This is a genomic window from Phycicoccus sonneratiae, assembly GCF_016887965.1.
In the GTDB taxonomy this organism is placed as follows: domain Bacteria; phylum Actinomycetota; class Actinomycetes; order Actinomycetales; family Dermatophilaceae; genus Phycicoccus; species Phycicoccus sonneratiae.
This window is the reverse complement of record NZ_JAFDVD010000022.1, coordinates 1-55706: the sequence shown is the minus strand read 5'-3', so window position 1 is coordinate 55706 and position 55706 is coordinate 1. Positions and strand designations below refer to the sequence as shown.

Here is a 55706-nt window from a genome sequence, read left to right as displayed (position 1 = left end):
CGGCGGCAACATCCTGTTCCCCGGCACGCCGATCCACGTGCAGCGCACCGAGGTCGAGGACGCCCTGACCGAGGACGGCTACACGGTCCGCGAGTGGGTGCAGGCGCCCGGTCTGACGTACGTCCCGGTCGACGGCGAGCTCGAGCTGCTCCCCGGGCTCCGCCTCGTCCCGACCCCCGGTCACACCCGCGGCTCCCAGGTGGTCGTGGTCGACGACGGCGAGCAGCGGACCGTCATCGGGGGCGACGTCGCGGTGTGGTTCGGCGAGCTCGAGGAGGCCGCCACGGAGGGCCTGCGCACGGTGCACGCCCTCGACCCCGACCTGGTGTGGCTCGCCCACGAGCACGAGCCGTGGCGGGCCCGACGCGGCTGACCCGTCGGGCTCCCGCGTCGGCGGCGGCCCTCAGGCGGGGAACACGCCGCTGGAGAGGTACCGGTCGCCGCGGTCGCAGACGACGAAGACGATCGTCGCGCCCTCGACCTCCTCGGCCACCCGCAGGGCGGTCCAGCAGGCGCCGGCCGCGGACGGACCCCCGAAGATGCCCTCCTCGCGGGCCAGCCGGCGGGCCATCTCCTCGGCGTCGGCCTGGCTGACCTCCACGGTGCGGTCGACCGCCGACGGGTCGAAGATGCTCGGCACGTACTCCGGCGGCCAGGCGCGGATGCCGGGGATCTTCGAGCCCTCCGCGGGCTGCGCCCCGACGATCTCGACGGCGGGGTTGCGTGCCTTGAGGAACCGCGAGACGCCGGTGATCGTGCCGGTGGTGCCCATCGCGGACACGAAGTGCGTGATGCGTCCGTCGGTCTGGCGCCACAGCTCCGGGCCGGTCCCCTCCTCGTGGGCGCGCGGGTTGTCGGGGTTGCCGAACTGGTCGAGGACCCGGCCGCGGCCCTCCTGCTCCATCCGGGTCACGACGTCGCGGGCCTCCTCCATCCCACCGGCCGCGGGGGTGAGTACCAGCTCGGCGCCGAAGGCCCGCATCGTCTGCGCCCGCTCGACGGAGGCGTCCTCGGGCATGACGATGACGAGCGGGTAGCCACTGATCGCCGCCGCCATCGCGAGGCCGATGCCGGTGTTGCCGGACGTGGCCTCGAGCAGGGTGTCGCCGGGGGCGATCTCGCCGCGCGCCTCGGCGCCGCGGATCATGCCGATGGCCGGCCGGTCCTTGACCGAACCGGCCGGGTTGTTGCCCTCGAGCTTGGCGAGCAGCACGTTGCCCCGCCGTTCGTTCTCCGGCCCGGGGAGCCGCTGCAGACGCACCAGCGGGGTGTCACCGATGACGTCCTCCATCGTGGGGTACGCCGGAGGGATGCTCACCCGCCGGAGTCTACGGTCGCCGTCGGGGCGCCCCGGTGGCCGCTCCAGGGGGGCTGTGGAAAACCCCGCGGGCGACCACGGCATCAGGCCTAGCGTGCTCGGGTGAGGTCGGCCGCCGGGGCCGGCCACGACGAGGGGAAGGCACCCATGGCCGCTCAGTTCCAGGTCGACACCGACCGCATCGCCGCGGCGTCCGGCGACGTCGCCCGTATCTCCGCCGAGATCGAGGGCCAGGTCGGCGTGATGTCGGCCCGCCTCACCGGGCTCCAGGACGCGTGGACCGGGTCCGCGTCGGCCCAGTTCCAGGGCGTCGTCGAGCAGTGGCGCGCCACCCAGCAGCAGGTGCGCGAGTCCCTCGACTCCATCGGCCGGGTCCTCGGGGCCGCCGGGGTCCAGTACGCCGAGACCGAGGCCCAGGCGGTGCGCATGTTCTCGTGAACCCCGCCCGTCGCGCCGGTCGGGTCAGGGCTCGGTGAGGTCGAGCTTCAGCCCGGCGTGGGTGTACCGCCAGCCGAGCCGCTCGTAGAAGCGGTGGGCGTCGGCGCGGCGCAGGTCCGTCGTCAGCTGCGCGAGCACCGCTCCGCGCCGGCGGCCGTGCTCGGCGGCCCAGCCGAGCAGGGCGGCCCCGAGCCCGGAGCCGCGCAGGGGTGCCGCCACGCGCACGGCCTCCACCTGCATCCGGGTCGCGCCCCCGCGCGACAGCCCGCGGATGAAGGTCAGCTGGAGGGTCGCCACCACCGCGCCCGCCTCGTCACGCGCGACGACGAGCAGCTGCTGGGGGTCGGCGTCGAGGGCCGCGAAGGCCGAGAGGTAGGGCTCGAGCTCCTCCGCCGGTCCCTCGCGCCCGGCGCCGAGCACGTCGTCGCGCAGCAGGGCGACGACGGCCGGGACGTCCTCGGCGCGGGCGCGGTCCACGACGACGCCCCGCCCGTCGAGCGGCAGGGCGTACGGCAGGTCGGTCCCGGCGTCCGGGTCGTGGCCCTGCCCGGGGTCCGGGTCGCAGGCCCGGTCGGGCGCGGGGTCGGGCGTGCTCACGACGCCCGACCGTACCCGCCGCACGTCACTCGGTGGCGATCGCCCGCAGGACGTCGAGCCGGGCCGCGCGGCGTCCGGGCCAGAGGGCGGCGAGGACGCCGACGAGCGCCGCGACCCCGACGAAGCCCGCGAGCTGGAGCCACGGGATCGACAGCACGTCGATCCCGTCGTCGGCGAGCGAGCGCTGGAGGGCCACGGCGAAGGCCAGGCCGAGCACGACGCCGAGCACCGCCCCGAGCACCGCGATGGCCACGGACTCCAGGCGCAGCATCGTCCGCAGCTGGCGCCGGCTGAGGCCGACGGCGCGCAGCAGCCCGATCTCGCGCACGCGCTCGACGACCGAGAGGGCGAGGGTGTTGACGATGCCGAGCACGGCGATGACCACCGCGAGCCCGAGGAGGGCGTAGACGATGAAGAGCAGCTGGTCGATCGGCTCGCGCTGCTCGGCCGCGAACTCGGCCTGGTCGGCGACCCCCACGGTCGGCAGGTCGGCCACGGCCGCGTCGAGCGCGCGCTTGAGCGCCGGCCGGTCCGCGCCGGGGGCGGCGACGACGAACGCCGACCGATCGGTGGGCGGCACCCCGAGGGCCTCGAAGGCGCCGAGCGACATCGTCACGTCGCCCTGCAGCACGGCGTCCGGCTCGTAGGTGGCCACGACCCGGCCGGCCACCTCGGTGCCGGCGAACGTCGTCGTCACCGCGTCGCCGACCCGCAGCCCGAGCTCGCGGGCGTGCGTCGTCGAGAGGGCGACGTCGCCGTCACCGAGCGCCTCGAGCGAACCGGCCGTGACGTCCGGTCGGGCCACCCGCACGACGCCCGCCGGGTCGATGCCGGTGGCGAACTCGCGGTCGCCGGCCAGCTCGACCCGCGCCGCCCGGGTCCGCACGACCTCGGCGACCCCGGGCACGGCGGCGACGGCGTCGGTGATCGCCGCCGAGAAGCCCTGGCCGACGACGCTCGACACGACGTAGTCGGCGACGATGTCCTCGGCGAGCGACTTGTCGAGGCTGGCCTTCGCCGACGCCCCGAGCACCGACATCAGGGTGACGAGCGAGACGCCGATCATCAGGGCCGAGGCGGTCGCCCCGGTGCGCCGCGGGTTGCGGCGGGAGTTCTGCTCGGCCATCCGGCCCACCGCGCCGAAGGTCCGCCGGTAGGTCGCCCCGAGGAGCCCGAGCACCGGCCGGCCGAGCACCGGGCTGAGCAGCGCCGTGCCGACGAGGACCCCGAAGGCCCCGACGCCGAGCACGTACGTGGGCTCGCTCCCCCAGCCGGCGAGGCCCGCGGCCATCGCCGCGACCCCGGCGACGAGCAGGACCGACCCGACGAGCACCCGCCAGCGCATCCCACTTTCGGCGAGGACGACGTCGTCGCGCATCGCCGCGACCGGCGGCACCCGGCCGGCGCGGCGGGCCGGCAGGTACGCCGAGACGACGGTGACGAGGACCCCGACGGCGACGGCCACCGCCACCGTCCGCCCCTGGAGCACGAGCGGCGTCGACCCGAGGTCGAGGCCGACCCGGCCGAACGCCGCCCGGATGCCGACGGCCAGCACGAGCCCGAGCCCGACCCCGAGGGCCGATCCGACGAGCCCGACCAGCCCGGCCTCGACGAGCACCGACCGGGCGACCTGCCGGCGGCTGGCCCCGATGGCCCGCAGCAGCGCGAGCTCGCGGCTGCGCTGCGCGACGAGGATCGAGAAGGTGTTGACGATGAGGAAGGCACCGACGGTGAGGGCCACCCCGGCGAAGACGAGGAGGAAGGTCGTGACGAACGACAGCGCCTCGTCGATGCGGGTCGCCGCGCGGGCCGAGGTCGCGTCGCCGGTGTCGGCGCGGTAGCCCTCGGGCAGCGCCGCCTGCACCGAGCGCAGCAGCTGGTCCTGGCTCGTGCCGGGCGCAGCGGTGACCCACACCGTGGACCATCCGGTGCCGCCCTCGAGGAAGAGCTGCTGCGCCTGGCGCGGGTCGAACATCACGACGCTCGCGCCGACGAGCGAGCTGCCCCCGAACTCGGCCGTCCCGACGAGCGTCGCCTCGACCCGCGGCTGGGCGCCGGCGGTGAGCAGCGGGACGGTGTCGCCGAGGAGGTACCCGGAGCGCTTCGCGCTGTTGACGTCGAGGACCACCTCGCCGGAGCGCGCCGGGAACCGGCCGCGCTCGATGGTCGCCGACGGGATGCCGTTGGCGGCGGGGCCGGCGCTGTAGGAGACCGCGATCCCCGGCGGGCCGCCGCCCCCGACGAGCTTGCCGGCCTTGTCGACGACGAAGGTGCCGAAGGCGGTGACGCGGCCGTCGGCGCGGGCCGCGCCGGGGACGCCGGCCAGCGTGCCGACGAGGTCGTCGGGGACGGTCCGCACGGCCTGGGCCCCGAGCGGCCCACCCCCGCCGCTGTCCTCGGCGCTGCCCGGCCGGACGATGACGTCGCCGACCGCGCCGCTCGTCAGGCCGGTGAAGGCCCGGTCGAGGGTGTCGGTGAAGACGTAGGAGCCGGCGACGAAGGCGACCCCGAGGACGACCGCGACGCCGCTGAGCAGCAGCCGCACCTTGTGCGCGAGGATGCCGCGCAGCGTCGCGCGCAGCACGGCCTCAGCCCTCCGCCTCGGCCAGGCGCGCCATCCACTCGAGGACGGTCTCGGGGGTCGGCTCGCGCAGCTCGCCGACGACGTGGCCGTCGGCGAGGAAGACGACCCGGTCGGTCCAGCTCGCGGCCCCCGGGTCGTGGGTGACCATCACGACGGTCTGCCCGTGGGTGTCGACCGAGCGGCGGAGGAAGCCGAGCACCTCGGCGCCCGAGGTGGAGTCGAGGTTGCCGGTGGGCTCGTCGGCGAAGACGACGTCGGGGCGGCCGACGAGGGCCCGGGCGCACGCGACGCGCTGCTGCTGCCCGCCGGACAGCTCGCCGGGGCGGTGCCCGAGCCGGTCGCGCAGGCCGACGGTGTCGACGACCTCGTCGAACCACGCGGGGTCGGGCCGGCGGCCGGCGATCGCGAGCGGCAGGACGATGTTCTCCTCGGCCGTGAGGGTCGGCACGAGGTTGAAGGCCTGGAACACGAAGCCGATGCGGTCGCGGCGCAGCTCGGTGAGGCGCCGCTCCTTGAGGGTCGTCAGGTCGACGTCTCCGAGCCAGACGTGGCCGGAGGTCACCGCGTCGAGGCCGGCGGCGCAGTGCATCAGGGTCGACTTGCCCGAGCCGGAGCGGCCCATGATCGCCGTGAACTCGCCCGCGTGCAGGTCGAGCGAGACGTCGTCGAGGGCGACGACCCGGGTGTCGCCGGAGCCGTAGACCTTGGTGAGGCCCTCGACGCGCGCGGCGGCGCGGGCGCCCGGGACGACCGGCGCGGGGGTGGGGTCGGCGACCGTCATGGGCTCACGCTAGGCGACCTCGGCGGGGTCCCGCCGTCGGGGTCCACCCGGGCGCGACCCCGGGTCGTCCCCGAGGGCGGCCTCGGGCGCCGCAGCGCCCGGAGCGCCGGCTGCGACCGCCGCCGACGGCACGCTCACCGAGTACACCTCGCGCAGCCACGGGTGGTCGTGGTCGTCGCCGTCGACCATGCCGGTGACCCAGGTGAGCTCGAGGCCACCCGGCGTGACGCGGCAGAGCGCGACGTTGTTGTCGAACCACGGCCCCTCGGTGACCGTCCACGGGTAGCGCGGGTCGGGCACCCGGCGCGAGCGCGAGGCGAGGAAGCGCATCGGGCGCACGAGCGAGCGGGTGAGCATCGACACGGCGACCCGCACCCCGCGGGGCATCGGGTTGCGCAGCGGCGAGCACACGGCCTGGACGACTCGTGAGGTGAACCCGTGCGCCTCGGCGTCCGTGACCTCGGCGAAGTACGAGTTGTGGACGTCGCCCGACAGGAAGGTCACCGTCTCCGGTGCCGGTCCGCGCCGGCCGCGCGCGAGGTCGGCGACCATCTCGACGACCTCCTCGAAGCCGGCGTTGAACGCCGCCCAGTGCTCGAGGTCGACGACGCGGCGCACGTGCTCGGCGGCGTGGGCGGCGCGGCGGCCGTACGCGCCCTGGGCGACGACCTCGTCGATGGCCTCGAAGTCGTGGAGCCCGGGCGGGAGGAGGAACGGCAGAGAGGTGCCGACGAAGATGTGCCGGTACCCGCCGCGCAGGGTGTCGTCGAGCCAGCGCATCTCGGTGGCGTCGAGCATCGAGCGCCGGTCGGGCTGCAGGTCGCGGGCCGCGCGGGAGTCGAGGACGACGAGCAGGCAGTCGCCGAGCTCCCTCGTGTGGCTCCAGCGGTAGGTCTCCGGCTCGGCGTCGGCACGGGCCGCGAGGGCGTCGAGGTCGGCGGTGAGGTCGAGCTCGTCGGGGGCTCCGCTCGCCGCGTGGGCCAGCACCCGCGCGTAGAGCTCCTCCTCGGCGAGCTCGGCCGGCGAGAGGTTGCCGAGGTGCTGGTGCACCCAGTACGACGCCAGCCCCGAGGCGATGCGCTCCTGCCACCAGGTCGTGGCCCGCATGTCGCGCCGCCACGACCACGAGGTGTTCCAGTCGTCGCGGATGTCGTGGTCGTCGAAGATCATCGAGCTCGGCACCGTCGACAGCAGCCACCGGATGACCGGCTCGTCCCACGTCAGCCGGTAGAGCTCGTCGTACTCGGCGTAGTCCTTGATCTCCTCGTGCGGCGGCTGCGAGAGGTCGCGCCGGGCCCGGATGAACTTTTCGAGCTCGGGGTGCGGCGTCGAGTCGGCGTAGACCTGGTCACCGAGCAGGACGAGGAGGTCGGGGCGGCCGGCGTCCGGGACGTCGCGCAGGGTGACCCCGAGGCTGCGCAGCGCGTCGACGCCGTGCAGGCGCACACCCTTGGCGTCGTGCGTGCCCATCGTCCGGCAGGAGCCGAAGGCGAAGTGCGGCAACCGGTCCGGGTCGAGGGTGCGGATGCGGCTGGGCGCCGCGCCGGGCTGGGGCCACACCTGCTCGGCGTCGAGCAGCACCTCGTAGGGCTCGTCGGAGCCGGGCTCGAGCCCGTCGCAGACGACGAGGGCGTAGTGCGAGCCGTGGACGCCGAAGGTCGGCACCGACCAGGAGCGCCCGGCGCGCCGGACGGTGACGGTCGTGGCGTGGGACGTGCGCACCCACACGGTGGCGGAGGTCTCGTCGACGTACCGGAGGAGCGGTCCGAGGACCAGGGGGCCGGCGGCGTCGGGCCGGGACGAGGGGTCGGGCCGACCTCCGGGGTCGGCGGGCGGCTGGCTCATCCGGCCATCCTGCCCGGCGAGGCTGGGCGTCGGCTGTGGGGGAACACCCCGGTTCGCCCCCGGTCGAGGCCGGGGACCCGGCACGCCCCGACATCCCCGAGCACCAGGGACGGATGTACCGCCGCCCTGCGTACTCGCGGCCCTGCCGCCACCCCCGGGGCCGCTCCTAGCGTCGAGGACGCCGGACCTGCCGGCCCTGACCCCCGACGGAGGAGCACCATGACCACCCGCACCGACCACACCCCCACCACCGCGCCGCCGACCCCGTCCACGGCACGCACCCCGGCCTGGCTGGTCGTCACCGGGTCGACCGCGGCCGCCCTCCTCGCCTGGTGGCCGCTCGGGACCGCGGTCGACCTCGTCGCCACGAGCGGTGGCTCGACGCACACCGTCGGCGGCGTCGCCGTCACGCTGAGCGCCGCCGTCGTCGCGCTCGCCGCGCTCGGGGTCGGTGGCATCCTGCGCCGCACCGCGCGCCGGCCCCGGCGCGCCTTCGGGTGGGTGTCGCTCGTCGTCCTCGTCCTGTCGATGGCCGGCCCGGTCCTCCAGGCGGACACGGGGACGGCGGCCGTGGCCCTCGCGACGCTCCACGTCGTCGTCGCGGCGGTCGTCGTCCCGCTCGTCGTGCGCCGGCTCCCGGTCGCCCGGTCGTGACCGCGTCGCGGACCGCCGGTCCCGTGCTCCCCGACGACGTCGCCACGTGGCGGCAGCGGCTCACCACCGGGCTCGCGGGAACGGTCGTGGAGATCGGCGCGGGGACCGGGCGGAACCTCGGCCTCCTCGACCCGTCGGTCCGCTGGGTCGGCGTCGAGCCGGACCGGCGCCGCGCGGCCCTGCTGCGGCACGCCGCCCGCGACCGGTTCCGGGACGCGACGGTCCTGCGCTGTGGCGCCGAGGCGCTGCCCCTGCCGGACGGCACGGCGGACGCGGTCCTCTCCACGTTCGCGCTCTGCTCGGTCCGCGACCAGCCCCGGGTGCTCGCCGAGGTGCGCCGCGTGCTGCGTCCCGGTGGCGGCCTCCGGCTCCTCGAGCACGTGGCCGCCCCGCGCGGCACGTGGACCCGGCTGGCCCAGCGGGCGGTCGCGCCGGTCTCGGTGCTGGTCGACCACGGCTGCCACCCGGCGCGGGACACCGGTGCGGCCCTCGCCGCGGCCGGGTTCACCGCCGACGGGCTCCACCGGTTCCGCTCCCCCGGGCCGCTCGGGACGTGGGTCGACCACGTCGCCGGCACCGCCGGGGCGGTCTGACGTGGCGCGCCGCCGGCCGGACGCTGCGAGGATGACGGCGATGCCGCCACCGGTCACGCAGCACAGCTGGCCGCGGCTGCCCCGTGGGGTGGCCGCGGTGTGGTCGAGCCTCTGGGCGCTCGGGCTGCTCGCCCCGCCCCTCGTCTCCAGCGGCGCGAGCCCGCACCCGCTGCTCGTCGTCGTCGGGCTGGTCGCCACCGGAGTGCTCTTCGTCGCGGCGACCGTCGACGCGACCGCCCGCTCCGGCACCCGGCGCACCGACCTCTGGCCGCTCGTCGTCGCCCTCCTCCTGCTCGTCGGCCTGCTCGCCCTCGACCCGGCCCTCGACTGGTCGACCCTGCCCGTCCTCGCGGCCATCGCCGTCGGGGCCACGACCCCCCTGCGCGCCACCCCGTCGCTCGTCGCCGGCCTGGCCGCCGTCGTCGTGCTCGTCGCCCGGGCCCGCGGGGCCGACTGGCCGACCGCGATCTGGGGGACCGGCGTCACCACCGCCCTCGCCGGGCTCCTCACCTGGGCCTTCGGGTGGCTGGCCGCGGTCGTCGCCGAGCTGCGCGCCACGCGCGAGGAGCTCGCGAGCACGGCCGTGGCCGCCGAGCGGCTGCGCTTCTCCCGCGACCTGCACGACCTCCTCGGGCACAGCCTGTCCGTCGTGTCGGTCAAGGCGCAGGCCGCGCGGCGCACCGTGCGCTCGGACCCGGACGCCGCCGAGCAGCACACCGACGACATCGCGACGCTGGCCCAGGAGGCGCTCACCGAGGTCCGGCGGGCGGTCCGCGGCTACCGCGGCACGACCCTCGACGACGAGCTCGTCCGGGCCGGGCAGGCGCTGCGGGCCGCGGGCATCCGCACCGAGGTCGAGCGCGCCGACGCCGGGCTGACCCCGTCCGAGGAGGAGCTGCTCGCCTGGGTGGTCCGCGAGGGCGCCACGAACGTCCTGCGCCACGCGCGGGCGGGACGGGCGGCCATCCGGACGGCGACCGGGCCCGAGGGCACGACGCTCGTCATCGAGGACGACGGGTCCGGGCCGGACGCTGACGAGGACGCCTCCGCCGCCGTCACCGGCTCCGGGCTCGCCGGGCTGCGCGAGCGGCTCACCGGGAGCGGGGGCAGCCTGCACACCGACGGCGACGCCGCCGGCTTCCGGCTCTCGGTGCGCCTGCCACCGGGCGGAGGCGCCCGGTGACCACGCTGCTCGTCGTCGAGGACCAGGTGATGCTCCGGGAGGCGCTCGCGGCCCTCCTCGACCTCGAACCGGACCTCGACGTCGTCGGGCAGGTCGGGCGCGGCGACGAGGTGCTGGCGGCGGTGGCGGAGTGCTCGCCCGACGTCGTCCTGCTCGACATCGAGCTGCCCGGGCTCTCCGGCCTCGACGTCGCCGAGCGGCTGCGGGAGGCGGCACCGGGCACGGTCGTCGTCGTCGTGACGACGTTCGGCCGGCCCGGCTACCTCCGGCGGGCCCTCGACGCCGGCGTCCGCGGCTTCGTCGTCAAGGACGGCCCGGTCGAGGGGCTGGCCGACGCCGTCCGGCGGGTGACGGCGGGCGAGCTGGTCATCGACCCCGCCCTGGCCGCCGACGCGCTCGCGGCCGGCCCGAACCTGCTGACGGCGCGCGAGCAGGACGTCCTGCGGGCCGGGGAGGGCGGCGCGACCGTCGCCGACATCGCCGGCGCCCTGCACCTGTCGGAGCAGACCGTGCGCAACTACCTGTCGGCGGCCATCGGCAAGACCGGCACGCGCAACCGGACCGAGGCCGCCGCCGAGGCCCGCGACCGCGGTTGGCTCTGACCCGACCGCCGAGCCGGCGCCGGAGCCCTCCCCCGGTCACACGGCGACGGGCGGCCCTCCCGCAGGAGGACCGCCCGTCGGCGTGTGCAGCGTGGTGCGTCAGGGGCTCAGAAGCCCATGCCGCCCATGTCGTCGCCGCCCGGCATGGCCGGAGCGGCCTTCTCGGGCTTGTCGGCGATGACCGCCTCGGTGGTGAGGAACAGCGCCGCGATGGACGCCGCGTTCTGCAGCGCCGAGCGGGTGACCTTCGCCGGGTCGATGACGCCCGCCGACACGAGGTCGACGTACTCGCCCGTGGCTGCGTTGAGGCCGTGGCCCGGCTCGAGGTTGCTGACCTTCTCGGCCACGACCCCGCCCTCGAGACCGGCGTTGACCGCGATCTGCTTGAGCGGCGCCTCGATGGCGACCTTGACGATGTTCGCACCGGTCGCCTCGTCACCCTCGAGGGTGAGGTTGGCGAACGCCTTGGCACCGGCCTGGATGAGGGCGACGCCACCACCGGCGACGATGCCCTCCTCGACGGCGGCCTTCGCGTTGCGGACGGCGTCCTCGATGCGGTGCTTGCGCTCCTTGAGCTCGACCTCGGTGGCCGCGCCCGCCTTGATGACGGCGACGCCGCCGGCGAGCTTGGCGAGGCGCTCCTGGAGCTTCTCGCGGTCGTAGTCGGAGTCCGACTTCTCGATCTCGGCGCGGATCTGGTTGACCCGACCCTGGATCGCGTCCTGGTCACCCGCACCCTCGACGACGGTGGTCTCGTCCTTGGTGACGACGACCTTGCGCGCCTTGCCGAGCAGCGACAGGTCCGCGGTGTCGAGCTTGAGGCCGACCTCCTCGGAGATGACCTGGCCGCCGGTGAGGATGGCGATGTCGCCGAGCATGGCCTTGCGACGGTCGCCGAAGCCGGGGGCCTTGACGGCGACCGACTTGAAGGTGCCGCGGATCTTGTTGACGACGAGCGTGGACAGCGCCTCGCCCTCGACGTCCTCGGAGATGATGAGCAGCGGCTTGCCGGACTGCATGACCTTCTCGAGGAGGGGCAGCAGGTCCTTGATCGAGCCGATCTTGGAGTTCGCGATGAGGACGTAGGGGTCCTCGAGCACGGCCTCCATGCGCTCGGTGTCGGTGACGAAGTAGTGGCTGATGTAGCCCTTGTCGAAGCGCATGCCCTCGGTGAGCTCGAGCTCGAGGCCGAAGGTGTTGCTCTCCTCGACGGTGATGACACCCTCCTTGCCGACCTTGTCCATGGCCTCGGCGATCATCTCGCCGATCTGGGGGTCAGCAGCGGAGATCGAGGCCGTGGCAGCGATCTGCTCCTTGGTCTCGACGTCCTTGGCGTTGTTGAGCAGCTCGTCGGAGACGGCCGCGACGGCCTTCTCGATGCCGCGCTTGAGCGCCATCGGGTTGGCACCCGCGGCGACGTTGCGCAGGCCCTCGCGGACGAGCGCCTGGGCGAGGACGGTGGCCGTCGTCGTGCCGTCGCCGGCGACGTCGTCGGTCTTCTTGGCGACCTCCTTGACGAGCTCGGCGCCGATCTTCTCGTACGGGTCGTCGAGCTCGATCTCCTTGGCGATGGAGACGCCGTCGTTGGTGATCGTGGGGGCGCCCCACTTCTTCTCGAGGACGACGTTGCGGCCCTTGGGGCCGAGCGTGACCTTGACGGCGTCGGCGAGGGTGTTCATGCCTCGCTCGAGACCGCGGCGCGCCTCCTCATCGAAAGCGATGATCTTGGCCATTCGGGTGGTTCCTCCCACGCGAATCGAAGGTGGGACCGGGCGGTGCCCGCGACGGACGGTCCGGGGCCGCGGCTCACGTCACCGTCGGCGCACCGGGCCTCACCGGACCGGTCGGTACTTGTCACTCTCGGGGTGAGAGTGCTAACGCTCATTATTGGCACTCTCGGGGGGAGAGTGCAAACGATGCCCGGCCCCCGCGGCTCAGCCGCGGCCGATCCGCAGGGTGAGGACCTGGAACGGGCGCAGCGCCAGCTCGACCCCGCCCTCATCGGCGGTCACGCCGTCGGTGTCGTCGGCCGGCCGCTCGAGGAGGTCGGTCACGGCGACCGAGGTGTGGTCGAACCCGACGTCGAGGCGGGCGGCGACCCGCGCCCCGAGCGCCTCGTAGAGCCGGACGACGACGTCGCCGGACCCGTCGTCGGCGAGCTTGACCGCCTCGACGACGACCCCGTCCCGGTCGAGCCCGACGAGCGGCTCGACCGGCGCGCCGGCCCCCCGTGCCCGGCGCAGGGGGAGGTTGAGCCGGTACCCCTCGCGGACCGCGTCGAGCACGCCGGCGCCCGGGACGAGCGCGTAGGTCATCCGGTGCCGGCCGAGGTCGGCGACCGGGTCCGGGCTCTGCGGCGCGCGCAGCAGCGAGAGCCGGACGACGGTGCTCGTGCCGCCGCCCGCGCGGTCGGCCCGCGTGACGTCGTGCCCGTAGGTCGAGTCGTTGGCCACGGCGGCGCCGAAGCCGGGCTCGCCGACGTGGACCCAGCGGTGCGCGCACACCTCGAAGCGGGCGGCGTCCCAGCTGGTGTTCGTGTGGGTGGGGCGGTGCACGTGGCCGAACTGCACCTCGCAGGCCGCCCGCTCGGTGGCGACGTCGAGGTCGAACGCGGCCTTGAGGAGGGTCTCGCGCTCCTGCCAGTCGACGTCGGTGGCGACGTCGACGCGGGCCTCGCCGACGGGGAGGGTGAGCAGCTGCTCGACCCGCGAGCGACCCATCGTCCGGACGACCCGCAGCCCGCCGTCGACGACCACGACGGAGCCGCCGTCGCCGAGCCCGTCGAGGTCGGTGACGGTGTTCCGGTAGTAGGCGTCGACGTCCCACGCGTCGAAGCGCACCGGGGTGTCCGGGTGCAGCTGGAGCCGGTTGCCGCGCGAGCCCGGGGCCAGGGCCTCGCGCCCGGAGGCGGCGTCGACGACGGAGGTGAGCAGGCCGTCGGCGTCGACCCGGGCCCGGACGAGGCCGTTGTCGAGGACCCAGCCGTCGCCGTCGGCCGTCACGGTGACGGCTGCGTCGTCGGCGGCGGGGGCGTCGGCGCCCATGGCGGGCGCGCCACCGCGGGCGTGGGGTGCGGCGTTGAAGACGACGTCGGCCTCGCCGTCGCCGGCGAGCGCGGCCTGCGCCGCGGCGATGAGCTCCTCGAGCTCGGCGGCGACCGCGGCGTACTCCTCGACGGCCTGCCGGTGCACCCACCCGATCGAGGAGCCGGGGAGGATGTCGTGGAACTGGTTGAGCAGCACCGTCTTCCACAACCGGTCGAGCCGCTCGTACGGGTACTCGGAGCCCACCCGCACCGACGCGGTCGCTGCCCAGAGCTCGGCCTCGCGGAGCAGGTGCTCGCTGCGCCGGTTGCCCTGCTTGGTCCGCGCCTGGCTCGTGTAGGTGCCCCGGTGCATCTCGAGGTAGAGCTCGCCGACCCACACCGGGGCCTCGGGGTACTCGGCCTCGGCCTGCTCGAAGAAGGTGTCGGGGCGCTCGACCTCGACCCTCGCCGACCCGTCGAGGTCGCGCAGCCGGGCCGCGCGGGCGAGCATCTCGCGGGTCGGCCCGCCGCCGCCGTCGCCCCAGCCGAAGGGCAGCATCGAGCGGTTCGCGGCGCCCTTGTCGAGGAAGTTGCGGGCCGCGTGGGCGACCTCGGCCCCGCTGACCTCCGAGCCGTAGGTGTCCGCGGACGGGAAGTGGGTGAGCACCCGGGAGCCGTCGAGGCCCTCCCACCGGAAGGTGTGGTGCGGGAACCGGTTCGTCGTGTTCCACGAGATCTTCTGGGTGAGGAACCAGCGCGACCCCGAGAGCGCGACGAGCTGCGGGAGGGCGGCCGTGTACCCGAAGGAGTCCGGCAGCCACACCTCGCGGGTCTCGATGCCGAAGGCGTCGAGGAAGAACCGCTTGCCGTGGGTCAGCTGGCGGACCAGCGCCTCTCCGCCGGGCATGTTCGTGTCGGACTCGACCCACATCCCGCCGACGGGCACGAACCGGCCCTCGCGCACCCGCTCGACGACCCGCTCCCAGACCTCCGGCCGGTGCTCGCGGACCCAGGCGAACTGCTGCGCCGAGCTCATCGCGAAGACGAGCTCGGGGTGGTCGTCCATGAGGGAGGTGACGTTGGCGCAGGTGCGGGCGACCTTGCGCACGGTCTCGCGCGTCGGCCACAGCCAGGCCGAGTCGATGTGCGCGTGGCCGACCGCCGAGACGCGGTGGGCGCTGGCCCGCGCGGGGGCCGCGAGCGCCGGGCCCAGCTCGGCGCGGGCGGCGGCAGCGGTGCCGGCGAGGTCGGCGACGTCGAGCCGGTCCATCGCCCGGTCGAGGGCGCGCAGCAGCTCCCAACGCCGGGCGTCCTCGAGGGGCAGCTCGGCGGCGAGCTGCCCGAGCACCTCGAGGTCCTGCTGCAGCTCCCACACCTCGGTCTCGAACACCGCGAGCTCGGCGCGGGCGACGCGGTAGAGGGGGTCGCGCGGCGCGGTGTCGGGGTCGCCCATCGGGGAGGGCCGGAAGTCGAAGCCCCCGCCGCCGAGGAGCAGCGGGTTCGAGGCCGCCTCGACGTGCAGGTCGACCGCCTCGCCACCGGCCGCCGCGTCGGTCACCCGCACCCACTGGGTCCGCGGGTGCAGTCCCTTGACCACCGAGCCGTCGGATCGGTACACGAGCCCCTCGGCGTGGAACCCGGTGCGCTCGGGGTCGAAGCCGAGGTCGAGGCGCAGGTCGACGACGCGGCCGGCGAACCGCTCGGGCACCGAGCCCCGCACCCGGAACCACGCGGTGCCCCACGGCGGGCCCCACAGGTCGCCGACGGCGCACGGCGCGTGGTCGGCGGCCAGCCCCTCGGCCACCGGCACCGGCTCGCCGGGGGCGTCCCAGCGCCCGAGGTCGACGGGCTCGGGGTCGGACCACACCGCGTCCTCGACGCGCTGGAGGGTGCGGGCCAGGCGGCCCTCGATGAGCTGGCGGTCGTCGTGCACGGGGTCCTCCGGGGGCGGGGGTCGGGGTGGACGGGCGGGGTCAGGACGAGAGGGCGACGAGCGTGCGGTCGTCGCGCTCGAGGAGGTGCGGGCCGTCGTGCCCGGTGACGACGACCCTGTCACCGCGCACCGGCGTGCGGCGCCCGTCGGCGCAGACGAGCTGGGTGCCGTCGGCGCCGAGGGTGTGCAGCTCGTCCCCGAGCCGCAGCAGGACGGGTGCGGCCGTCCCCGCCGAGACCGCGGTCCGTCCGGCGGCCAGCCCGCCGAGGACGTCGTCGTCCTCGGTGAGGACCCAGGTCGTCGGGGTGCCGGGCAGCTGCTCGCGCGGGTCGTGCACGTCGCTGCCACCGACCGGCACCGGCTGCCCGGCCGCGGCCCACCACGCGAGCGGGCCGCCGTGGGTCGGGTCGGCCCACGGCCCGTGCCACACCTCGGCGAGGTCGGGCGGGCCGCCGAGCGGGCCGCCCGGGTCGCGCCAGGCGCAGTCGCCGGCGACCGGGTGGTTGAGCGACAGCAGCCCGCCGGCCCCGCGGGCGTGGTCCGCCCACTCCCGGGCCGGGCGCCGGAAGTCCACCCACCCGACGTCGCCGAGGGCGTTGGCGTGGCCGTCGGCGGTCGTCACCTCCTGGCCCGGGAGCAGCCGGATGCCGTGCCGCGCCCCGACCTCCTCGAGGTGGGGGTGGTGACTGACGGTGTTGTGATCGGTGACCCAGAGGGCGTCGAGGCCCTGCGACACCGCGAGGGCCGCGAGCGCGTCGAGGGTGAGCACGCCGTCGCTGTGCACCGAGTGCGCGTGCAGGTCGGTGGCCAGCCAGCGCAGCCCCGCGGGGGCGGGCAGCCGGCGGCGCGGCGGGCGCTCGGTGGGCGGACCGGGCGGGGCCTGCGGCGGCGGCTCGACGACGACCTGCTCGACGGTGACCTCGACCTCCAGGCCCTCGGGCGGCAGGCGGTGCAGGCCGAGGACGACCTCCCAGGTGCCGGGGGGCAGGCCGCGGTCGAGGTAGCCGGGGGTCGCACCGCGCGGGGCGACCTCGAGCACGGAGCGCGCCCCGCCGGACCAGCCGCGCCAGCCGAGCGGGTCGACGAGACCGAGGTCGACGACGCCGGACGACCCGTGTGACCGGTCGTGCTCGAGCGTGACCCGCAGGCCGGGGCACCCGTCACCGACCTCGAACGGTAGCGTCGGCCACACCGAGGCCGCGCGGTCCTCGGGGGTCCACCGCCCGCGCCAGCGGCCCGGGCCGACCTCGCGCGCGGGGCTCACGGCTCGACCAGCGCCCCGTCGTCGTCGGCCCGGTAGAGCAGGACGCGCGCCGTCTGCGGGTGCAGCCGCAGCCGCGCGCCCACCTCCGGCTCGTCGTCCTCGGGCAGCACGGCGCGCACCTCGACCCCCTCTTCCCCGTCGCGACCCCCGACGGCGACCGTCACGAGCACGGTCACCCCGAGGTTCTCGACGGCGGAGACCTCGCCCTCGACCACCTCGTCGGCCGGCACGCCGTCCCCGGCGGTGGCGACGTACTCGGGCCGCACGCCCCAGACGACGCGCTCGCCGTCCCCGAGGCCGGAGTGGCCCGCGGGCAGGGGCACGGAGACCCCGCCGAGGTCGATGCGCCCGCCCCGCACGGCGCCCTCGAGCAGGTTCATCGGCGTCGCCCCGATGAAGTTCGCGACGAAGAGGCTGGCCGGCCGCTGGAACACCTCGCGCGGCGTGCCGACCTGGCGGATGCGGCCGGCCTCCATCACCGCCATCCGGTCCGACATCGCGAGCGCCTCGGCCTGGTCGTGCGTGACGAAGACGGTCGTCACCCCGAGCCGGCGCTGGAGCTGCTTGAGGAAGGTGCGCGCCTCGAGCCGCAGCCGGGCGTCGAGGTTGGACAGCGGCTCGTCGAAGAGGAAGACCTGCGGGTGGCAGGCGATGGCCCGGGCGAGCGCCACCCGCTGCTGCTGGCCGCCGGACAGCTGCGCCGGCCGGCGCTCGAGCAGCGCGCCGAGGCTCAGCGGGTCGGCGCTCTCGCGGGCCCGCTCCTCGCGCTCGCCGCGCGCCACCTTCTGGATGCGCAGGGGGTAGGCGATGTTCTCGGACACCGTCATGTGCGGGAAGAGCGCGTAGTCCTGGAAGACCATCGCGACGTCCCGCTCCCCCGGCTCGAGGGCGGTGACGTCGCGCTCGCCGATGCGCACGCGGCCCTCCGTCGCGCCCTCGAGCCCGGCGAGGGTGCGCAGCAGGGTCGTCTTGCCGCAGCCGGACGGCCCGAGCAGCGCGAAGAACTCGCCGTCGGCGATGGCGAGGTCGACCCCGTCGACGCCGCGGACGCCGTTGGGGTACTGGGTGACGAGGTCGGTGAGCTCGACGGTGGCCATCAGCCCTTGATCCCTCCCTGGAACGCGAAGCCGTAGCGGCGGTTGACGACGAGGTAGAGCAGGACCACCGGCACCGAGTACACGAGCGCGAAGGTCGAGATGAGGGCGAAGTCGGGCTGGCCGCCGGCGTCGTAGAACGTGTACATGACGACGGCCGCCGGCTGCTTCGACGGGTTGGCGAGGAGCACGTACGGGACGAGGAAGTTGCCCCACACCTGCACGAGGGCCCAGACGCCGACGGTCGCCATCCCCGGTCGGATGACCGGCAGCACGACGTGCCGCAGCACCTGGTTCGGCTTGGCGCCGAAGACGCGGGCCGACTCCTCGTAGGAGCGGGGCACGGAGTCGACGAAGTCCTTGAGCATGAACACGGCCGCCGGCAGCAGCCCGCCGGTGAGGACGAGGACCACGCCCACCTGCCGGTCGATGAGGCCGAGCTGGAAGAGCATGAGGAACAGGGGCACCATCGCCGCGGTCCCGGTGACGATGGAGGACAGCAGGAGCAGCGCGTAGAGCAGCTGGTCGCGCCCGGGCACGCGCACCCGGCTCAGCGCGTACGCCGCGAGGGCCGCGAGGGCGACGACGAGCAGCGCCGACCCGCCGGCGAGCACGAGGCTGTTGCGGATCGAGGGCCAGACCTGCGGGTTGTCGACGAGCGCGCGGAAGTTGTCGAGCGTGACGCCCGAGAGCGAGGCCCGGTACGTGGGGTTCGGCGTGAACGGGGTGAGCACGAGCCAGAGCAGCGGCAGCGCGAAGAACACGACGAGCAGGCAGGCGCCGACGTACCCGCCGACCCGGCTGAGCAGCGTGCGCACGACGGGGTTCACGTCGCCTCCGTCCGGCCGCGCAGCACCCGGAGGTAGAACACCGCGATGACGAGGTTGGCGAGGAGCAGCAGGAGGGAGATGGCCGAGCCGTAGCCGAGGTGGCCGCCGATGATCGCCTCGCGGTAGACGTAGACCGGGAGGATCTCGCTCGCCCCGTTCGGCCCGCCGCCGGTCAGCAGGTACGGCGAGAAGTCGTTGAACGTCCACAAGGTGATGAGCAGGGTGTTCGTCAGGACGTGCCGCCGCACGGTCGGCAGCACGACGTCGCGCAGCTGCTGCCAGCCGCTCGCCCCGGACATCCGGGCCACCTCGAGGTGCGAGCGCGGCACCGACGACAGCGCGGCCGTGTAGAGCAGCATCGAGAACGCCGTCCCGCGCCAGATGTTGAAGACGACGATGACCCACATCGGGTGGTCGAGGACCCACGCCTGGTCGGTCGTGCCGAGCAGCGCGTTGAGGGTGCCGCCGCGGCGGTCGAGCAGCGCCTGCCAGAGGAAGGCGACGACCGAGCCGGGGAGGATCCACGCGAGGAGGACGAGCACGGTGAGACCGGAGCGGACGACCTTCCCCGCGCCACGCAGCCGCCAGGCGAGCGCGAAGCCGAGGACGTTCTGGCCGAGGACCGCCGAGCCGCCGACGTACACCAGCGTCAGCCCGAGCGAGCGGGTGAACGCGGGGTCGCCGAGCGCCTCGGTGTAGTTGCCGAGGCCGACGAAGGTCGGGGCCTGCGCGCCGGCGCCGGTCAGCGAGTAGTCGAGCAGGCCGAGGTAGAGGGTCCAGACCGCGGGGAAGACGAGGAAGACCCCGATGACGACCAGGGCCGGCGCGACGAACCCGAGGGCCCGGGCGCGCCCCAGCCCCGCGACGTCGCGCTCAGCCGCCGGCGACGTGCTCGGCACCGACGGCCTCGGTCAGGGACTTCGCGTAGGTGGCCGCCGCCTCCTGCGGGCTCTTCCCGGAGACGACGTCGGCCGTCGCCTGCTGGATGGCGAGCGAGACCTCGTTGTAGGCCTCGTCGGACGGCCGGTAGGTGGTGATGGGCAGCACCTGCTCACTGATGAAGGACAGCAGCGGGTCGTTCTCCAGCGTCTCGGCGTTGACGTCGGCCCGGGCGGACACCCGGATCTGGGCCTCGCTGAGCTTCTCCTGCATCTCCTTCGAGGACATCAGCGCCATGAGCTCCCAGGCCTGCTGCGGGTACTTCGTCTTCGGGCTGAGCATCCAGCCGGCCCCGCCGGAGACGCTGACGAAGTCCTGGCCGCCGACGCCGGTGCCGGGCTGCTTCGCCGGGATCTTGGCCCAGCCGACGACCTCATCGCGGTTCTTCATGGAGGTGGCGCCGCAGTCCTCCTCGCTCGGGCAGATGACCGAGCGCCAGAAGTAGTCGCCCTCGGCGAGGATGCCGATCTTGTTCTGCGCGAACTCGGCGAAGGACTGGTCGCGACCGGCCTTGTCCTGCTGCATCCGGGGGTCGCCGAGGCCCTCGCCGTAGACCTGCCGGTAGAAGTCGAGGACGTCGGTGACGCCGGGGGTCGCGCCCTGCCAGGTCCCCTTGGCCTCGTCGTAGAGCGGCGCCCCGGTGCCGGCGAGCAGCGGGAGGAAGCCCTGCGCCGTCGTCGCCTCGCCCATCGGGACGCCGGCGTTAACCTGCAGCGGCGTGACGCCGTCGAGCTTCTTCAGGGCGCGGGCGGCGTCGAGGACCTCGTCCCACGACGTCGGCTGCCAGTCGGCAGGGAGCCCGGCCTTGGCGAAGAGGGTCTTGTTGACGTAGAGGACCCGGCCGTCGGTGCCGTTGGGGATGCCGTAGCGCTGGTCCTTGAAGGAGAGGTTGGCCTGGACGGCCTCGGAGATCTGGTCCCAGCCGTCCCAGTCCTTCGCGGCGTCGCCGACGACGTCGTCGAGCGGCTTGACGTACCCGGCGGCGGCGAGCTCGCCGAGCCAGATGCCGTCGGCGGCGAAGACGTCGGAGCCGCTGCCGGTGCGCAGGTTGAGCTCGAGCTTGGTCTTGTACTGCTCGTCCTCGACGCCGGCGCCGTTGAACGTGACCTTCGCGGTGACGCCCTTGGCCTTCTGCTGGGCGACGAAGGCCGGGATGACCTCGTCCTCGATCCAGGCCGCCTCGGCGGCGTTCTTGCCGCCCTTGACGTCGTTGGCGCTGACGACCAGCGTGACGTCCTTGGCGTCGGCGTTGGCGCTCGGGTCGGCGGCGTCGCCGGCCTCCTTGGCGCCGACGCAGCCGGACAGCAGGGCACTGGTGGCCAGGCCGCACAGCGCGAGCCGGGCCACGACGGACGGACGCGTCATCGGGGGTCCCCCTCCTGGACGAGGTACCGGCGCCGGGCGCCGGTGCGGGTCACGCCGCTGTGCCCGCTCGCCGACGACCCTTGCACAGAAAAGTCCGCCGATGACGTCTCCTGCGCATGTTTTTCACACCGCCGACGGGGCCGCGGACGACATCCATCGACGAATGTGTCACGTGTCGTCGCTCCCGGACCCGTCCACCGGCCGTCCAACAATCGACGAATGTGTCGATTGTTGTCGTTCGGGTGCTCAGAGCTCGGGGGTCGCGCCGCCCAGGTGCACGCGCAGCGAGGCGTCGGCCTCGGAGGCGACGGGGTCCTCGAGGTCCGCGACGAAGACGGCGACCGCCTCCCGGGCCGGGTTGCCGTCGAGCTCGTGGAGCACCTCCCGCCACGCGGCGAGGTTGGGGTGCTCGCGCTCGGTGCACGCCTCGGCGGGGGCGAGCGACTCGACCGCCGCGGCGAGGTCGCCCCGCGAGAGCGCCAGGGTGGCCGTCGAGCCGTCGTGGCCGAGGATCGTCGCGAGCACGACGGCCGGCAGCCGGTGCCGCTCCCCCGGCGCGTTGACGTGCCGGAAGTCCCACTCCGGCGAGGAGGTGGCCGGCGAGAGCCCCACCGCGTGGGCGACCGGCTCGCGCCATCCCTCGATCCGGGCCGCGAGGTGCTCCCCGATCGCCGCGAGTCCGTCCGGCGTGCTCCAGTCCAGGTCGCTCATCGCGCCATCGTGTCAGCCCACCCGCCCCGTGGGCACCGGGCGCCCCGCGCGAAGGTGAACAACGGGTGAACGGCACCCCCCACCTTGGTGAAGCCGCCGTGTCCACCCCACACTGGTGCCTCGTGGACGCAGCGACCATCATCCTCGTGCTCGTCATCGTGACGGCACTGGCCTTCGACTTCACGAACGGCTTCCACGACACGGCCAACGCGATGGCGGCCTCGATCTCCACCGGGGCCCTCGCGCCCAAGGTGGCGGTCGGCCTCTCCGCCGTCCTCAACCTCGTCGGGGCCTTCCTCTCCGTCGAGGTCGCGCTCACCGTGTCGAACGCCGTCATCAAGATCCAGGACAAGTCTGGGGCGCCACGCCCCGAGCTGCTGACCGGCGGCGGGCAGGCCCTCCTGCTCATCGTCCTCGCCGGCCTCGTCGGCGGGATCGTCTGGAACCTCGCGACCTGGCTCCTCGGCCTGCCGTCCAGCTCGTCGCACGCGCTGCTCGGCGGCCTCACCGGCGCCGGCGCCGCGGGCCTGGGCTTCGCGGGCGTCAAGTGGACCGGCGACGGCACGAAGCTCGACGGCGTCGTCGGCAAGATCCTCCTGCCCTCGCTGCTCTCGCCGGTCGTCGCGATGGCCGTCGCGTTCGTCGGCTGCTGGCTCGTGCACAAGCTGACGAACTCGGTGATGCACCGGCTCGAGGAGCGGTACTTCCGCTGGGGCCAGATCGGCAGCGCGTCGCTCGTGTCCATCGCCCACGGCACGAACGACGCCCAGAAGACGATGGGCGTCATGACCCTCGCGCTCATCGCGAGCGGCCACTGGGACCGCACCGACGCCGTGCCGATCTGGGTCAAGATCAGCGCCGCGCTGGCCATCGCCCTGGGCACGTACATCGGCGGGTGGCGGATCATCCGCACGCTCGGCAAGGGCCTGGTCGACATCACCCCGCGCCAGGGCCTGTCGAGCGACGGCGCGACGGCCGCGGTCCTCCTCGCCTCGAGCCACCTCGGCTTCGCGCTCTCGACGACCCACGTCGCCACCGGCTCGGTGCTCGGCGGCGGCCTCGGCCGTGGCACCCACGTCCGGTGGGCGACCGCCGGCCGGATGGTCGTCGCCTGGGCGCTGACCTTCCCCATCGCCGCCGGCATGGGTGCGGTCATGTGGTGGATCGGCCACACCCTCGGCGGGGTCGCGGGCGCACTGCTCGTCTTCGCCATCCTCTGTGCCGCGTCCGGGTGGATGTACCGCCGCTCGCGGCTGCAGCACGTCGGCGCGCACAACGTCACCGACGACTGGGGTGCGCCGGCCGCCGGCAGCCCCGAGCAGAGCGCCGCCCCCACCAAGACCCCGACCCGCTGACGGAGAGGACCGACACCATGAACAGCCTGACGCTCGCCCTCGAGGGGGCCGGCAAGGTCCTCGGCGCCGGCCTCGTCTTCGGCGCCGGCCTGCCCGTCGTCTACGCCCTCGCGATGCGGCTCCTGACCATCGGCGCGACCCCGGCCGACGGCGACACCGCCCCGCACTACACGCCGCTCGGGCGGGCGCTCGCCGGCCTGCTCATCCTCGTCGTCGCGGGCGGGGTGGTCCTCGGCCTCGTCCTCATCGTCGCGAGCGGCTTCGGGAAGGCCGTGAGCTTCGAGAACATCCTCCCGACCATCGTCGACAAGAAGTGAGCCACCCCATGTCCCAGCTGTCCCACTCGGTCATCGCCCACATCCGCGAGGGCTTCCCGGACGGCGTCGCCGACGCGGAGGCCGCGGCGCTCGGCGCCATCCTCCAGGAGCGGCTCGGCACCGAGGCGGCCCACGACGTCCTCCGCAAGCTCGCCGCCGAGAAGGTGCTGTCCCGCAAGGCCGTTCGCGCCCTGGTCCCCGAGGACGAGCAGCTGCGCCAGGTGTCGGCCAAGCTCGCGCTCGGTGGCTGGCCGCTCGGGGGCATCGAGGAGGAGGAGGACGAGGCGCCGCCGCGCGAGGGCTCGCCGCTGGCCCGCATCGTCAACTGGCTGCGCGAGGGGTACCCGGGCGGCGTGCCCGAGCACGACTACGTGCCGCTGCTCGCGCTGCTCGAGCGCCGGCTCACCCGCTCGGAGGTCAAGAAGGTCGCCAAGGCGCTGCGCCGGGCCGACGTCAGCCCGGCGGGGCCGTCCGACATCGCGGCGGCCATCACGTCGTACACGCACGCCGACCCGAGCGCCAAGGACCTCAAGCGGGTGCGCGACCAGCTGGCCAAGAAGGGCTGGCCGGTCGAGTTCCCCGACCCCGACCTCCCCTGACCCGCGGATCGGGTCGAGGTGAAACCCGACCTCGTCCCGGTCGGACATCACCTCGACCGGAGCGGGGGCGGACGCAGAGACGCCCGTCCGGCTTCCCTCACGGACGGGCGTCGCTGGTACGGGGGGGGGTCGCCGGCTCAGGGCTCCAGACCGAGGCGCCGGGCCGAGCGGGCGCGCTGGCGGCTGGCGCGCAGGCGTCGGAGCCGCTTGACGAGCATCGGGTCGTGGGCGAGCGCGACGGGGTTGTCGATGAGCGCGTTGAGCACCTGGTAGTAGCGGGTCGAGCTCATGTCGAAGAGCTCCTTGATGGCCGTCTCCTTCGAGCCGGCGTACTTCCACCACTGGCGCTCGAAGGCAAGGACCTCGCGGTCGCGCTCGGAGAGCTCCGGCGCGCCGACGACGGGCGTGACCTGTTCGGACGCGGCACTCACGTGTGTACTCGACCCTTCCCTGCGTGCGGCTGCGGCCCTCACTGTAGCCGCCGAATGACAGTCGTGTCATTCCGCTGACGGACCGGTCCGCGTGTCGGCTGGACATCGAGCCGAACGGACGACTCACGAGTCACACCGACCCCACGAACCCCAGCGGACCGGGCCCGGACCCGCGCGGGCTCAGGCCATCGAGTCGAGGATGGCGGCGATGTCGGCCTCGGTCGTCGCGGGGTTGACGATCGCGAAGCGCGCGAGGGTCTCGCCGTCGTGCGACGTGGGCACGACGAAGGCGAACTCGTCGGCGAGCATCCGGTCCGACCACGCCTGGTAGTCGCCCGGGCCCCACCCGAGCCGCCGGAAGACGACGACCGACAGGTCCCGCTCCCGGACCAGCTCGAGCTCGGGGCGGCGGGCCACCTCGGCCTCGGCGTAGCGCGCCACGTCGAGCGTGCGCTCGACCGCCGCCGAGTACGCGTCGGTGCCGTTGACGACGAGCGAGAACCAGAACGGCAGGCCGCGCGCCCGCCGGGTGAGGCCGACCGAGTAGTCGGTCGGGTTCCACTCCGGCGCCTCGGTGAGGACGTCGAGGTACCCGGCGCGCTGGGTGTGGGCCGCCCGGGCCAGCGCCGGTTCGCGGTAGAGCAGCGCGCAGCAGTCGAAGGGCGCGAAGAGCCACTTGTGCGGGTCGACGATGAACGAGTCGCAGTGCTCGATGCCGGCGTACAGCCCGCGCACCGACGGCGCGGCGAGCCCGGCCCCGCCGTACGCGCCGTCGACGTGGAACCAGATGCCGTGCTCGCGGCAGACCTCGGCGACCGACTCGAGGTCGTCGACGATGCCGAAGTTCGTCGTGCCGGCGGTCGCGACGACGGCGAAGAAAGTCTCCGGGCCGTTCGCCTCGAGCACCTCCCGCAGGGCGGACCCGGTGAGCCGCCCCAGCTCGTCGGCCGGCACCCCCACGAGCTCGGCATCCATCACCTCGCACGCCGACGCGATCGAGCTGTGGGCGCCCCCGGTCGCCGCGACGCGGAACGGCCGCACCCCCTCGGCGGCCCGGTGCCGCGCCGCGCCGCGGGCCGCGACGAGCGCCGACAGGTTGCCGATGGTCCCGCCCGGCACGAACGCCCCGCCGGCCTGCTCGGGCATCCCGACGAGGTCGGCGATCCAGCGCAGCGCCTGGTTCTCGGCCCACACGGCGCCCGACCCCTCGAGCCAGGACCCCGCGTAGATCGAGGACGCCCCGACGACGAGGTCGAAGACGACGGCGGCGTCCGACGGGGCGCAGGGGATGAAGGAGAGGTAGCGCGGGTGGTCGACCGACAGGCAGGCCGGGGCGAGCTCGTCGGTGAACAGGCGCATCGCCTCGCGCCCGCCGATGCCCTCGGCGGTGATCGTCGAGCCGAGCGCGGCGTCGAGGTCGTCCTGGGTGCGCACCCGGTCGAGCGGCGGCTCCATCCGGATGCGTTCCTCGGCGTACGCCGTGACGGCGGAGAGCAGCTCGGCGAGCTCCTCGTGGGCGTTGCGCTCGTACTGCGAGGTCGGCATCACGCCCGGAGTCTAGGAGGCCACGCGCCCCAGCAGCAGGCCGGTCAGGGCCGTGACGTCGTCGAGCAGCGCGTCGGGCCGCTCGGCCTCGAGGTCGGCGCGCTCGCCGGCACCCCAGGTGACCGCGACGGCGGCCATCCCGGCGGCCCGCGCGGCCCGGACGTCGACGGTCGCGTCGCCGACGTAGACGCAGGTCGCGGGGTCGACCCCGAGCCGGGCGGCCCCGTGGAGGAGGGGGTCCGGGTGCGGCTTGTGGCGCTCGGTGTCCTCGAGGCCGGCGACGACGGCGACGAGGTGGTCGATGCCGACGCCCTCGAGCGCCAGCCGCGCGGTCTCCTGCCGCTTCGAGGTGACGACGGCCGTGCGCACCCCGGCGTCGGCGAGGGCGGTGAGCAGCTCGGGGACCCCGTCGTAGCGCCGGATGAGCCGGCCGGTGTTCGCGAGGTTCCACTCGCGGTAGGTCGTGTCGAGGGCGTGCCCGTGCTCGGGGGACTCCTCGAGGAGGGCCTCGAGCAGCGGCCGGCCGATCCAGGCCCGGGCCCGGGGCTCGTCGACCTCCTCGCCGAGCACGGCCCGGAACGCGTGCTGGTACGAGGCGACGATGAGCGGGATGGTGTCCGCGAGCGTGCCGTCGAGGTCGAAGAGCACGGTGGGCCAGGGCGGCGTCGGGGTCACACGGGCCAGTCTGCCGAGCGCTCCGCCGGGGCCGCGCACCGGTCCACCGGGCTCAGCGCGTGACCGGCTCCACCCCGAGCTCGTCGAGCAGGCCGAGGACGCGCGCGCGGATCTCGTCGCGCACCCCGCGCACCATCTCCAGGCCCTGGCCGGCCGGGTCGTCGAGCTCCCAGTCCTCGTAGCGCTTCCCCGGGAAGATCGGGCAGGTGTCGCCGCAGCCCATCGTCACGACGACGTCGGACGCCCTCACGGCGTCGGTCGTCAGCAGCTTCGGGCGCTCAGCGGAGATGTCGATGCCCTCCTCGCGCATCGCCTCGGCGGCGACGGGGTTGACCGACTCCCCCGGCGCGCTGCCGGCCGAGCGCACCTCGACGGCCCCGGCGGACAGGTGGTGCAGGTAGGCCGCGGCCATCTGCGAGCGGCCGGCGTTGTGGACGCAGACGAAGAGGACCGAGGGGCGGTCAGGACGGTCGGGCACGGGGGAACCCCTTCCGGAGGGCGAGCGAGACGTAGACGAGGGCCACGAGGACGGGGACCTCGATGAGCGGGCCGACGACACCGGCGAGCGCCTGGCCCGAGGTGGCGCCGAAGGTGGCGATGGCGACGGCGATGGCGAGCTCGAAGTTGTTGCCGGCGGCGGTGAACGCCAGCGTGGTCGTGCGCTCGTAGGTCATGCCGAGGGCCCGGCCGAGCACGTAGCCCCCGCCCCACATCAGGGCGAAGTAGGCGAGCAGCGGCAGGGCGATGCGGGCGACGTCGAGCGGCCGGCTGGTGATCTGGTCCCCCTGGAGGGCGAAGAGCACGACGATGGTGAACAGCAGTCCGTACAGCGCCCACGGGCCGACCCGGGGAAGGAACGAGCGTTCGTAGGCGGCTCTGCCCCAGCGTTTCTCACCGATGCGACGCGAGAGGTAACCGGCCAGCAGGGGTACGCCGAGGAAGACGAGGACGGATCCCGCGATGTCCCACGCGGACACGTCGAGGGCCGCCTGCTCGAGACCCAGCCAGCCGGGCAGGACCGAGAGGTAGAACCACCCGAGACCGGCGAAGGCCACGACCTGGAAGATCGAGTTGAGGGCGACGAGCACCGCCGCGGCCTCGCGGTCGCCGCACGCGAGGTCGTTCCAGATGACGACCATCGCGATGCAGCGCGCCAGCCCGACGACGATGAGCCCGGTGCGGTACTCGGGGAGGTCGGGCAGGAGCAGCCAGGCGAGCGCGAACATCAGCGCCGGCCCGAGCACCCAGTTGAGGGCGAGGCTGGCGAGGAGCATCCGCCGGTCGCGCGTCACGGTGTCGAGCCGGTCGTAGCGGACCTTGGCGAGCACCGGGTACATCATCACGAGCAGGCCGAGGGCGATCGGCAGCGAGACGCCGTCGACCTCCACCGCCGAGAGCGCGGACCCGAGCCCCGGCACGAGCCGGCCGAGGACCAGCCCGGCGACCATCGCCACCCCGATCCAGGCGGGCAGCCACCGGTCGAGCGTCGAGAGCCGGGCGGCCACCGCCTCTGGGGCGGGGGCCGGGGCGTCGGGTCGGGCGCTCACGGGCAGCAGGCCCCCTCGGCGGCGCGCTCGGCGTGGCCGGCGTCCGGCGTGCAGCACGCGCCGTCACCGGAGAGGCCCACGGGCCGGTCGAAGGCGTCGCGCGGGTTCGTGGGGTCCTCGTCCTTGACGGTGTAGACCTCCCACGGCGCGCCGGCGGGGTCGTGGACCCAGACCTTGTCCTGGAGGGCGTAGCAGCAGGTCGTGTCGTTCTCGTCGAACGCCGCCAGCCCGGCCTCGGTGAAGCGGGCCCGCGCGGCCTCCACGTCGTCGGTGGAGGCGACCTCGACGCCGAGGTGATTCAGCGCGCCCGCGGTCCCGGACCCCCGGACGTCCTCACCGGTCTCGACGAGGACGAGCTTGAGCGGCGGCTCGGCGACGGCGAAGTTCGCGTACCCCGGGCGGCGCTTGTGCGGCTCGACGCCGAACATCGCGGTGTAGAACGCGACGGAGGCCTCGAGGTCGCTGACGTTGAGCGCGAGCTGGACGCGACCGGTCGAGGGGGTGGACGAGGACATGGGCACCTCCGGGAGGAGACTGGTGCATCGACGGTCGTCGATGGCTGACGGCGTCCACTGTGGACCATGACATCGATGTGTGTCAATATAGAGGTCCGTCGATCCCCAGGAGTCACCGTGCCGGTCCGCGAGCTGCCCCTCGCCCCCGCGTCCACCACCTCGTGCTGCGGCATCGGCGTCGACGGCGGGCTGACCCGCGAGGACGCCGAGCGCAGCGCCGCCCTCCTCAAGGCGGTCGCCGACCCCGTGCGCCTCCGGCTGCTCAGCGCGATCCGCGCCACCGACGCCGGCGAGGCGTGCGTGTGCGACCTCACCGACCTCGTGGGGCTGGCCCAGCCGACCGTCTCGCACCACCTCAAGGTCCTCACCGAGGCCGGCCTGCTCGAGCGCGAGCGCCGGGGCACGTGGGCGTGGTTCCGCCTGGTGCCGTCGCGCCTGGCCGACGTCCGGGGCATCTTCGACTGACTCGCCCGGCATAGGGTGGGAGGGATGTCGACCCCGCCCGCCCCGACCCCCGCGAAGCCGCTCCACGAGCTCGTCCACCCGAGCTGGGCGCGCGCCCTGGCCCCGGTCGAGCCGGCCGTCGCCCGCCTCGGCGAGTTCCTGCGGGCCGAGGTCGCGGCCGGCCGCGGCTACCTGCCCGGCGGCCCGCACGTCCTGCGGGCCTTCCAGCAGCCGCTCGACGCCGTCCGCGTGCTCGTCGTCGGCCAGGACCCGTACCCGACGCCCGGCCACGCGATGGGCCTGTCGTTCTCGGTCGCCCCCGACGTGCGTCCCGTCCCGCGCAGCCTCGTGAACGTCTACACCGAGCTCGAGGCCGACCTCGGCCTCCCGCGCCCGGAGAGCGGCGACCTCACGCCGTGGGCCGACCAGGGCGTCCTGCTGCTCAACCGGGTCCTCACGGTCACCCCGGGGAAGCCGGCCAGCCACCGCGGCCGCGGCTGGGAGGAGGTCACCGCGCGGGCCATCGAGGCCCTCGTCGAGCGCGGCGGACCGCTCGTGGCGATCCTCTGGGGTCGCGACGCCCGTTCTCTCGCACCGCACCTGCCCGGCATCCCGTGCATCGAGTCGGCGCACCCCAGCCCCCTCTCCGCCCACAACGGCTTCTTCGGCTCGCGGCCGTTCTCGCGCGCCAACGCCCTGCTCACCGAGGCCGGGGCCGACCCGGTCGACTGGAGGCTCCCGTGACGACACCGGCCGCCCGACCGGTCTGGACCCGCTACGTCGCGATCGGCGACTCGTTCACGGAGGGGATGTCCGACCCCGACCCCGAGCGCGCCGACGTCTTCGTCGGGTGGGCCGACCGGCTCGCCCGACAGCTCGACGTCGTCGCCGAGGCCGAGCACCTGCCGTTCGGCTACGCCAACCTCGCCGTCCGCGGCCGGACCCTCGCCGACGTCGTGGGCCCGCAGCTCGACGCGGCCCTGACGATGACCCCCGACCTCGTCTCGATGGTCGGGGGCGGCAACGACCTGCTCCGCCCGAGCGTCGACCTCGACGGGCTGGCCACGCGCATCGAGGAGGCCGTGGTCCGCCTGCGCTCGGCCGGCGCCGACGTGCTCCTCGCCACGCCCACCGACACCCGCGACGCCGGCCTGTTCCGCGCCCTGCGTGGGCGGCACGCGGTGCACACCGCCAACATCTTCACGATCGCCCAGCGCCACGACTGCCACGTCCTCAACCTCTGGGGGATGACGGCCCTGCGCGACTGGCGGATGTGGGCCGAGGACCGCATCCACCTGACGACCGAGGGGCACCAGCGGGTCGCGATGGCCGCGCTCGCCGCCCTCGGCCACGACACCGACGTCACGCAGTGGTCGACGCCCCTGCCGCCCGCCGACCGGGCGACCCGCGCCGAGCAGCTGCGCGGGCACGCCGAGTGGGTCCGCACCCACGCGGCGCCCTGGGTCGAGCGCCGGGTGCGCGGCACGTCGTCCGGTGACCACCGCGACCCCAAGCGCCCGTCGCTCCAGCACTTCCGCGACCCCCACGACGAGCCCGACCACCAGCAGCTGCCCGACCTCTGACCCGCCGGCGGGCCGCCCGCGCTTTTGTTGGACGTCCTAGCACCTCGGTACCCTCGACGGCATGCCAGCGACGAGGCTCATGCCGACCGAGGAGGGTCAGGACCTCATCGACCTCACCCGCGAGCTCTGCGCCAAGGAGCTGCGGCCCCGGGTCGACGACGCCGAGCGGGCCGCCGCCACCGGTGAGGCCTTCCCCACCGAGGTGTTCCGCACGCTCGGGGCGGCCGGCCTGCTCTCCCTCCCCCACCCGGAGGAGCACGGCGGGTACGGCCAGCCCTACGAGGTCTACCTCCAGGTCGTCGAGGAGATCGCCTCGGCGTGGATGAGCGTCGCCGTCGGGGTGTCGGTGCACTCGCTGACCGCGTTCCCGGTGACGACCTTCGGCACCGACGAGCAGCGCGCGGCCCTCCTGCCCGGGATGCTGTCCGGCGACCAGCTGGGCGCCTACTGCCTCTCGGAACCGTTGGCGGGCAGCGACATCGCCTCGATGACGACTCGCGCGACCCGCGACGGCGACGACTACGTCGTCAAGGGCCGGAAGGCGTGGATCAGCCACGCCGGCCACGCCGACTACTACACGACCTTCGCCCGCACCTCCGACGACGGCGGGCGCGGGCTGTCCTGCCTCGTCGTCCCCGCCGACGCCGACGGCCTGTCCTTCGGCACGCCGGAGAAGAAGATGGGGCTGCACTGCGACACCGTCCGCGAGGTGATGTTCGACGACGTCCGGGTGCCGGCCGACCGCCGCATCGGCGACGAGGGCCAGGGGATGTCCATCGCCCTCGCCGCGCTCGACGCCGGCCGGCTCGGCATCGCCGCGGCGAGCACCGGGCTCGCCCAGGGCGCCCTCGACCTCGCCGCCTCCTATGCCAGGGAGCGCCGGCAGTTCGGCCGGGCGATCGGCGAGTTCCAGGGGCTGTCGTTCCTGCTCGCCGACCTCGAGGCGGCGGTCACCAGCGCCCGGGCCACCTACCTGCACGCCGCGCGCCTCAAGGACGCGGGCCGGCCGTTCAGCAAGGAGGCCGCGGTCGCCAAGCTCGTCGCCACCGACGCCGCGATGCGGGTGACCACCGACGCCGTCCAGGTGCTCGGCGGGGCCGGCTACACCCAGGACTTCCCGGCCGAGCGGTTCATGCGCGAGGCCAAGGTCACCCAGATCTTCGAGGGCACCAACCAGATCCAGCGCCTCGTCATCGGCCGGCACGTCCTGCGCTGACCGGCCCGCACCCGGAACCTCGCCCGGCCCCGGCACGTCCGACGGGCACCCCCTGCGGAAGGACCATCGTGCGCACCCGCCTCACCGTCACCACCGCCCTCGTCGCCCTCGCCCTCGCGGGGTGCGGCATCACGACCGCCGGCTCCGGCGGGGGCGAGAGCCCCTCCGACCAGCCGAGCACCGTGCCGACCAGCCCCTCCCCCTCGGGCACCGCGTTCCCCTCGACCCCGCCGGGCACGCCCCCGCCGGTCGATGACGCCATCCCGCCGGGGCTCGCGGACCGGCCTGCCGTCAAGGCCGCGCTCGAGGACGCGGCCGGCCGGGCGGGCATCGTCCCCGAGACCGTCGAGGTCGCCGGCTACAGCCACGTGACCTGGGCCGACGGCTCGCTCGGCTGCCCCCAGAAGGGCATGGCGTACACCCAGATGACGGTGGAGGGCGAGCTGCTGCGGATCAGCGCCGGCCAGCGGGTGATGGAGTACCACGCCCGGCTCGGCGGCCCGTTCACCTACTGCGCGAACCCGAGCGGCGGCTCCACGGTCGACGGCGGCTGAGCCGGCCGGGCCCCGGACACGGGCGGACCGGGCCATCTCATACGTGGCCCGGTCCGGGACCACGGTAGGCAGAGGCACCCCCACGCGGACGAATCGACACGCGGCCGTGTGACGAACGTCGAACGAACTCCCGGTGCCGCGCTCAGTCGTCGGTGTCGCGGGAGATGCCCGGCAGCAGCGTCTCGCCCCGGCGCAGCGCGTCGAGGGCCTCGGGGTGGGCGGCCTCGACGTACCCGAGGCCCTTGCGCCGGTACCGGACGAGCTGCACCGCCCCGAGACCCCAGAAGAGGAACTGCACCGACATCGCCAGCCGGAAGTCCTCGAGCGTGTAGTCCTCGGGGCCACCGGGGGCCAGCCGGTCGAGGACGACGCCGATGAGGGCGATGGCCAGCAGCGACGCCGTGAAGCCCCCGATGTTGACGACCCCGGTCGCCCGGCCGAGCCGCGAGGAGGGGTGGAAGGTGCGGGCGAGGTCGAAGCCGACCATCGAGCCCGGGCCGCCGACGGCGGTGACCACCCCGAGCACGAAGAGCAGCCAGGCCGGCGCCGGGCCGGGCCACAGGAGCACGACCGCCCAGGTCGTCGCGATCGCCGCGACGATGCCGAGGACGAGCTGGGAGCGCCGGTACGGCAGCCGGGCGGTGAGGGCGGCGACGACCGGGCCGGCCGCCATCGCCGTGAAGGTCATGACGACGAGGACGAGCGAGGCGGTGCGCGGCGCGAGGCCCTCCGCGACCAGGAACGGGTAGCCCCAGAGCATCGTGAAGACGGTCGCACCGAACTGCGAGGTGAAGTGCACCCACAGGCCGAGCCGCGTCCCCGGGTTGCCCCACACCTCGGCGAGCGTCCGGGCCAGGGCCCGCACCTTGATCCGCTCGACCGCCTCGCCCCGGTACGGCGAGTCCTTGACGACGAGGACGAGGGCCACCGAGAGCACGAGGCCGACCCCACCGGCCGTCGCGAAAGAGCGCGTCCACCCGAAGGTCGCGAGCGCGGCGGCGAGCGGGGTCGCCGCCGCGACCGCGCCGAGCTGGCCGATCATCCCCGTCAGCTGGGTGATGAACGGCGCCTGCTTGACCCGGAACCACACGGCGACGAGGCGCAGGAGCGAGGTGAAGACCATGGCGTCCCCGGCGCCGAGCATGACGCGGGCCGCGACCCCGACGGGGAAGGAGCCGGCGACCGCGAACCACAGCTGGCCGGCGGACATGAGGAGCAGCCCGGTGAGCATGAGCCTCTTCGAGCCGAACCGGTCGAGGAGCACCCCGACGGGGATCTGCATCGCGGCGTACACGGTGAGCTGGACGACGGTGAAGGTCGAGAGCTGCGCGGCGGAGATGTGGAACCGCTCGGCCGCGAGCAGCCCGGCGACCCCGAGGGAGGTGCGGTGGAAGACGGCGAGGACGTAGACCGACAGCCCGACCGACCAGATGGCCCACGCCCGCCGCTTCCCGATCGTGTGCACCTGGCGGAGCACGGGGCGGGTCACGACGGTGATTCTAGGAGCGCGTGCGGGGTCGGGGTGCAGCCGCCCGCGAGCCGGGTCGCGCCGGTCGAGCCCCCTGCAGGCGGCTCGTCCGGCGGAGGCCGGCTCGGCCGCCGTCAGGCGAGGGCGGCGTCCATCGACTCCTCGAGGACGTCCATCGCCTCGTGGAGCAGGTCGTCGCCGACCGAGAGCGGCGGCAGGAAGCGGAAGACGTTGCCGTAGGTGCCGCAGGTGAGGGTGACGACCCCGCGGTCGTGGCAGCCCTTGTTGACGGCGGCGGCGAGCGCGGCCGCCGGCTCCTTCGTCGCGGGGTCGGTGACGAGCTCCATGGCCACCATCGCGCCGCGGCCGCGGACCTCGCCGATCTCGGGGTGCTTCTCGGCGAGGCTCCCGAGCCGGTCGCCGAGGATCTTGCCGATGCCGCGTGCCCGGCCGGCGAGGTCGTCGGCCTCCATCGACTCGATGCTCGCGAGCGCCGCGGCGCAGGCCACCGGGTTGCCGCCGTAGGTGCCGCCGAGGCCGCCGCCGTGGACGGCGTCCATGAGGTCGGCGCGGCCGGTGACCGCGGCGAGCGGCATCCCGCCGGCGATGCCCTTGGCCGTGGTGATGAGGTCGGGGACGACGCCCTCGTGGTCGCTGGCGAACCAGTCGCCGGTGCGGCAGAACCCGGACTGCACCTCGTCGGCGACGAAGACGATGCCGTGCTCGCGGCAGTACTCGGCGAGGCCCGGCAGGAAGCCCTCCGGCGGGACGATGAAGCCGCCCTCGCCCTGGATCGGCTCGATGACGACGGCAGCAGTGTTCTCCTCGCCGACCTGCGCGTGGATCAAGTCGGTCACCGTGCGCAGCGCCTCCTCGGCGCAGCGCTCCGGGCCGCCGGCCCAGCGGTACGGGTAGGCCATCGGCACCCGGTAGACCTCGGGGGCGAACGGCCCGAACCGGTGCTTGTAGGGCATGTTCTTCGCGGTCATGCCCATCGTGAGGTTGGTGCGGCCGTGGTAGCCGTGCTCGAAGACGACGACCGCCTGCCGGCCGGTGGCGTGCCGGGCGATCTTCACGGCGTTCTCGACGGCCTCGGCGCCGGAGTTGAACAGCGCCGAGCGCTTCTCGTGGTCGCCGGGCGTCAGCGCGTTGAGCTTCTCGCAGACCCCGAGGTACGGCTCGTACGGCGTCACCATGAAGCAGGTGTGCGTGAACCGGGCGATCTGCTCGGTGACGGCGTCGACGACCCGCTGGTTGCCGTTGCCGACGGTCGTCACGGCGATGCCGGAGCCGAGGTCGATCAGCTGGTTGCCGTCGACGTCGCGGATGATGCCGCCCGCGCCGTCGGTGACGTAGACCGGCAGGCCGGTGCCGACGCCCGCGGCGACCGCCGCCGTCTTGCGGGACTGGAGCTCCCGGGAGCGCGGGCCGGGGATGGCGGTGGTGAGGATCCGCTGCTGCTCGATCATGCGGGCATCCTATCCGTGGCTCGAGAACCCCGGAACCCACGGATTCCGTGGCCCTTGAGCGGGTCGCGGCGGGCGCGGGACGCCCTGCCGGGGGCCGTGTGGCGGGTGGCCGTGCGGGGTAGACCACCGGGTGTCGCACCCGTCGAAGGAGGCACCCGTGCCCGCACGCAAGGACCCCGGACCCTCGGTCAAGGACCCCGAGCTCTACGAGAGGCTCCGGGACGAGGGCAACAGCAAGGAGAAGTCGGCCCGCATCGCCAACGCGGCCGCGAACACCTCGCGCTCGAGCGTTGGGAGCAAGGGCGGCTCCTCCCCCGCGTACGAGGACTGGACGACGAAGGAGCTGCGGGAGCGCGCGCGCGAGCTCGAGGTCAAGGGCCGTTCGTCGATGTCGAAGGCCGAGCTCGTGGAGGCCCTGCGGAACCACTGAGCCCGGCCGCACCCGCGCTGACCTGCGCGGACACCACCGCCCCGGAACGAGGTGGCGGCCGGGAGCTGCGTGCAGGGGGTTCGCAGCTCCCGGCCGCCGGCTCGGGGTCGACCGACCGCCCGTGGGGGCCGGTGGACCCGAGTACTGTACCTGACGTCGGCCCGTGCTCGGGCCGCACGGGAGGTCGGTATCGGCGAGGACGGGAGGCGCGGTGAGGCTCCTGCTCGTCGAGGACGAACGCCCCCTCGCCGCGGCGCTCGACGACGCGCTGCACGAGGCGGGCTGGGTCGTCGACCACTGCGCCGACGGCCGTGAGGGCCTGCGGATGGGCGTCGCCGGCCAGTACGACGTCGTCGTCCTCGACATCATGCTCCCGGGGCTCAACGGCTACGACGTCCTCAAGCACCTGCGCGAGCACAAGGTGTGGACCCCCGTCCTCATGCTCACCGCCAAGGACGGCGAGTTCGACCAGACCGACGCCTTCGAGCTCGGCGCCGACGACTACGTCACCAAGCCGTTCAGCACCCCGGTGCTGCTCGCCCGCCTCCAGGCCCTCGCCCGGCGGGGCGCCCCCGAGCGTCCGGTCGCCCTCACCGCCGGCCCGCTGAGCCTGGACCCCACGACCCGGCGGGTCACCCGCGAGGGCCGCGAGATCCAGCTGACCGCCCGCGAGTACGCCCTCCTGCACCACCTCATGCGCAAGGCCGGCCTCGTCCAGAGCAAGGCCGAGATCCTCGAGAACGTCTGGGACTCCGACTACCCCGGTGCCGACAACGTCGTCGAGGTCTACATCGGCTACCTGCGCCGCAAGATCGACGCACCCTTCGACGTCAAGGTCATCGAGACCGTCCGCGGCCTCGGCTACCGGCTCAACCCGCTGGAGGACCCGCCGGGAGCCTGACGGCGAAGCGGCACCAGCCCTCCGGGCTCTCCGTCGCCTCGACGCTGCCGTCGTGGGCGGCCACCACCTCCGCGACGATCGCCAGCCCGAGCCCGGTGCCGCCGGTCCCCCGGGTCCGTGAGTCGTCGAGCCGCACGAACCGCCCGAAGACGCGCTCGCGGTCCTCGGGGTCGATGGGCGGCCCGTCGTTGTCGACCGTGAGCACGGCCTCCTCCCCGTCGTGCGCGAGCCGCACCCGCACCGTCGCGTGCATGTGCCGCTCGGCGTTCTCGAGCAGGTTGCGCACGACCCGGCCGAGCCGCGCCTGGTCGCCGTCGAGGCGCACCGGCTCGACGGCCACCGAGACCGGCATCCCCCGGGCGCGCAGCGCGCCGGTCTCGCCGAGGACCACGTCGTCGAGGTCGACCTCGGTGCGGTGCAGCACCATCGCGTGCTCGTCGGCCGAGGCGAGGGTGAGCAGGTCCTCGACGAGGACGGCGAGCCGGTCGACCTCGGCGGAGGCGCGGGCCGACACCGTCGCCCGCTCGGCGGCCGGCCGCTCCTCGGCGAGCCGGTCGAGGAGCACGCGGATGGTTGCCAGCGGGCTGCGCAGCTCGTGGCCGGCGTCGGCGACGAAGGCGCGGCGCGAGGCGTCGGCGCGCTCCATCCGGTGCAGCAGGTGGTTCATCGTCTCGGCGAGGCGGGTCAGCTCGTCCCGGCCGGCGGGGATCTCGAGGGCCGGAGCCGCACCGCGCGCCGGCCCGGCCGCGGCGATGGCCTCGACCTGGTCACGCATCCGCTCGACGGGTCGCAGCGCCTGGCCGACGGCGAAGGTCGTCACCGACCCGAGGAGGGCGATGAGGCCGACCGCCCCGATGAACGCGAACTCGGTGGACTGGCCGAGGGCGGTCGTCTCGACGCGGGTCGGGACGCCGACGAGGACGGTGTAGTGGTCGCCCTCCGGGGTGACGCCGTCGGTGGCGGCGACGATCCACTTCCCCTCGGGCTGTCCCGCGACGTCGTCGACCTCCCCGAGGCGCACCTCTCCGCCCTCGAGGCTCGGCCGGGCCAGCGGGCTCTCGGGCGCACCACCGGTCGCGGCCACGACGTCGCCGGTGCGCGGGTCGACGACCTGGACGATCCGGTTGCCGTCGATGACGGCGTGGGTGGCGATGAGGTCGCCGACCCCGTGGACCCCGAGGTCGGCGCGCAGCTCGATGGCCTCGGCCTCGGCGACGTCGCGGGCCGAGGCCTCGAGGACCTGCCCGAGGGCGAGGTAGACGATGCCCGCGAGCGCGGCGCTGACGAGCAGGACGACCGGCATGGTCAGGGCGAGGATGCGGCTCCTCAGGCCCAGCCGGATGCGCATGCGGCGAGTCTAGGCGTGCCGCCCGCGCCCCCGCCCCGACCGGCGGCCGGGGTCAGTCGACCGAGGCCGTCTTCCAGCCGGTCTGCCACGCGACCTCGCCGATCGTGTCGCACCCGCCGCCCTGGCAGACACCGAAGCGGAACTGGACGGTCTTGTACTCGTAGAAGTTCTTGTTCTTCACGCCCCAGCGGTACCGCTCGGTGGGATTCCACCGGATGAGGCCCTGGCGCGACCCGTCGGTGAGCTTCCACTGGACGGCGACCCGGTCGCCCGGGTTGTAGGAGAAGAGGTAGAAGTAGTCGCCGTCCTTGCGGAAGCAGGCCTCGCCGGCCGGCCCTCCGTCGGCGGTGACGTTGCACAGGTGGCTGCCGATGCCGGTGGCGCTGTTGACCTCGAGCGTGGCGGCGAAGGCCTGCGGCGTGAGCGCGGCCGTGACGAGCAGTGTCGCGGTCGTCGCGACGGCGGTGCGCATGGAACGCATGGTGGATCCCCCTCGGTGGTGTGTGTCGAGCCGCCGCGATGTCCCCCCGCGACGGGCTCCGTCCGGCCACCGTACCCCCGCCCCCGCCGAGAGGGAAGGATCGGGACATGACCACCACCGCGCCCCGGTCCGTCGTCCTGTCCTCCGGCCGGCTCCGCCTCGAGGTCCTCACGTCCGGGGCGTCGGTGCGCCGCCTCGTCGTCGAGGACCCGGTCGACGGCCCGGTCGACGTCGTCCTCGGGCACGCCGACCCCCGCACCTACGTCGGCGGTGGGGGGTACCTCGGCGCGACGATCGGCCGGTTCACGAACCGGCTCGACCGGGGCCGGGCGGTCGTCGACGGGACGGTGGTGCGGGTTCCTCCCAACGACGGCGGCAACGCCCTGCACGGCGGCCCCGTGGGCTTCGACGCGCGCGAGTGGACCCTCCTCGACGCCGACGGGTCCCACGCGACCCTCTCCCTGACCAGCCCGGACGGCGACCAGGGCCTGCCCGGGACGGTCGAGGCCCGGGTCGGGTACGCCGTCGACGGCGACGAGGTGACCATCACCCACCGGGCGACCACCGACCGCCCCACGTACCTCGGCCTGACGAACCACGCCTACCTCAACCTCGAGGGCGAGGGGTCGGGCGACGTCCTCGACCACCGGCTCGAGGTGGCCGCGTCGGCGTGGACGCCGGTGCGTGCCGACCTCGTGCCGACCGGCGAGGTGGCGGCGGTCGACGGCACGCCCTTCGACCTGAGGCGGTCGCGCCGGCTGGGCGACGTGCTCGCGGAACCGTCGGAGCAGCTCGCGCACGGTGGCGGGCTCGACCACAACCTCGTCCTCGACGGGAGCGGGATGCGCTGTGCCGCAACCCTCGTCGCGCCGTCCGGCCGGTGGCTCGAGGTGCACACCGACCGTCCCGCCCTGCAGGTCTACACCGGCGCCCACTTCGACGGCAGCATCTCCGGCCTCTCCGGTCGGACCTACCGGCGGTGCGCGGGCGTGGCCCTCGAGACCCAGGGGTACCCGGACGCCCCGAACCACGCCGGCTTCCCGGACGCGGTCCTGCGGCCGGGACAGGTCTTCTCGTCGGTCACGCGCTGGCGCCTCGGCCGGCACTGACCCGCCCGACCGGCCGGGCCGTCAGGGGAAGACGGTGCGCACGGCCGCCATGTCGTCGGCCCCGTGGCCCTGCCGGGACGCCTCGGCGAAGAGGCCGCGCACGGCCTCGAGCAGCTCCGTGGGGACCCCGGTGGTCCGCGCCGCGTCGACCATCAGCCCGACGTCCTTGACGACGCCGTCGACGGCGAACGAGGGCGCCAAGTCGCCGTCGAGCATCATCGACCCCTTGAGCCGGGCGTAGGGGACGGAGACCGGGCCGCCCTCGATGGCCTCGAGGAAGAGCGCGGGGTCGACGCCGAGCGCCCCGGCGAGGGCGAGCGACTGCGCCGTCCCGGCGGTGAGCAGCGCGACCCAGGCGTTGCAGGCGAGCTTGAGGGCGCTGGCGGCACCGACCTCGTCGCCGGCGACGACCGTGCGCGACCCGACTGCATCCAGCACGGGAGCGGCCTTCTCCCGCAACGCTTCCGGGCCAGACAGGAGCACGACGAGCGTCCCGTCCTCGGCCGGCTTGCGGGTGCCGAGGACGGGGGCGTCGAGCAGCTGCGCGCCGCCGACCTCCTGCACCCGGCGGATGCCCTCGACGCCGACCGTCGCGCACTGCAGCCAGACCGCGTCCGGGCCCATCGCCGCCACGGCCTCGGTACCGACGGCCACGACCGCGTCGGTGTCGAACAGCACGGTGAGGACGACGTCGGCGCCCTCCACGGCCGCGGCCACGTCCGGAGCCACCGTGGCCCCGTCGTCGGCGAGCGGCTCGGCGCGCCCGGCGGTGCGGTTCCAAACCCGCACCTCGTGACCGGCCCGCAGCAGCGAGCGGGCCATCCCGGCCCCCATCGTCCCCGTCCCCAGCACCGCGACCCGCACGGTCTCCTCCTCGGCTCGACCGGGACCCGCCGGACGACGGGCCCCGGTCCACGATGCCACCCGGTGCGCGCGGCGGGCGGCGCGGCGTCAGCCGAGCAGCGCGGCCATCCGCCGGGCGACGAGGTCGGTCGCGCGCCGGGGGCTGAGCCGGGCGAGCCGGTCGAGCATCCGGGCGTCCTTGCCGATGACGACCCGGAACGCGCCGGAGGCCATCCCGTCGACGACCTGCCGGGCGGCGTCCTCGGCGCTCGTGACCGACGGCGCCCCCTTCTGCGCGGCCGCGCGGTCGCCTCCGGGGACCTCGACGCCGCTGTTCTCGGTGATGTGCGTCGCGACCCCGCCGGGGTGGACGACGGTGACGGACACCGGGGTCCCGCGCAGCTCCGCGTAGAGCCCCTCGGTGAGGAGCATGACGGCGGCCTTGCTCGCGCCGTAGACGGTCTGGCCCGGGACCGGCACGAAGGCCCCCATGCTCGAGACGTTGACGAGCGCGGCCTCGGGACGGGTCAGCAGGTGCGGGAGGAAGGCCCGCGTCGTGTGCACGACGCCCCAGAAGTTGACGGCCATGACCTTCTCGATGTCGGTCGCCGCCAGGTCGGTGAAGGGCACGAAGCGCTGGATGACGCCGGCGACGTTGAGCAGGCCGTCGACCGAGCCGTGGGCGGTGAGGACCTCGTCGGACACGGTGTCGACGCGAGCGACGTCGGACACGTCGACGACGTGGCTGGTGAGGCGGTCGGCGGGGACGTCGGCGAGGCGGACCGTCCCGGCCAGGCCCTCCTCCCGCAGGTCGAGCGCGGCCACCCGGGCCCCTCGACGCAGCAGCTCGAGCACGACCGCGCGACCGATGCCGTCCCCGCCCCCGGTGACCACGAACACGTTGCCGCCCAGTCGCATCGACGTCCTCCTGCCGGTCGGGGCGGGTCGTTCCCGCCCGGTGACGGCGCACCGGACGACGCTGGCCGCTGCGCCTGCTCGCAGCATCCCGCCGCGACCGCCGACCACGCAAGGAGCCTCGTCACACGTCCGGACCGGGGGGGGGGGGGGGGGCGCCCCCCCCCCCCCCCCCCCCCCCCGTCCCCCGACGAGGCAGGGCGGTCGGGGGTCCGGCCTCAGGAGGTGTGGTGCACCTCCTGGAGCCGGTAGACGGGGGTGTCGATCCCGTGGAACCGGGCCGCGAGCTGGAGCGCGAGGTAGAGCGAGTAGTGCCGCGACTGGTGGAGGTTGCCGCCGTGCATCCACAGGTTCGGCACCTGCGTCGGCTTCCACATGTTGCGCTGCTCGCCCTCCCACGGGCCCGGGTCCTTCGTCGTGTCCGAGCCGAGGCCCCAGCACTTGCCGAGCCGGTCGGCGGTCTCCTGGTCGATGAGGTCGGCGACCCACCCGTTCATCGAGTTGTAGCCGGTGGCGAACACCACGAGGTCGGCCGGGAGCTCGGTGCCGTCGTCGAGCACGACGGCGTCCTCGGTGAGCCGGACGACCTGGCCGTGGACGAGCTTGACGTCACCGTTCGCGACGAGGTCGGCGGCGCCGACGTCGATGTAGTAGCCCGAGCCGCGCCTCAGGTACTTCATGAACAGGCCGGAGCCGTCGTCGCCCCAGTCGAGCCAGAAGCCGGCCCGCTCGAGGCGGTCGTAGAAGTCCTTGTCGACCTCGGCCATCTTCTCGTAGGCGGGGATCTGGAACTCGTGGAGGATCCGGTACGGCAGCGAGGCGAAGATCAGGTCCGCCTTCTCGGTGGTGACCCCGGCCTCCAGGGCCCGCTCGGAGTAGAGGTCGCCCAGCCCGTACTCCATGAGGCTGTCGCTCTTGACGATGTGGGTCGAGCTGCGCTGCACCATCGTGACGTCGACGTCGTTCTCCCACAGCGCTCCACAGATGTCGAAGGCACTGTTGTTGCTGCCGATGACGACGGCCTTCTTCCCGCGGTACGCGTCGGGGCCGGGGTGGCGCGACGAGTGGTGCAGGTCGCCGCGGAAGACGTCCGCGCCCTCGACCTCGGGCATCCGGGCCTTGCCGGACATCCCGGTCGCGAAGACGAGCTGGGTCGGGCGCAGGGTGAGCGGCTGGCCCTCCTTCTCGACCTCGACGACCCAGTGCCCCGCCTCCTCGTTCCACGTCGCCGACTTCGCCTCGGTGCTCGACCAGTACGGCACCTCCATGACGTTGACGTACGACTCGAGCCAGTCGCCGATCTTGTCCTTCGGGGCGAACACCGGCCAGTTGTCGGGGAACTTCAGGTACGGGAGGTGGTCGTACCAGACCGGGTCGTGGAGGCAGAGCGACTTGTACCGGCCGCGCCACTGGTCCCCGGGTCGCGGGTGCTTGTCGACGACGAGGGCCGGCACCCCCATCTGCCGCAGCCGGGAGCCGAGCGCGATGCCGCCCTGGCCGCCGCCGACGACGAGCACGTAGGGCTGGGTCGTCGAGCCGAGGCTCTCGGCCTCGGCCTGGCGGCGCTCCTTCCACGTCGAGCGGTCCTTGCTCGACCCGTGCTCGGCGCCCATCGGCCGGCGGGTGCGACGCGGCTCCTCGTGGTCCTTCAGCTCGTCGAGCGTCGTGAGGAGGGTCCACGCCTTGTCGGCGCCGTCCTCCTCCTTCAGCCGGAGCAGCCCGGTGCCGCGGCCGACGGCCGTCTCGAAGGTGAACCAGGCGGTGACCACGCCGCCGTCCTCGGTGGCCGGTTCGGAGGTGGCGAAGCCCGACGGGCCGGTGCGCGCGAGGGTCTCGGTGAGCAGGTCGCGCACCCCGTCGGGGTCCTCGACGGTCGTGAGGTTCCAGCTGAACGACACGAGGTCGCGCCAGAAGCTCTGCGCGGCGAACATCCCGGCCGCCCGGTCGACGTCGCCGGCGGTCAGCGCCTCCTCGAAGGACGCGAGCCAGGCGTCGGCCCGGTGCGGCGCCGATCCCTCCTCGGTCGCGGGTCGCTCCAGGGTGTCGGTCATGGGCAGCTCCTTCGCGGCAGGCCGGACCTCGTCGTCCGCGCTCCGGCTCAGGACACCGCCTGCGGGCCGGGCCGGGGAAGGGTTGCAGCGCGTTGCAGGCTGCCCGTTCGCACGGGGTGCCCCCGAGGGGCGCGGGCTACCCTGACGGGGTCGCCCGCGCGCCCCGCCGCCGGGCGGTGAGGAGTCGACGATGACGCCGTACAGCGCCGGCAGCGCTGTGGTGCCCGGCACCGACCTCGGGCAGCACGCCCGCGCGCTGCGCCGCGTCCACGACGCCGTGATGGGTGGGGCCACTCCCCCGGCCCCGCTGCGCCCCCTCGTGTCGCGGTCGTGGACCCGCGTCCTCGGCTTCGGCCTCGACCCCACGCACGCCAACGCCCGCGACCCGCTGCCGTGGGCCGAGGTCGAGCGCCGTCGTCACCACTCGCCCCTGGCCCTCGTCATCGACGAGATCCGCGCGGTGCTCACCTCGGTCGCCGACGCCTCGCGGTTCATCGTCGTCGTCACCGACGCCGACGGCATCATCCTCTGGCGCGAGGGGTCGGCCGGGGTCCTGCGGAAGGCCGACGGGCTCGGCTTCACCGAGGGCGCGACGTGGACCGAGGACCACGTCGGCACCAACGCCATCGGCACGGCGCTGGCGGAACAGGCTCCGGTGCAGCTGTTCTCGGCCGAGCACTTCGAGGAGGGCCAGCACCCTTGGTACTGCACCGCCTCCCCGGTGCACGACCCGCGCACCGGGGCGCTGCTCGGCGTCGTCGACGTGTCGGGGCCCGCGCTCACCCTGCACCCGGCGCTCATCGCCCTCGTCGACACCGCCACCAAGCTCGCCGAGGCGCGGCTGTGGCGCCACCACGAGCAGTCGCTCCAGCGGCTGCGGCGCTCGGCCGAGCACGTGCTCGCGACGACGACCGGCCCGGTCCTCCTCGTCGACGACGACGGCTGGGTCGCGCACTACAGCGGCGTCCTCGTCCGCGACCGGATCGCCGCCCCGCGCGCCGACCTGCCGCTCACGGTGCCGGGGCTCGGGCTCTGCCTGCCCGAGCGGCTCGGCGAGGGTTGGCTGGTGCGCCCGGACGAGCGGGGGACCTCGCTCACGGCCCGGCTCGTGTCGGTCGGCGGGGAGGCGGTGCTCGAGGTCGCCGGCACCCCCGACGGCGATGCCGGCTGGCGGGTCTCGCTCACCCCGCGGCACGCGGCCGTCCTCCGGCTGCTCGCGGCGGCCGGCACCGAGGGGATGAGCGCCGCGGCGCTCAGCCGGGCGCTCTTCGGCGACGAGGAGCACCAGGTGACGGTGCGAGCCGAGGTCAGCCGGCTGCGGCGGGTGGTGGGTGCGCTCGTGGCGGCGGCGCCGTACCGGGTCGCCGAGGGCGTCCGGCTCACCTGCGACCCCTGACCGGTCGGGTCAGGAGGAGGGGCCGAAACGCTCGGTGCGGACGGCGCCGGAGTCGTGGCCCTTGTCGAGGAGGATGCGGGTCGCGGTCTCGACGAAGCCCGAGGGGCCACAGCAGTAGACGAGCGGCGGGGCGTCGAACGCGTCGACGGCCGGGAGGTCCTCGGGGCGCAGCCGCCCGGGGGTGCGTGCGTCGTCCGGGAGGCCGCCGCGCGTGTACAGCCGGTCGACGCGCAGGCCCGGGCTGCTCACGGCGAGGGCGTGCAGCTCGTTCGTGTAGAAGACGTGGTCCGGCGTGCGGGCGCTGTGGACGAGGTGGAACGGCGTCGTCGTGCCCGTGCGCGAGCGCTCGCGGAGCATCGCCATGAGGGGGACGATTCCGGAGCCGCCCGAGACGAGGAGCACCGGCTGAAGCATCTCGGCGCTCCACCGGAACCAGCCGCCGATGGGTCCGCGCACCTCGAGCTCGTCGCCGGCCCGCGCCTCCTCGACGACCCAGGGCGAGACCTCGCCGCCGCCGACCAGCTGCACGGTGAGCACGAGGCGGCCGGCCTCGGGAGCCGAGGCGACCGAGTAGGTGCGGGTGGCGGTGTACCCGTCGGCCGCGGTGAGTCGGAGGTCGACGTGCTGGCCGGCGTCGTGGCCGGGCCATCCCGGCACGTCGAGCACGACGGTGCGGGCGGTGCGGGTCTCGAGCCAGCCGTCCTCGACCCGGGCGAGTCGCCAGGGCATCGGGACGGGCGCGGGCGCGGTGGTCGTCATCGGCGGCCGGCCTCAGTCGCCGACATAGCGCTGCTCGCGCCAGGGGTCGCCGAGGGCGTGGTAGCCGAGCTGCTCCCAGAAGCCGAGGTGGTCCTCGGTGAGCAGCTCGAGGCCGCGGACCCACTTGGCCGACTTCCAGAAGTACAGGTGCGGCACGAGGAGCCGTGCCGGCCCACCGTGCTCGGGCGTCAGCGGCTTCCCGCCGTAGTGGGTCGCGACCCAGGCGCGCCCGCCGGTGACGTCCTCGAGCGGCAGGTTCGTCGTGTACCCGCCGTACGAGTGGACGAGCACGTGGGTGGCCACCGCCCCGTCACCGTCGAGCACCGCCTCCAGGGGGACGCCGCGCCACGTGGTGTCGAGCTTGCTCCACTTCGTCACGCAGTGGATGTCGGTCGTCAGGTCCTCGTGGGGCAGGGCGCCGAGGTCGGCCCACGACAGCGAGCGGCGGGTGCCGTCGGTGTCGACGACGTCGAGGCGCCACTCCTCGGTCCGGACCCCCGGCGTCGGCCCGGCCGAGAGCACCGGGAAGTCGGTCTCGAGGTACTGGCCCGGGGGGATGCGCGGGTTCGACGGGCCGCGGCGGCCGGCGAACCCTCTCGTCACGACGTTCACCCGCGACATTCTCCCCCGACGTCGCGGGACGTGACGCACCGGACATGTGACCCGCACCGCGGCGGGCCACCGGCGCCCGGCCGCGCTCCTAGCGTGGAGGTGGAGCCACGGGCTCCCCGCCCGTGGCCGCCTGGACAGAGTCGAGGACGCCATGTCACGCACGTACGCCGTCACCGGGTCGGCATCGGGCATCGGGCAGGCCACCGCCGCCCTCCTGCGCCGCCGGGGCCACCGGGTCATCGGGGTCGACGTCCGCTCCGGGGACGTCGTCGCCGACCTCTCGACCCCGCACGGCCGCGAGGAGGCGGTCGAGGGCGTGCTCGACGAGGCCGGGGGCCGACTCGACGGTGTCGTCGCGAACGCCGGACTCGCCCTGCCCACGGCGGCCACCGTGGCGGTCAACCACTTCGGCACGGTCGCCCTCCTCGAGGGCCTGCGCCCCGCGCTCGTGTGCTCGCGAGCGCCCCGCGCCGTCGCCACGTCGTCGATGGCCACCCTCCTGCCGGTGCACGCCCCGCTCGTCGACGCCTGCCTGGCCGGCGACGAGGACCTCGCCCTCGCGATCGCCGTCGAGCTCGAGGCCCGTGGCCCCGAGGCGGGCGCCGTCCTCTACCCGTCGAGCAAGCGGGCCCTGTCGCGCTGGGTGCGGCGTGAGGCGCCGACGCCACGGTGGGCCGGGTGCGGCATCCCGCTCAACGCCGTCGCCCCCGGCATCGTCCGGACTCCGATGGTCGCCGACCTCATCGCCACCGAGCAGGGCCGCGACGCGCTCGCCGGGGTCGTGCCCATGCCGCTGCACGGGTACCTCGAGGCCGAGCAGGTCGCGGCGCTCCTCGCCTGGCTGGTCTCCGAGGAGAACACCCACGTCTGCGGCCAGACGGTGTACGTCGACGGCGGGTGCGACGTCGTGCTCCGCGGTGACGACGTGTGGTCGTGGAACGACTCCGCGCCGGTCGCCGTCACCGACCCGGCTGCGCGGGAGACGGTTCCGGCCGGCTGACGCTCAGCCCCGGTCGATCTGCATGACGACGGCCTTGGGCTCGGTGAAGAACTCGCGCGAGAAGTTGCCGCCCTCGCGACCGACGCCCGAGTCGCCGACGCCGCCGAAGGGTGTGCGCAGGTCGCGGATGAAGAAGCAGTTGACCCACACCGTGCCGGCGCGCAGGCGCGACGCCACCCGGTGCGCCCGGGACAGGTTCTCGGTGAACAGCATCGCGTTGAGGCCGTACCGGGTGTCGTTTGCGAGGTGGACGACCTCGTCCTCGGTGTCGAACGGGTTGACGACGCACACCGGCCCGAAGATCTCCTCGCAGTAGGGCGCCGCGTCGAGGGCGAGGCCGTCGATGATCGTCGGCCGCACGACCCACGAACCGTCCTCCGCCACACCACCGGTGCGGATCCTCCCGCCGAGCGCCTCGGCCGACTCGACGTAGGAGACCACCTTGTCGAAGTGCCGCCTGCTCGCGAGCGACGAGAACCGCGTCGCCGGGTCGAACGGGTCGCCGATGGCCAGCGCCTCGGCCGCCGCCACGAAACGCTCCATGAAGGTCTCGTAGATGGAGGAGTGGACGAACAGCCGCGACCCGGCGAGGCAGATCTGGCCGGCGTTGCGGAAGATCGCCTCGACCGCCCAGTACACCGCGTTGTCGAGGTCGGCGTCCTCGAAGACGACGTTGGCGCCCTTGCCGCCGAGCTCGAGGGACACCGGGGCCAGATGCGTTGCCGCGGAGGCCATCACGTGCTTGCCCGTCGTCGACGACCCGGTGAAGGTCACCCGGTCGACCCGGTCGTCGCCGGTGAGCGCCGCACCGGCCGATGCCCCGTACCCGTTGACGACGTTGAGCACGCCGGGCGGGAACCCGGCCTCGACGGCCAGCCGGCCGAGCATCGTCACCGACGCCGGCGTGTCCTCGGAGGGCTTGATGATGCAGGTGTTCCCCCAGGCGATCGCCGGCGCGATCTTCCACGAGGCCATCATCAGCGGGAAGTTCCACGGGCTGATCGCGGCGACGACGCCGGCGGGGCCGAACTCGCTGTAGGTGTGGTGCCCGGAGTCCATCGGGTAGACCTCGCCGACGGCGTCGCGCTGGTGGTCGGCGAAGAACCGGAAGTTCCACACCGAGCGCGCGACGTCGTGCTTCGCCTGGGCGAACGGCTTGGCCATGTTCGTCGAGTCGAGCCGGGCGAGGTCGTCGGCGCGCTCCTCCATGAGGTCGGCGAGCCGGTGGATCATCACCGCCCGCTCGACCCGTCCCATCCGCGGCCAGGGTCCCTCGTCGAAGGCCTTGCGGGCGCTGACGACGGCCCGCTCGGCGTCCTTCTCCGACGCCTCGGCCGCCTGCGCCCACACCTCGCGCGTCCAGGGGTTCCAGACGTCGAAGCGCCGGCCGTCGATCGACTCGACCTCCTCGTTGTCGATGATGTGGCCGAAGAACTGCAGGTCGTTCATGACGGCTCCTCCTGGGCTCGGGCGCGGCGCTCGGCGATCGTGACGTCGCCGGCGGCGAAGTGGGTGGGCGGGACCTCGCGGAGGATGACGCGCACCGACTCGCGGGGTGCGTCGACGGCCTCGACGACGGCGTCGGTGAGGGCGGTGACGAGGGTGCGCAGCTGCTCGGGGGTCCGGCCCTGGGCGAGGGTGACGTCGACGACGGGCACCGCTCAGCCCTCCCCGCCGGACAGGAACACCGAGCCGAGATTCGTGAAGTGGAGCGCGGTGCTCGACCCGTGCGGCGCGAACACCGCGTCCGTCATCCCGCCGGTGAGCACCACCCAGCCGGCCTCGACGGCGTGACCGCGACGCGCGAGGTCGTTCGCGGCCAGGGCGAGCGCCTCGCCTGGGTGTCCCTGGACGGCCGCGCCGGTCGCCGAGTCGGTGACGACCCCGCCGACCTCGACGAGGACGGCCTCGAGGGAGAGGTCGAGGTCGGCCGGCGGCAGGCCGACCGGGCCGGTGACGAACGCACCGGACGACGCGTTGTCGGCGGCCACGTCACCGGCGGTGAACCGGAAGTCCTTGTACCGGGAGTCGATGACCTCGGCTCCGCCCCACACCGACTCGACGGCGGCCATCGCCTGCGCGCAGGTGACCCCGGGCCCCTGGAGCCGCTCGCCCATGACGAAGACGATCTCCGGCTCGATGCGCGGGTGGATCAGCCGCGACTGCGGCACGGGGTCGCCGACCGGCAGCACCATCGCGTCGGTGAGCCACGCGACGAAGGGGAAGTGCACGCCCATCCGCTGCTGCTTGGCCCGGCTGGTGAGGCCCAGCTTGACGCCGATGAGCCTCTCACCGCGCTCGATCCGCTTCTGCAGGTTCAGGTCCTGGATCGCGTAGCCGGTGTCGAGGTCGAGGCCGGGCCACTCGTCGGTGAACGGCTCGCGCTCGCGCCGCTCGTCCTCGCAGGCGAGCAGCTCGGCGGCGACCGACTCGACGGTCCAGCCGCCCGCGGGTGCAGCGGCCATCAGCGGACCCCGATGCCGGCGAGGTCGCCGAGCTCGACGAGCTGGTGCCTCTCCTCGGCGAGCTGGAGCGCGATGTCGATGATCATGTCCTCCTGGCCGCCGACGTACCCGTACTCGCCGACCTTGGCGAGGATCTCGTGCGCCGGCACGTCGTACCGTTCGGCGGCGCGTTCGGCGTGCAGGAGGAACGAGCTGTAGACGCCGGCGTAACCCTGGGTGATCGACGCGCGGTCCATCCACGGCAGCCGCGGGATGAACGGCCGGACGACGTCCTCCGCGGCCGACAGCACCTCGCCGAGGTCGACGCCGGTCCGGATGCCCATCCGCTCGAAGGTCGCGGCGAGCACCTCGGTCGGGCTGTTGCCCGCGCCGGCGCCGAGGGCACAGAGCGCACCGTCGATCTGCCGGGCCCCGGCCTGGTACGCGAGAACGGAGTTCGCGATGCCGAGGCTGAGGTTCTGGTGGCCGTGGAACCCGACCTGGGCCTGCGCGCCGACCTCGTCGAGGACGGCCGTGATGCGCTCCTGCGCGTCGGAGAGCACGAGCGCGCCGGCCGAGTCGACGACGTACACGCACTGCGCGCCGGCGTCGACCATGATCCGGGCCTGCTCGGCGAGCTTCGCGGGGGCCGCCTTGTGGCTGAGCATGAGGAAGCCGACGGTCTCCATGCCGAGCGCGCGGGCGGCGCCGAAGTGCTGGATCGAGACGTCGGCCTCGGTGCAGTGGGTGGCGATGCGGGCCACCGAGGCCCCCGCGGCGTGGGCGTTCTTCAGGTCGTGCACGGTGCCGAGGCCGGGAAGCATCAGCACGGCGATCTTCGCCTGCGTCGCCTCGTCGACGGCGGCCGCGACGAGCCGCATCTCGTCGACCTTGCTGAAGCCGTAGTTGAAGCTCGAGCCGCCCAGGCCGTCGCCATGCGACACCTCGATGACCTGCACGCCCGCGGCGTCGAGGGCGTGGACGACGCCGCGCACCTGCTCCTCGGTGAACTGGTGCTGCATCGCGTGCGACCCGTCGCGCAGCGTCGAGTCGGTGATCCGCAGGTCACGCTCCCCACCGGGCGCCGGGGTGTGCGCCAGGACCTCGGACTCGGTCACCTCGTGGGTGACGACCGGGGCGTCCTCGGGACGGATGGTCATGTCTCCCACGGGATCACACTCCTGCCGGTGCGCCGGCGGGGGCGCCGACGAGGGGGTCGGGGACGTCGCCGAGCTCGCTCGAGGACTTCCAGGTCGAGGCGACGCCGAGCCGGTGGGCGACCATGAGGTCGCCGACCCGCGCGGCGGCGGCGGTGATGATGTCGAGGTTGCCGGCGTAGTCGGGGAGGTAGTCGCCCCGGCCCTTGACCTCGATGGGCACGAAGACGCGGGCGCTGCCGTTCCACAGCTCGCGCGCGTGGTCGAACTGCGGGTCGGCGCGCAGGTGGTAGCCCGGGACGTAGTCCTGCACCTCGGCGACCATCGCGTGGATCGAGGCGAGGACCCGGTCCTGGAGCTCACCCGGCTCCCCGGCCTCGGCGGGGATCGCGCAGAACACCGAGTTGCGCATCATCAGCGGGGGCTCGACGGGGTTGAGGATGACGATCGCCTTGCCGCGGTCCGCCCCGCCGACGACCCGCAGCGCCTCGGAGGTCGTCTCGGTGAACTCGTCGATGTTGGCGCGCGTGCCCGGGCCGGCCGACCTGCTGGAGATGGAGGCCACGATCTCGGCGTACGTCACCGGGACGACCGAGGAGACCGCCTTGACCATCGGCGTCGTCGCCTGACCACCGCAGGTGATCATGTTGACGTTCGGGGCGTCGAGGTTGAAGTCGAGGTTGACGGGCGGGCAGAGGTACGGGCCGACCGCTGCCGGGGTGAGGTCGATCGCGAGGATGCCCGCCTCCGCGTACCGGGGGGCGTTGGCCTCGTGCGCCTTCGCCGAGGTGCACTCGAAGACGACGTCGGGCAGCTCGTCCTGGGCGAGCAGCCAGTCGACGCCCTCGGCGCTCGCCCGTAGGCCCACGGAGGCGGCCCGGCGCAGGCCGTCGGACGCGGGGTCGACGCCGATCATGTAGCGGGGCTCGATGACGTCGCTGCGTCGCATCAGCTTGAACATCAGGTCGGTGCCGATGTTGCCGGGGCCGACGATCGCGGCGGTGCCCGTGGTCCTCGTGGTGGACATGGCGCTCCTCGGGTCTCGGTGCTGCTCAGACGAATCGGGCGGTGACGCTGCCGAGCCCGGCGAACGTCGCGGTGAAGACGTCGCCGGCGGCGACGGGGGCCATCGCACAGACGGCCCCGGGGAGGACGACGTGGTCGGCCTCGAGCGTGACGCCGCGGGCGCCGACGGTGTTGGCCAGCCAGACGAGGGAGTTGAGGGGCGAGCCGAGCACCGCCCCGCCCGCGCCCGTCCCGACGACGACGCCGTTGCGGTGGAACGTCGCTCCCGCCAGTCGGAGGTCGACGGCGTCGACCGCCGTGGGGGTCGACCCGAGGACGACGGCGCCCGAGCTCGCGTTGTCGGCGATGGTGTCGAAGAGGCCGATCGTCCAGTCGCGGATGCGGCTGTCGACGATCTCGAGCGCGGGCAGGACGAAGTCGACGGCCTGCAGGGCCTCGTGAACGGTGACGCCGGGCCCCTGGAGCGGCTTCTTGAGCACGAAGGCGACCTCGGGCTCGACCCGCGGCTGGAGGAACTGCGACACCGGGATCGGCGCGTGCTCGAGGTGGAAGAAGTCGTCGAGGAGGTGTCCGTAGTCGGGCTCGCTGACGCCGAGCAGGCGCTGCATCGCGGCGCTCGTCAGGCCGACCTTGTGCCCCCGCACGACGCGGCCGCCGGCGATGCGCTCCTGGATCTGGAGCTGCTGGATGACGTACGCGTCCTCGAGGCCCATCCCCTCGTGGGTCGCGGTCAACGGCTCGAGCGGCACCTTGGTGTCGTAGGCGGCGAGCAGCTCGGCGGCGACGCGGGACCGGGTCTGGTCGTCCACGGGCGGTCCTTCCGGGCGCGAGGTGGTTCGGGGGGTGGGCGCAGCGGGGCGTCCTCCTCGACGGTACGGACGGGCCGCCCCGGGCGCCCGTGACGTTCCGCTCCCGGGAACGTCTGGGGGTCAGACGCCGTGGGCGAGCACGATCCGCCGGCTGGCGGCCACGAGGACCGGGACGAGCCGCTCGACCTGCGGCTCGATGACCTCGCTCGGGCCGAACACCGACACCGAGGCGATCGCCTCGCGGTGCACGAGGATCGGGACCGCGACCGACGACGCGCCGTCGAAGGACTCGCTGTGCGACACGGCGTACCCCACCCGACGCACGGCGTCGAGGCAGCGGTCCCAGTCGCCCTCCGTGCGAACGGTCTTGCTCACCCGTGGGGGGAACCCGGCCCGCCGCCGGGCGGTGTCGAGCCCGTGGTTCCAGGCCGCGATGGCCTTGCCGCTGCTCGTCGTGTGCGCGGGCAGGCGCCGACCGAAGTGTCCGAGGATGCGCACGCCGTCGCTGTTCTCGATGCGCTCGACGAAGACGATGTCCGGCCCGTCGGGCACCGCCATGTTCACGGTGAGTCCGGTGGCCGTGGCCACCTGGCGGAGGAACGGCAGGGCGACGTGCCGCAGCTCGTTGCGGGCCAGGGCGAGGGCGCCGAGCTCGTAGAGGTGGATGCCGAGCCGGTACTGGCCCTGGGCGTCCTGCTCGACGAAGCCGCGGCTCGCGAGGGTCTGGAGCAGCCGGTGCGCGGTCGACTTGGCCACTCCCAGCCGACGGGCGATGTCGGACACCCCGAGGTCGCCGTCGGTGGCGAAGCACTCGAGGACGTCGAGGGCGCTGCCCACGGACTTCAGGCCTGCCCCGTGGGGGTCGTCCCGGGAGGTGCGCTTCGGGGTGCTCGCGCACCACGCCTGTTCCTGCGCGACGGTCGACATCTTCGGCTCCCTTGCCTTCGTGCGATGGGATGACAGTGGGGCCGGCGTCGTGGTTCGATCAACCCATGCGTTCCACTGAGCGGAACGATCCGCCTGTGAGTCTGCTCGCACGGGCCGCGGCCGTGGTCGGCGCCTTCGACCACCGCTCCCCCGCGCTGACGCTCGCCGAGCTCGCCCGCCGCACCGGCCTGCCGAAGTCGACCGTGCACCGCATCGCCGCCGAGCTGGTCGGGCTGCGCGTGCTCGAGCGCACCGAGCCCGGCTCGGACGTCGACGGCTACCGGCTCGGGATCTGGCTGTTCGAGCGCGGCGAGCTCGTGCCGGCCCACCGGTCGCTCTCGGACGCCGCCCTCCCCGTCATGGAGGACCTGCGGGCCGCGACCCGCCAGCGCATCCACCTCGCGGTGCTCGAGGGGGTCGACGTCGTCTACCTCGAGATCCTCGGCGACATCGCGCTCGACATCAGCTCGCGGACCGGAGGCCGGGTACCGGCCCACGCCACCGGCGTCGGGAAGGCCATCCTCGCGTACAGCTCGGCGGCGACGGTGCGGTCGCGTGTCGAGGCGGGACTGCCCCGGCTCACGCCGCGCACCATCGTCACGCCGGGCGGGCTCGAGCGCGAGCTGCGCAAGATCCGCTCGAGCGGGATGGCCCTCGACCTCGAGGAGGGCAACCTCGGGGTGTCGTGCGTGGCTGCGCCCGTGTTCGGTGCGAACCACAAGGTGCGGGCCGGGCTCTCGGTCACCGGGCCGACCGCGTCCATCGACCCGGGCACCCTCGGCCCGGCCGTGCGCACCGCCGCGTTCACCCTGAGCCGGGCGCTGCGCGAGTCCGGCCTCTGACGGGGTGCCGGAATCACGTCGACGCGGCAGATGACGACGTCAGGTTCGGCTCTGCGGGTGACGGGGCAACCACGTAAGAAGCTCGGCACCGAGCGACTCGGTGAGGCTGCGTCCCCAGAGTGTGATGGATCGTTGCCAGGGGTGCCCGAAGGTTCCCCACGCAGCGTCGGGTCCGAGATGGATGTAGTAGTCCCCGTGAGGAAAGACCGGGACGGGCCACGCCTCGATGTTGGCCAACGCGTGCCTGGCGGGGGAGTACCGGTAGGGGGTGTGCTGCCAGTCGAGGGCTGTCATCTCGAGGTCCCCCGCGAGCGACACGAACGCACGTAGGGCCGAGGCGTTGATCGCGGCTTCTCCGGCGGCAAACATCGCACCCTCGTTGGTAAAGACCGGGGCCAGGTCTACGACCAGGGCGTCCTCCGGGAGTGCAATCGCAGGTTGCTCAGTTTCGTAATAGTTCGCCTCGAAGTGGAATCGCTCGAAGGGCGCCCAAGCGACGTCGTAGTCCAAGGGGATCCAGATGCCCTCTGCGGCAAACGGGCTGATCATGTCTCGAAAGGTACCCACGCGGGAAGCGTCCCCGCATGGTGACTTGCAGTCTCAACGCGGCACGAGAGTGCCTCACGCCCAGTGACTCAACCACTCCGCCAGCGGTCCCGAGGACGGCCTTCGCCGCCACCACCAACCGTCCTTGAGGTCGACTCGGTAGTACTTGGCCAAGAGGGCTTCGGCATCGTCGGTCGTGGCGGCTCGGAACGTGGCATCGGCACCGGCAATGCGTTGCTGAACTTTCGCCCGTAGATCCTCCGAGGCACTGCTCGTGAAGCTCGCCAGGTAGTCACGTGAACATAGATCGTTCGTGTAGTCGTCGACCGTGGCTTCGTAGGTGTTGACCTCGGCTGATAACTGGTTCCAACTTCGCACCTCACGGTCGAGGCTCGTGTGACCTGCCCAGCCGGCCGCTCGCATGTCCGACTCGATTGCTCGAACTTCGTCGGCGTGATCCACGCAGTGATCTTCGCACTCCCTTACGGGCCTGGTGCCACGTTCTCTATCCGCGGCATAGGAAGACGTTGAGCGTCTTCGGTCTGGCGTGGGGAACGTCCTCCTGATGCGCTTGACGGGCTTGGTGTCCCAAAGAGCAGAAGGAGGACGTTCATGAGCAACGGTAGTGGTGTCTCC

General features: G+C 74.0%; 57 protein-coding genes (1 of these 57 running past the window's edge). 20 read left to right on the top strand and 37 right to left on the bottom strand.

All coding sequences use genetic code 11. The features are described from left to right. Positions 1-373, top strand: the 3' portion of a protein-coding gene (locus JQN70_RS17670) for an MBL fold metallo-hydrolase (RefSeq protein ID WP_239111790.1). Its footprint begins 305 nt before the window's first position; the window shows 373 of its 678 coding nt (coding positions 306-678); its start codon lies beyond the left edge, outside the window; the stop codon is at positions 371-373. A 30-nt stretch (positions 374-403) separates the two neighbouring features. Here the strand turns inward: JQN70_RS17670 and cysM are convergent, their stop codons facing one another. Then, positions 404-1318 carry a cysteine synthase CysM gene (cysM, locus tag JQN70_RS17665; protein ID WP_307836060.1) on the bottom strand — a complete coding sequence of 305 codons (915 nt, stop codon included), beginning with the start codon at positions 1316-1318 and terminating at the stop codon, positions 404-406. A gap of 102 nt (positions 1319-1420) precedes the next feature. Between cysM and JQN70_RS17660 the strand changes: the two genes are divergently transcribed. After that, positions 1421-1756, top strand: coding sequence for a WXG100 family type VII secretion target (locus JQN70_RS17660; protein ID WP_307836059.1), 336 nt, complete (start codon positions 1421-1423; stop codon positions 1754-1756). A 24-nt stretch (positions 1757-1780) separates the two neighbouring features. Here JQN70_RS17660 and JQN70_RS17655 read toward each other — a convergent pair whose 3' ends face one another. From JQN70_RS17655 to JQN70_RS17640, 4 genes are read right to left on the bottom strand one after another with little or no spacing between them, the layout of a single operon-like run. Further along, entirely contained in the window at positions 1781-2353 is a 573-nt protein-coding gene (locus JQN70_RS17655) for a GNAT family N-acetyltransferase (RefSeq protein WP_307836058.1), read from the bottom strand. Between the two features lie 25 nt (positions 2354-2378). Beyond that, positions 2379-4937 carry an ABC transporter permease gene (locus tag JQN70_RS17650; RefSeq protein WP_204132692.1) on the bottom strand — a complete coding sequence of 853 codons (2559 nt, stop codon included), beginning with the start codon at positions 4935-4937 and terminating at the stop codon, positions 2379-2381. Positions 4938-4941: 4 nt separating this feature from the next. Next, entirely contained in the window at positions 4942-5718 is a 777-nt protein-coding gene (locus tag JQN70_RS17645; RefSeq protein ID WP_204132691.1) for an ABC transporter ATP-binding protein, read from the bottom strand. 9 nt (positions 5719-5727) lie between these two features. Further along, complete coding sequence (locus tag JQN70_RS17640) at positions 5728-7563, bottom strand: alkaline phosphatase D family protein (RefSeq protein WP_204132690.1); 1836 nt, start codon at positions 7561-7563, stop codon at positions 5728-5730. Positions 7564-7782: 219 nt separating this feature from the next. On the opposite strand from JQN70_RS17640, the gene JQN70_RS17635 reads away from it, so the two are divergent. The 4 genes from JQN70_RS17635 to JQN70_RS17620 are packed head-to-tail and all read left to right on the top strand — an operon-like array spanning position 7783 to position 10595. Next, on the top strand, positions 7783-8217 hold the full coding sequence (locus JQN70_RS17635; protein ID WP_204132689.1) for a DUF6069 family protein: 435 nt from the start codon (positions 7783-7785) through the stop codon (positions 8215-8217). A gap of 23 nt (positions 8218-8240) precedes the next feature. Continuing rightward, on the top strand, positions 8241-8810 hold the full coding sequence (locus JQN70_RS17630) for a class I SAM-dependent methyltransferase (protein ID WP_204132688.1): 570 nt from the start codon (positions 8241-8243) through the stop codon (positions 8808-8810). Between the two features lie 40 nt (positions 8811-8850). After that, positions 8851-9993: a sensor histidine kinase gene (locus tag JQN70_RS17625; protein ID WP_204132687.1), complete on the top strand. Its 1143-nt coding sequence runs from the start codon at positions 8851-8853 to the stop codon at positions 9991-9993. Further along, a complete protein-coding gene (locus tag JQN70_RS17620; RefSeq protein ID WP_204132686.1) occupies positions 9990-10595 on the top strand; it encodes a response regulator transcription factor in 606 nt (201 codons plus the stop codon). The genes JQN70_RS17625 and JQN70_RS17620 overlap by 4 nt, the downstream gene beginning before the upstream one ends. A 107-nt stretch (positions 10596-10702) precedes the next feature. Here JQN70_RS17620 and groL read toward each other — a convergent pair whose 3' ends face one another. From groL to JQN70_RS17580, 8 genes are all read right to left on the bottom strand, one after another. Continuing rightward, the gene (gene groL, locus JQN70_RS17615) at positions 10703-12328 is read right to left on the bottom strand and encodes a chaperonin GroEL (RefSeq protein WP_204132685.1); all 1626 of its coding nucleotides are present in this window, start codon (positions 12326-12328) and stop codon (positions 10703-10705) included. A 201-nt stretch (positions 12329-12529) separates the two neighbouring features. Next, complete coding sequence (locus JQN70_RS17610; protein ID WP_204132684.1) at positions 12530-15553, bottom strand: alpha-mannosidase; 3024 nt, start codon at positions 15551-15553, stop codon at positions 12530-12532. A gap of 40 nt (positions 15554-15593) precedes the next feature. After that, positions 15594-16817 carry a CehA/McbA family metallohydrolase gene (locus tag JQN70_RS21090; protein ID WP_204132683.1) on the bottom strand — a complete coding sequence of 408 codons (1224 nt, stop codon included), beginning with the start codon at positions 16815-16817 and terminating at the stop codon, positions 15594-15596. Further along, complete coding sequence (locus tag JQN70_RS17600) at positions 16814-17914, bottom strand: ABC transporter ATP-binding protein (RefSeq protein ID WP_204132682.1); 1101 nt, start codon at positions 17912-17914, stop codon at positions 16814-16816. The genes JQN70_RS21090 and JQN70_RS17600 overlap by 4 nt, the downstream gene beginning before the upstream one ends. Further along, a complete protein-coding gene (locus JQN70_RS21085; protein WP_204132681.1) occupies positions 17914-18741 on the bottom strand; it encodes a carbohydrate ABC transporter permease in 828 nt (275 codons plus the stop codon). The genes JQN70_RS17600 and JQN70_RS21085 overlap by 1 nt, the downstream gene beginning before the upstream one ends. Next, on the bottom strand, positions 18738-19640 hold the full coding sequence (locus JQN70_RS17590; RefSeq protein ID WP_307836057.1) for a carbohydrate ABC transporter permease: 903 nt from the start codon (positions 19638-19640) through the stop codon (positions 18738-18740). The genes JQN70_RS21085 and JQN70_RS17590 overlap by 4 nt, the downstream gene beginning before the upstream one ends. After that, positions 19615-21045, bottom strand: coding sequence for an extracellular solute-binding protein (locus JQN70_RS17585; RefSeq protein WP_204132680.1), 1431 nt, complete (start codon positions 21043-21045; stop codon positions 19615-19617). Before JQN70_RS17585 ends, JQN70_RS17590 begins: the two co-directional genes overlap by 26 nt. A 246-nt stretch (positions 21046-21291) precedes the next feature. Then, a complete protein-coding gene (locus tag JQN70_RS17580; protein ID WP_204132679.1) occupies positions 21292-21756 on the bottom strand; it encodes a hypothetical protein in 465 nt (154 codons plus the stop codon). 122 nt (positions 21757-21878) lie between these two features. Here JQN70_RS17580 and JQN70_RS17575 point away from each other — a divergent pair, with 122 nt between their 5' ends. The 3 genes from JQN70_RS17575 to JQN70_RS17565 are packed head-to-tail and all read left to right on the top strand — an operon-like array spanning position 21879 to position 24027. Next, the gene (locus JQN70_RS17575; protein ID WP_204132678.1) at positions 21879-23111 is read left to right on the top strand and encodes an inorganic phosphate transporter; all 1233 of its coding nucleotides are present in this window, start codon (positions 21879-21881) and stop codon (positions 23109-23111) included. 17 nt (positions 23112-23128) lie between these two features. After that, positions 23129-23428, top strand: coding sequence for a hypothetical protein (locus JQN70_RS17570; RefSeq protein WP_204132677.1), 300 nt, complete (start codon positions 23129-23131; stop codon positions 23426-23428). A gap of 8 nt (positions 23429-23436) precedes the next feature. Continuing rightward, positions 23437-24027 (top strand): DUF3349 domain-containing protein, encoded by a 591-nt coding sequence (locus tag JQN70_RS17565; protein WP_204132676.1) that lies wholly within the window; start codon positions 23437-23439, stop codon positions 24025-24027. Positions 24028-24164: 137 nt separating this feature from the next. On the opposite strand, the gene napA is transcribed toward JQN70_RS17565, so the two are convergent. The 6 genes from napA to JQN70_RS17535 form a co-directional block, all read right to left on the bottom strand. After that, entirely contained in the window at positions 24165-24500 is a 336-nt protein-coding gene (napA, locus tag JQN70_RS17560; RefSeq protein ID WP_491565917.1) for a nucleoid-associated protein NapA, read from the bottom strand. Positions 24501-24638: 138 nt separating this feature from the next. Next, the gene (locus tag JQN70_RS17555; RefSeq protein WP_204132716.1) at positions 24639-26003 is read right to left on the bottom strand and encodes a pyridoxal phosphate-dependent decarboxylase family protein; all 1365 of its coding nucleotides are present in this window, start codon (positions 26001-26003) and stop codon (positions 24639-24641) included. Between the two features lie 12 nt (positions 26004-26015). Next, a complete protein-coding gene (locus JQN70_RS17550; protein ID WP_204132674.1) occupies positions 26016-26678 on the bottom strand; it encodes an HAD family hydrolase in 663 nt (220 codons plus the stop codon). A gap of 52 nt (positions 26679-26730) precedes the next feature. Next, the gene (locus JQN70_RS17545) at positions 26731-27156 is read right to left on the bottom strand and encodes an arsenate reductase ArsC (RefSeq protein WP_307836056.1); all 426 of its coding nucleotides are present in this window, start codon (positions 27154-27156) and stop codon (positions 26731-26733) included. Beyond that, complete coding sequence (gene arsB / locus JQN70_RS17540; protein WP_307836055.1) at positions 27140-28225, bottom strand: ACR3 family arsenite efflux transporter; 1086 nt, start codon at positions 28223-28225, stop codon at positions 27140-27142. Before arsB ends, JQN70_RS17545 begins: the two co-directional genes overlap by 17 nt. Then, entirely contained in the window at positions 28222-28740 is a 519-nt protein-coding gene (locus JQN70_RS17535; RefSeq protein WP_204132673.1) for an ArsI/CadI family heavy metal resistance metalloenzyme, read from the bottom strand. The genes arsB and JQN70_RS17535 overlap by 4 nt, the downstream gene beginning before the upstream one ends. A gap of 117 nt (positions 28741-28857) precedes the next feature. Here JQN70_RS17535 and JQN70_RS17530 point away from each other — a divergent pair, with 117 nt between their 5' ends. From JQN70_RS17530 to JQN70_RS17510, 5 genes are all read left to right on the top strand, one after another. Then, positions 28858-29205: an ArsR/SmtB family transcription factor gene (locus tag JQN70_RS17530; protein ID WP_434063754.1), complete on the top strand. Its 348-nt coding sequence runs from the start codon at positions 28858-28860 to the stop codon at positions 29203-29205. A gap of 24 nt (positions 29206-29229) precedes the next feature. Beyond that, on the top strand, positions 29230-29928 hold the full coding sequence (locus JQN70_RS17525) for a uracil-DNA glycosylase (protein ID WP_204132672.1): 699 nt from the start codon (positions 29230-29232) through the stop codon (positions 29926-29928). Beyond that, on the top strand, positions 29925-30767 hold the full coding sequence (locus JQN70_RS17520) for an SGNH/GDSL hydrolase family protein (RefSeq protein WP_204132671.1): 843 nt from the start codon (positions 29925-29927) through the stop codon (positions 30765-30767). The genes JQN70_RS17525 and JQN70_RS17520 overlap by 4 nt, the downstream gene beginning before the upstream one ends. 61 nt (positions 30768-30828) lie before the next feature. Continuing rightward, positions 30829-31983, top strand: a complete 1155-nt coding sequence (locus tag JQN70_RS17515; protein WP_204132670.1) for an acyl-CoA dehydrogenase family protein — start codon at positions 30829-30831, stop codon at positions 31981-31983. Between the two features lie 68 nt (positions 31984-32051). After that, positions 32052-32537, top strand: coding sequence for a DUF8738 domain-containing protein (locus tag JQN70_RS17510; RefSeq protein ID WP_204132669.1), 486 nt, complete (start codon positions 32052-32054; stop codon positions 32535-32537). Between the two features lie 142 nt (positions 32538-32679). Here the strand turns inward: JQN70_RS17510 and JQN70_RS17505 are convergent, their stop codons facing one another. Together JQN70_RS17505 and gabT are read right to left on the bottom strand one after the other, a co-directional pair. Next, positions 32680-34026, bottom strand: a complete 1347-nt coding sequence (locus tag JQN70_RS17505) for an MFS transporter (protein WP_204132668.1) — start codon at positions 34024-34026, stop codon at positions 32680-32682. A gap of 113 nt (positions 34027-34139) precedes the next feature. Beyond that, entirely contained in the window at positions 34140-35474 is a 1335-nt protein-coding gene (gene gabT / locus JQN70_RS17500; protein ID WP_204132667.1) for a 4-aminobutyrate--2-oxoglutarate transaminase, read from the bottom strand. A 157-nt stretch (positions 35475-35631) separates the two neighbouring features. Between gabT and JQN70_RS17495 the strand changes: the two genes are divergently transcribed. Together JQN70_RS17495 and JQN70_RS17490 are read left to right on the top strand one after the other, a co-directional pair. Beyond that, complete coding sequence (locus JQN70_RS17495; RefSeq protein ID WP_204132666.1) at positions 35632-35904, top strand: DUF7218 family protein; 273 nt, start codon at positions 35632-35634, stop codon at positions 35902-35904. Between the two features lie 211 nt (positions 35905-36115). After that, positions 36116-36805, top strand: a complete 690-nt coding sequence (locus JQN70_RS17490; protein WP_204132665.1) for a response regulator transcription factor — start codon at positions 36116-36118, stop codon at positions 36803-36805. Here JQN70_RS17490 and JQN70_RS17485 read toward each other — a convergent pair. Next, the gene (locus tag JQN70_RS17485) at positions 36774-38153 is read right to left on the bottom strand and encodes a sensor histidine kinase (RefSeq protein WP_204132664.1); all 1380 of its coding nucleotides are present in this window, start codon (positions 38151-38153) and stop codon (positions 36774-36776) included. The genes JQN70_RS17490 and JQN70_RS17485 overlap by 32 nt on opposite strands. Before the next feature lie 52 nt (positions 38154-38205). Continuing rightward, positions 38206-38625: a hypothetical protein gene (locus tag JQN70_RS17480; protein WP_204132663.1), complete on the bottom strand. Its 420-nt coding sequence runs from the start codon at positions 38623-38625 to the stop codon at positions 38206-38208. 116 nt (positions 38626-38741) lie between these two features. Between JQN70_RS17480 and JQN70_RS17475 the strand changes: the two genes are divergently transcribed. After that, positions 38742-39743 (top strand): aldose epimerase family protein, encoded by a 1002-nt coding sequence (locus JQN70_RS17475; RefSeq protein WP_204132662.1) that lies wholly within the window; start codon positions 38742-38744, stop codon positions 39741-39743. A 21-nt stretch (positions 39744-39764) separates the two neighbouring features. On the opposite strand, the gene JQN70_RS21080 is transcribed toward JQN70_RS17475, so the two are convergent. The 3 genes from JQN70_RS21080 to JQN70_RS17460 form a co-directional block, all read right to left on the bottom strand. Continuing rightward, entirely contained in the window at positions 39765-40667 is a 903-nt protein-coding gene (locus tag JQN70_RS21080) for an NAD(P)-dependent oxidoreductase (RefSeq protein ID WP_307836054.1), read from the bottom strand. Between the two features lie 27 nt (positions 40668-40694). After that, the gene (locus JQN70_RS17465) at positions 40695-41504 is read right to left on the bottom strand and encodes an SDR family NAD(P)-dependent oxidoreductase (RefSeq protein WP_204132661.1); all 810 of its coding nucleotides are present in this window, start codon (positions 41502-41504) and stop codon (positions 40695-40697) included. Positions 41505-41719: 215 nt separating this feature from the next. Beyond that, positions 41720-43552, bottom strand: coding sequence for a flavin-containing monooxygenase (locus tag JQN70_RS17460; protein WP_204132660.1), 1833 nt, complete (start codon positions 43550-43552; stop codon positions 41720-41722). A gap of 190 nt (positions 43553-43742) precedes the next feature. Here JQN70_RS17460 and JQN70_RS17455 point away from each other — a divergent pair, with 190 nt between their 5' ends. Next, on the top strand, positions 43743-44948 hold the full coding sequence (locus tag JQN70_RS17455; RefSeq protein WP_239111789.1) for a GAF domain-containing protein: 1206 nt from the start codon (positions 43743-43745) through the stop codon (positions 44946-44948). 9 nt (positions 44949-44957) lie between these two features. Here the strand turns inward: JQN70_RS17455 and JQN70_RS17450 are convergent, their stop codons facing one another. Beyond that, complete coding sequence (locus JQN70_RS17450; RefSeq protein ID WP_204132659.1) at positions 44958-45707, bottom strand: ferredoxin reductase; 750 nt, start codon at positions 45705-45707, stop codon at positions 44958-44960. A gap of 12 nt (positions 45708-45719) precedes the next feature. Then, entirely contained in the window at positions 45720-46319 is a 600-nt protein-coding gene (locus tag JQN70_RS17445; protein WP_204132658.1) for a sulfite oxidase-like oxidoreductase, read from the bottom strand. A 151-nt stretch (positions 46320-46470) separates the two neighbouring features. Between JQN70_RS17445 and JQN70_RS17440 the strand changes: the two genes are divergently transcribed. After that, complete coding sequence (locus JQN70_RS17440) at positions 46471-47319, top strand: SDR family oxidoreductase (protein ID WP_204132657.1); 849 nt, start codon at positions 46471-46473, stop codon at positions 47317-47319. A 3-nt stretch (positions 47320-47322) separates the two neighbouring features. Here the strand turns inward: JQN70_RS17440 and JQN70_RS17435 are convergent, their stop codons facing one another. From JQN70_RS17435 to JQN70_RS17405, 7 genes are all read right to left on the bottom strand, one after another. Beyond that, a complete protein-coding gene (locus JQN70_RS17435; RefSeq protein ID WP_204132656.1) occupies positions 47323-48768 on the bottom strand; it encodes an aldehyde dehydrogenase in 1446 nt (481 codons plus the stop codon). After that, positions 48765-48977, bottom strand: coding sequence for a 2-hydroxymuconate tautomerase (gene thmT / locus JQN70_RS17430; protein WP_204132655.1), 213 nt, complete (start codon positions 48975-48977; stop codon positions 48765-48767). Before thmT ends, JQN70_RS17435 begins: the two co-directional genes overlap by 4 nt. 3 nt (positions 48978-48980) lie before the next feature. Further along, positions 48981-49784 carry a 2-keto-4-pentenoate hydratase gene (locus tag JQN70_RS17425; RefSeq protein ID WP_204132654.1) on the bottom strand — a complete coding sequence of 268 codons (804 nt, stop codon included), beginning with the start codon at positions 49782-49784 and terminating at the stop codon, positions 48981-48983. After that, positions 49784-50923 (bottom strand): 4-hydroxy-2-oxovalerate aldolase, encoded by a 1140-nt coding sequence (gene dmpG / locus JQN70_RS17420; protein ID WP_204132653.1) that lies wholly within the window; start codon positions 50921-50923, stop codon positions 49784-49786. The genes JQN70_RS17425 and dmpG overlap by 1 nt, the downstream gene beginning before the upstream one ends. Before the next feature lie 13 nt (positions 50924-50936). Next, a complete protein-coding gene (locus JQN70_RS17415) occupies positions 50937-51947 on the bottom strand; it encodes an acetaldehyde dehydrogenase (acetylating) (RefSeq protein ID WP_204132652.1) in 1011 nt (336 codons plus the stop codon). Positions 51948-51972: 25 nt separating this feature from the next. After that, complete coding sequence (locus JQN70_RS17410; protein ID WP_204132651.1) at positions 51973-52755, bottom strand: 2-keto-4-pentenoate hydratase; 783 nt, start codon at positions 52753-52755, stop codon at positions 51973-51975. 120 nt (positions 52756-52875) lie between these two features. Then, the gene (locus tag JQN70_RS17405; protein WP_204132650.1) at positions 52876-53682 is read right to left on the bottom strand and encodes an IclR family transcriptional regulator; all 807 of its coding nucleotides are present in this window, start codon (positions 53680-53682) and stop codon (positions 52876-52878) included. A gap of 95 nt (positions 53683-53777) precedes the next feature. Here JQN70_RS17405 and JQN70_RS17400 point away from each other — a divergent pair, with 95 nt between their 5' ends. Further along, a complete protein-coding gene (locus JQN70_RS17400; RefSeq protein WP_204132649.1) occupies positions 53778-54524 on the top strand; it encodes an IclR family transcriptional regulator in 747 nt (248 codons plus the stop codon). 39 nt (positions 54525-54563) lie between these two features. On the opposite strand, the gene JQN70_RS17395 is transcribed toward JQN70_RS17400, so the two are convergent. Both JQN70_RS17395 and JQN70_RS17390 read right to left on the bottom strand, forming a co-directional pair. After that, complete coding sequence (locus JQN70_RS17395) at positions 54564-55073, bottom strand: DUF2716 domain-containing protein (RefSeq protein ID WP_204132648.1); 510 nt, start codon at positions 55071-55073, stop codon at positions 54564-54566. A gap of 72 nt (positions 55074-55145) precedes the next feature. Continuing rightward, positions 55146-55532: a hypothetical protein gene (locus tag JQN70_RS17390; protein WP_204132647.1), complete on the bottom strand. Its 387-nt coding sequence runs from the start codon at positions 55530-55532 to the stop codon at positions 55146-55148. Positions 55533-55706 lie beyond the last annotated feature (174 nt).

Bases quoted from the DNA above. Each gene is read 5' to 3' on its own strand.
- JQN70_RS17580 (WP_204132679.1), bottom strand. From the start codon at position 21,756: ATGAGCGACCTGGACTGGAGCACGCCGGACGGACTCGCGGCGATCGGG.
- JQN70_RS17475 (WP_204132662.1), top strand. From the start codon at position 38,742: ATGACCACCACCGCGCCCCGGTCCGTCGTCCTGTCCTCCGGCCGGCTC.
- JQN70_RS17460 (WP_204132660.1), bottom strand. From the start codon at position 43,552: ATGACCGACACCCTGGAGCGACCCGCGACCGAGGAGGGATCGGCGCCG.
- JQN70_RS17455 (WP_239111789.1), top strand. From the start codon at position 43,743: ATGACGCCGTACAGCGCCGGCAGCGCTGTGGTGCCCGGCACCGACCTC.
- JQN70_RS17480 (WP_204132663.1), bottom strand. From the start codon at position 38,625: ATGCGCACCGCCGTCGCGACGACCGCGACACTGCTCGTCACGGCCGCG.
- JQN70_RS17600 (WP_204132682.1), bottom strand. From the start codon at position 17,914: ATGGCCACCGTCGAGCTCACCGACCTCGTCACCCAGTACCCCAACGGC.
- groL (WP_204132685.1), bottom strand. From the start codon at position 12,328: ATGGCCAAGATCATCGCTTTCGATGAGGAGGCGCGCCGCGGTCTCGAG.
- JQN70_RS17535 (WP_204132673.1), bottom strand. From the start codon at position 28,740: ATGTCCTCGTCCACCCCCTCGACCGGTCGCGTCCAGCTCGCGCTCAAC.
- JQN70_RS17525 (WP_204132672.1), top strand. From the start codon at position 29,230: ATGTCGACCCCGCCCGCCCCGACCCCCGCGAAGCCGCTCCACGAGCTC.
- JQN70_RS17435 (WP_204132656.1), bottom strand. From the start codon at position 48,768: ATGAACGACCTGCAGTTCTTCGGCCACATCATCGACAACGAGGAGGTC.
- JQN70_RS17415 (WP_204132652.1), bottom strand. From the start codon at position 51,947: ATGTCCACCACGAGGACCACGGGCACCGCCGCGATCGTCGGCCCCGGC.
- dmpG (WP_204132653.1), bottom strand. From the start codon at position 50,923: ATGACCATCCGTCCCGAGGACGCCCCGGTCGTCACCCACGAGGTGACC.
- JQN70_RS17570 (WP_204132677.1), top strand. From the start codon at position 23,129: ATGAACAGCCTGACGCTCGCCCTCGAGGGGGCCGGCAAGGTCCTCGGC.
- JQN70_RS17640 (WP_204132690.1), bottom strand. From the start codon at position 7,563: ATGAGCCAGCCGCCCGCCGACCCCGGAGGTCGGCCCGACCCCTCGTCC.
- JQN70_RS17465 (WP_204132661.1), bottom strand. From the start codon at position 41,504: ATGCGACTGGGCGGCAACGTGTTCGTGGTCACCGGGGGCGGGGACGGC.
- JQN70_RS17585 (WP_204132680.1), bottom strand. From the start codon at position 21,045: ATGACGCGTCCGTCCGTCGTGGCCCGGCTCGCGCTGTGCGGCCTGGCC.
- JQN70_RS17555 (WP_204132716.1), bottom strand. From the start codon at position 26,003: ATGCCGACCTCGCAGTACGAGCGCAACGCCCACGAGGAGCTCGCCGAG.
- JQN70_RS17395 (WP_204132648.1), bottom strand. From the start codon at position 55,073: ATGATCAGCCCGTTTGCCGCAGAGGGCATCTGGATCCCCTTGGACTAC.
- JQN70_RS17450 (WP_204132659.1), bottom strand. From the start codon at position 45,707: ATGACGACCACCGCGCCCGCGCCCGTCCCGATGCCCTGGCGACTCGCC.
- JQN70_RS17625 (WP_204132687.1), top strand. From the start codon at position 8,851: ATGCCGCCACCGGTCACGCAGCACAGCTGGCCGCGGCTGCCCCGTGGG.
- JQN70_RS17485 (WP_204132664.1), bottom strand. From the start codon at position 38,153: ATGCGCATCCGGCTGGGCCTGAGGAGCCGCATCCTCGCCCTGACCATG.
- gabT (WP_204132667.1), bottom strand. From the start codon at position 35,474: ATGATCGAGCAGCAGCGGATCCTCACCACCGCCATCCCCGGCCCGCGC.
- JQN70_RS17645 (WP_204132691.1), bottom strand. From the start codon at position 5,718: ATGACGGTCGCCGACCCCACCCCCGCGCCGGTCGTCCCGGGCGCCCGC.
- JQN70_RS17515 (WP_204132670.1), top strand. From the start codon at position 30,829: ATGCCAGCGACGAGGCTCATGCCGACCGAGGAGGGTCAGGACCTCATC.
- JQN70_RS17440 (WP_204132657.1), top strand. From the start codon at position 46,471: ATGTCACGCACGTACGCCGTCACCGGGTCGGCATCGGGCATCGGGCAG.
- JQN70_RS17635 (WP_204132689.1), top strand. From the start codon at position 7,783: ATGACCACCCGCACCGACCACACCCCCACCACCGCGCCGCCGACCCCG.
- JQN70_RS17405 (WP_204132650.1), bottom strand. From the start codon at position 53,682: ATGTCGACCGTCGCGCAGGAACAGGCGTGGTGCGCGAGCACCCCGAAG.
- JQN70_RS17565 (WP_204132676.1), top strand. From the start codon at position 23,437: ATGTCCCAGCTGTCCCACTCGGTCATCGCCCACATCCGCGAGGGCTTC.
- JQN70_RS17425 (WP_204132654.1), bottom strand. From the start codon at position 49,784: ATGGCCGCTGCACCCGCGGGCGGCTGGACCGTCGAGTCGGTCGCCGCC.